The sequence below is a fragment of the Streptosporangium sp. NPDC023963 genome (assembly GCF_040639135.1).
GTDB lineage: Bacteria > Actinomycetota > Actinomycetes > Streptosporangiales > Streptosporangiaceae > Streptosporangium.
The window spans coordinates 865,535-923,205 of sequence record NZ_JBEZZK010000001.1 but is presented as its reverse complement, the minus strand read 5'-3'; the positions used below and the strand labels follow the sequence as shown (position 1 = coordinate 923,205).

The window sequence follows — 57,671 nt, the reverse complement described above, 5'->3', positions numbered from 1 at the left end:
CTCGTGGAGTTCACGCTGTCCGCCGAGGGTGACAAGACCCGTCTCACCGTGGTCGAGAGCGGCTTCGCCGCGCTGGCCGTGTCCGAGGAGGTGCGCGCCAAGACGATCGAGGATCTTTCCAGCGGCTGGCCGCAGGTCCTCAACGCGGCGAAGAAGCGCGTCGAAGAGTCGACCGTGTGAGGGCGGAATCCGATGACACGGGAAAGGAGGTCAGCGGCGTTCTCGTCGCGCTCGCCGACCCCATCCGTCGCGGACTGCTCGACCTCCTCGCCGAGCTGGGCGAGGCCACCGCGACGACGCTCGCCGAGCAGTTCCCCGTCTCCCGGCAGGCGATCGTCAAGCACCTCGCCGTCTTGGACGCCGCCGGACTTGTCACCGGCAGCCGGGTCGGGCGCGAGGTGAGGTACTCGCTGAGACCCGAGAGCCTGGACGCCGCCACGCGGTGGATGTCCTCGCTCGCGGCCGACTGGGACCGTCGACTGGCGGCCATCAAGCGCACCGCTGAGGCAGCGGAACGCGATTTCACGTAGCACCGGAACGCGCGGCGATAGCCGCTGCCATGACCTGTGATCACACAGCAAGGAGATTCGACATGACGACGCTGAAGCCCGGAAGCATGCTGCTCGGCACGACCCGTCCCGACGAACTGCGTGCCTGGTACATCAAGGCACTGGCGCCGGAGTTCACCGGCGACGGCCCGATCGACCTGGGCGGCTTCCTGCTGGTCGTCGACGGGCGCGACGACGTCGAGGCGAAGAACAGCGAACCGGGCCGCGCGATCATCAACTTCCACGTGGACGACTTCGACGCCGTGGAGGCCCAGCTGAATGCGGCCGGCGTGGAGTGGATCTCGGTCGAGGACCGGGAGAAGGGAAAATTCGGCACGTTCGCCGACCTCGACGGAAACTACCTCCAGGTCATCGAGTGGAAGTAGGACCCTGAGACCAGACGTCCTCTCGATGAACGGGTCTGAGGGGTCCCCGCGGCAGTAGGGCGACGGCACCCCGTATCGATGTGTGACGAACGATCTGAAACACCCCGTAACGGCGCTGTATTTCATGATCACCGGCGTGTTACGGGTAGGCCGTGCTCCACCCCGGTGGAGTACGGCCGGTCGCGCCCGGTGGAGTACGGCCGGTCGCGGGAGACAGCCGGGTGGGCCGAGTACGGCCGGTCGCGGGAGACCGTCGGGTGGGCTGAGTGCGGCTACTGCCCAGTCGCCCCGGTGTTAACGACAAAACCGGCCGGCCGATCAAACGAACTCTGATCACCCATGGCCACTGAACGTGACCAAATCCCTTGGACCCATTCGTCCCGTGAGGAACAGGACGTGGCAATCCTCGGTCACGTCGAGCACACGGGTCAGCCGACCCGTTCGCTGCGACGACTCCACGCAACACGACATAAGGAAGAGCGCACATGAGCATCCAGCAAACGGCCTTGAGCCCAGCCAGGACCAACCTGGCCCTGGCCACGCTGTTCTTGGGAATGTTCGTACTGGGCAGTGGCGAACTGCTCGTAGTCGGCGTGCTGGACCGGATCGCCGCCGATCTCCAGGTGACCATCCCCTCGGCCGGCCACCTGGTGACCGTGTACGCGCTGGGCCTTGCCATCGGTGGTCCGATCCTGACCGCGCTGACGATCAAACTGGAAAAGAAGATCGTCCTTGTCGGCGCGGTCGCGCTGTTCATCGCGTGCAACCTGGTCGCGGTACTGACCCACGTATACGGCCTGTTCCTCCTGCTGCGCTTCCTCATCGGTTCGTTGCAGGGCTTGTTCATCGCGGGTGCGTTCATTGCGGCCATGTCGATCGTCCCGCCGGAGCGCATGGGCAAGGCGATCGGGATCGTCGTCTCCGGTGTCGCGATATCGGGGGCGCTCGGCTTGCCGCTGGGCACACTGGTCGGTCAGACCCTCGGTTGGCGCGGCTCGTTCATGGCGATCGTCGCGGGCGCCGTGGTGACACTGATCGGCACCGTGGCACTGATCCCGTCCGTGCCGCCCGCCGGCGCCGGTGCAGGCCACCAGGCCAGGTACGCTTTCGCCCCCAGGGTGCTCGCCGTGCTGTTCCTGAACTTCATCGTGTTCTCGGCGGTGTTCGCGGCGCTGACCTACCTCGTGCCGTTCCTGCAGAGGGTCACCGGCATCTCCGGAGCCATGCTGAGCGTGTTCCTCCTGGCCTACGGCGGGGCCACAGCGGTCGGCTCGTTCAGCGGCGGCAAGTTCGCCGACCGGAACGCCGGAGGCACCCTGATCATCGGGTCCATCGGCATCGTGGTCTCCCTGCTGGCGCTCTACTTCGTCGGCTCGATCGCGTGGCTCGTCGCGCTCGTGTTGCTCGCCTTGGGGTTGTCCTTCTATGGCATCGTGCCCTCGCTGCAGGTGCGGGTGATCGTTCTGGCCGGTCCCGGTGGCCAGCTCGCGCAGTCGTTGCCTGTCTCCGCGGCCAACGTCGGTATCGCGTTCGGCGCGTTCGCCGGTGGTGTCGCGATCAACGACTACAGCGTTTCCGCCACCGTGATCATCGGTCTGATCCTCTCCCTGGTCACTGTCGCGGTCGCCTGGGGGACCAGCCTCCTGAAGCCGCCGGTGGTCGAGGAGTCGTTGCCGGCAACCGCCCGATCCGTGCGCGAACCCGCGTAAGACAACCCGTCAGACCACTTCTCGCACGTACCAAGACACCCGCAAGATGAGGATGACATCACGGGGCGCACGGCCGGGGACCGTCGTCGGAGCCCGGTCAGCCGGCGGCGATCGCGTCGAAGCGGGGTGCGTCGGTGGCGTGTCCCCAGCGGCGGCACTCCCAGGCCAGGCGCCGGGCGCGGAGCCGTAGCGCGACGGGGGTGCGGTCGGCGGGACGTGGGTGGCCTGCCGATCGAACTCCTCTTCCGAGCGGGGCGTCGGCGCGCAGGACCTCCTCGGCGGCCGAGGGGTCACCGGCCAGCACCCGAAGGAGAGCGCGGCGTATGTAGCCGAAGTCGTCGTCGGGGCAGCGCGCGATGTGCTCCTCGGTCGCCGTGCACGCGTCGTCCAGACGGCTCTGCGTCAGAAGCAACTCGACGCGCAGGCGGTGCAGCCACGACCTGTCGTACCACCAGCCGTTCCGCGGGATCGCGTGTTCCACGGTGGTCAGGGCGTCGGCGATCCTGCCTTCCTCGCGCAGGAGCACGGCCTCCGCGAGCGCGAGGCATACGGCTTCGTGGTCCCCCTCGGCGCCGGCCGCGTGGGCCCGGGCGAGCAGGTCGCGGGCGTCGCCGTCGCGGCGTTCGTAGAGGGCGAGGTAGCCCTCGTCGTCCGTGGGCGGCTCCCACTCCTCCGTGAACGGGAACGGGCCGAACCGCGTCCAGGAGCCGGCCGGCCGCACCCCGTGCACCCCGTAGTACGGGCCGGCGCCGCCGTTGCCGAGCCGGGTCAGGAACGTGCGGTAGTCGGCAGGGAAACGCACCCCTATCCGCGTCTCGACGTCCTCCAGCGTGGCCTCGTCAAGCGGCGGCTTGAACCGGTAGCGGTGCTCGCGGGCGCCGAAGAGGTCGAGGTCCGTGTCGTACTCGCGGAGCGCGTCGATGCCGCGCCGGATGACGTCCAGATCCACAGCGGCACCCTACCCGGCGGCGGGAAAACGGGTGGCCGGCGAAAGCGGCGTGCTTCTACGCTCGGTAGCCATGACCTTCGAGTGGGCTCCGCTGACCAAGGACGATGCCGGGGCGTGGGCGGAGTTGCTGGTGGCGATCGACGAGGTGGACCAGGTCGGGGGGAGGGAGACCGCGGACGCCCTCGCCGAGGATCTCGCCAACCCGCTGCTCGATCCCGTCGAGGGCACGCTGGGGGCGTGGGAGTCCGGCCGGCTGGTCGCGTACGGGATGACCATGGCCCGGTCCGCGGCCGAGCCGGTCCATCGGATGAGCCTGTGGGGCGGGGTGCATCCGGAGTACCGGCGCAGGGGGCTGGGGGGCCGCCTGCTGGAGTGGGCGATCGGCAACACCCCGGTGCTGCACGAGCGCCGCTTTCCCGGGCAGCCGCTCGAGCTCCACGTCGAGGTGGACAGCCGCAACGAGGGGTTGCGGGCGCTGGTCGCCAGGGCCGGTATGCGTCCGGCCAGGTGGTTCTACGGGATGACCCTCGACCTGGGCGCCGAGCTGCCGGAGGTCTCGCCGCCGGAGGGGCTGCAGATCATCGCCTACCGGGACGACCTGGAGGACGCCGTCCGGGAGGTGCGCAACCGCTCGTTCGTCGACCACTGGGGGAGCGTCCAGCACACCCCGGAGTCCTGGCGGAGCACCATCGTCGGGGTGCGGGCGTTCCGGCCGGAGGGATCCTTCGTCGCGGTGGACGCGTCGGGGGAGTGCGCGGGTGTTCTGCTCACCCACTACTTCGAGGCCGACACCGAGGCGACCGGGGTCCGCGAGGCGTGGATCCAGATCATCGGCACCCCGCGCGAGTGGCGGGGGCGCGGGGTGGCGAGCGCGCTGCTCGCGCACGCGCTGGGCGAGTTCCGCGCGCAGGGGTACGACACGGCGGGCCTGGGGGTGGACGCGGACAACCCGACCGGGGCCCTCGGCATCTACACCCGTGCCGGGTTCGAGATCGCGCGCCGTGCGGCCGACCACGGGCTTTCGCTGGTTCCCGCGGTGGCGTGACAACCGTCGTCGAGGAACGATCTCGCGGACCGGCGGGAACGGTGGCGTCAGGGGGAGCGGCAGCCTGTCCGGCTCGGTGCCTCCCCCGGTTTGCGGAATCTCGATACGGGCCGGAGCCTCGCCTGCGTCGACCGGCCGCCGGGGAGCGCCTTCACCAGGGTGGAGAGCATGGCGGAGGCGCGGGTACGGAAGGGGCAGGCGCGTACGGCGTCCAGAAGCGGCTCGACGTCACCTCCGTGCGCCGCCAGCCAGCCGTCCAGCTCGGCCGCCGCCGTCTCCTGGGTGTAGTGCTGGGCGAGCACCCCGAGGAGTTCGCCCGCCGGGGCGTCCGCCAGCTCCCCGAGGAGCGGGGCGTCCCGCCCGTCGGCGAGCAGCCGCTCCCGTACGGCTCGGGTGCCCAGAGGCGTCAGCCGTACCAGCGGGCCGGGCTCCGCCAGGCGCGGCAGGAGGCGGGCGCGTGCCTCGGGCGGCAGCGGCAGGTCGTCCTCGGTGAGTTCTCCGATCCCGTCGACAACGCCGGGACGCAGGTCGCTGGAGTACAGCTCGTCGGCCACGCCGTGGCTCGGCTCGACGGCACCGAGGCTGGAAAGGACGTCGAACACCGCGAGCAGATTCCTGTCGACCTGACGGCGCCCAGCTCGAAGACCGCCTCGAACGCGCGCCGCCACAGCGCCTCCGGGTCACGCAGGAGCGGGGCGGCCTTGGCCACCGGGACCAGACGGTCCTTGCGCACCCGCACCAGGCCCGTCTTCCTCGCCCACGCCATCAGGAGGCTCAGCCGGGGCATCTCGGCGGAGCTGCGCACCCGCAGGTCCCGCTCCCCGGTGTCCAGCAGAGCCGCCAGCTCGCGGGCGTCGGCCAGCCGCAGGTTTCCGGTCTTGGTGAGGGGCCGCCCGTCCGTTCCCACCCAGCCGGTCAGGGCGGCCAGCTGCCGTACGATCTCGCTCCGGGCGGCTTCGGCGGCGAGTTCGGCGGCGGGGGAAGGACGACGGGGCACTGGGGGAAGGCCCGCTCGTCGTTGGGGCCCGCGCCGGTGAACTCGGTCTCGAGCAGCCGGTCGAGCATGTCGGCGTCGAAGCGTATCCGGCCCGTGTCGACATCACGCTGGAACCTGGCCACGGCCCTCTCGCCGTCGAGGACGATGCCGTTGTCGAGGGCGGTCTGCGTCCAGAACTTCCCGACGCCCTGCCGGGCCGGGTCGGCCAGCGCCGCCGGATACTCCGCCGCGGCCTCGGTCACGGCCGCCTCCAGCTCCGCGGTGGAGGCGCCCCGAGGGTCGCGCAGGCCGGACGCGGCGAGGTAGCGCAGGAGTGTCAGCAGGCTTTCCGGCGCGGTGGCGAGGACGTCCCGCTCCGGTGCGTGCGGTCCGGCCGGCCCAAGAGGTCGTCGAGGCCAGGTCTCTCCTCGACGCGCGCGTGATTCATCGTGCCAGGGGACCCAGCTGCCTGCACGAATACCGGTGAGGGGCGTCGCGGAGCCTGGCACCGCTTCACCCCGTCGTGCTGTCGCCTCCGGGGGAGTTCGGCGGGTTGACGTTGTGCGGACGGGAGCGCGACCGCCGGACAGGGTGATGTCCGGGGGAGCGCGGGCGGGACGCCTCTCGGAGGGACGTCCCGCCGTCATGCCGTGTCACTGGTGGTGCTGGTCCCGGCCCTTCTCGGGGACGTCGCTGGAGACCACGGCCTCGTAGGACCTGTCCCGGGTCTTGGAACGCGGGTCGTCGACGAGGCCGGCGCACTGGCCGCTGCCGGTGATCTGGTTGGACACCCCGGCGTCGGACGGGGCGGGCGTGTTGCCGGTGCAGGAGAGCGCGCCGCGGACCCTGGTGCCCGCCACCACGAGGGCGTCGGCGGTGGTGTTGCCGGTCAGCACCGCCGCGCCGCTGAGGTCGGAGCCTGCGACGATCAGCCGGCGGGTGGTGCCGGAGACGACGACCGCACCGCTGACCCGGGTCCTGAGCAGGTGCACCTCGGCGGCGGCGGACGAGGTGATCGCCCCGTTGACGCTGCCGCCGTTCACCACCAGGGACGCGCCGGAGCCGACGGTCACCCCGCCGTTGACCCGGGCGTCGTCCAGGCAGGTGACGCCGGAGCGGACTACGATCGTCCCGTTCCTCGTGCCGGTGATCGTGGTGGTGCAGGCGGGCGGCGCCGCGAGGGTGGTGACCGTGAAGCTCCTGGCCGTGCCGTGGTTGCCGCTGGGGTCGATCGAGCGGTACTCGACGGTGTGCCTGCCGCGGGGCAGCCTGCCGAAGGTGAGGCTGTCGATGACGGTGCCGCTCTCGCTGAACGTCCACGGCAGGTCGGCGGAGGTCGGCCAGCCGAAGTAGTTGAACCAGCCGTCGCCGTCCACCCGCGACTCGTGCACGACGTACCCGTCCTGGTCGTCGCCGCCGGTGAGCCTCATGGTGAAGGGACCGTTGTAGACATGGGTGTCGCCGGAGGCGACCAGTGGTTCTGAGAGCTCGTAGCCGGTCGTGGGCAGCGTGTTGTCGACGGTCCAGGAGCGGGTGTCGTCTCCGGAGGCGGCGGTGAGGGTGTGGTTGCCGGGGGTGAGCGCGAGCGCTCCCAGATCCAGGTCCCCGTCGTCATCGCCGAGCCGCGCGCCGTCCAGCGTCCAGGTGACGGCGGGGACGCTGTCGTCGGGGTGGGTGGTCTCGACGTAGACGACCTCGTCGCGGCCGACGGCCTGGTCGGTGGGCGTTGAGGAGAGCAGGCCCGCCTCGACCGGGGCGGGGACAGTGGTCACGGTCGTGTCCACCGTCCAGGTGCGGGTCGCGGTGAGGGCGCCGGAGCGGATGGCGGGGTCCCGCACGAAGCCGGTCGGGTCGACGACGGTCGCCTTCACCGTGTGCGTGCCGGCCGGCAGGTCCAGCGTGCGGAGGTCGAGGGCGGTGCGCTCGCCCGGGAGTTCGGTGCCGTCGACGCTCCAGGTGGTGGTCAGCGAGTGGCTGCCGGGGTGCAGCGGCTCCACCCAGAGCACCCGGTCGGCGCCGACCGGCGACGTGGTGGGCGTGCCGTCCTGGATGAGACCGACCTTGGCGGAGATCTTCTGGGTCATGACCTCACGGCTGACCTGGTCGTAGTAGTAGCCCAGCGTCCTCATGAGCGAGTGCTCGCTGGGCCGCCAGACTCCCTTGCCGAAGTACAGGCCGCCCTCGTGGCGGCCGATGGTGCCGCCCGCCTCGCTCGGCTCGCCCAGCCAGCGCCACCATTTCCTCCGCTCGTCCCTCATCCGCTGCTCGGTCAGCAGGGTGTGGTGTACGGAGCCGGGCTCGTCTCCCGCGTAGGCGCCGCCTTCCACGCCGCGCGTGTAATAGGTGTACTCGTCCTGCAGCCCGCCCAGCGAGTGGCCGATCTCGTGCGGCGCGATGAGGGCCGACATCGAGTTGTGGCCCGAGGAGGTGGCGTAGGCGCCGCCCGCTCCGCCGTAGGTCCCGCTGTTGCCCAGGGCGAGGATCTGCCGGTTGGCGCCGCTGGTCCCGGTGACCAGGTTGGCGTACGAGTTGGCGGCGGAGTTGCTCATGGTGATGAGCCGCTGGACGCTGGCGGGGTTGCAGCCGCCCCAGAACGCCATGCCCAGCGGGGTGTTCTTCCGCCCGGAGGCGAGGTCGGGGTCGCAGCCGATGCCGGACTCGCCGGAGACGATGTCCACCCGGTAGACGTTGAAGTAGTTGCGGTAGGACTTGTACGGCTCGATGGACCACATCACGTTGAGCTGCCGGTCGGCGTCGGCGGCGAACGTGGACCGCTCGCCCTCGGTGTAGCCGTCGCCCATGATGATCAGATTGAACCGCTTGGCCGGGGCTCCGGTGACCTGGAGCGGCACCACGGTGGCGCTGCCGACGTCGGCGGCGTCAGCGCCGGCGGGCGCCGCGGGAACGGTGAGCAGGGCGGCGGCTGTCGAGACGGCCGCCAAGGCGGCGAGCGGCCTGGTGATACGCATAGCGGGGGGAACCTCCAGGGGCCAGGCGAGACTCCCTGCACTATCGTGCGCCGGCGCTCCGGGCGTCCATCCCAAATACTGGTAAATGCGGACTTATGGCCCCATTGGCTCGTGAGGGTGCCCCGGAGGCACGGCCTCGTCGAGGTCGAGCGGACCGGCGGGCCGGGCGGCGAGGCGCGTGAGCCGGACGCGCGCTCCCCGTGACACCCCGCCCGACCGTGGGCGCCTGTGGTGGATGGTGCCGGTGGTCCGCAGGATTCCCGTGACCGCGGGCGGGGTTCGCGTGCGCGTGCGGGCGGCCCGGGCGTGCCTACCATGGAGGTATGGGCACCGATCCGGTGGCGTCGTTCCTCTGTGATGACGTCATGCCCGGCCGCGGTATCGACCGGATCCCGCGGGTGGAGGCGTGGTGGTCGTGATCGGAGGCGCCTCTCACGAAGACCTCGTCCGGGCCGTCCAGGCGGCGGGCGTCCGTGACGAGCGCCTGCTGGAGGCCGTGCGCACGACGCCACGGGCGGAGTTCGTCCCCGCGGAGCATGTCGAGATCGCCTACTACGACGGGCCCGTCCCGATCGGGCGCGGGCTGACGACCACGCAACCTTCGCTGTCGGCGAGGATGATCGAGAGCCTCGGTCTCGCCGGGGAGGAGCACGTGCTCGAGGTCGGCACCGGCCTCGGCTTCCAGACCGCGCTGCTCGCCCGCCTGGCCGCCGATGTCGTGACCATCGACCTGTGGGCGGATCTGGTCCGGCAGGCGCGCCGGAACCTCGCCCGGCAGGGGATCGGCAATGTCGAGTCGCTCGTCGGGGACGGCAGCCTCGGCGTGCCGGGCCGCGCTCCGTACGACGGCATCATCGTGTCGGCCGCCTTTCCCGAGGTCCCCGCGCCGCTGGTCGGGCAGCTCCGGCTCGGGGGCCGCCTCGTGCAGCCCATCGGACCCGGCGGGCGGGAGGAGATCGTCCTGTTCCAGCGCACCGAGACCGGGCTGGAGCGTCGGCAGGTCCTCACGCCGGCCAGCTTCGTCCGTCTTCACGGAAAGTACGGCTTCCCGCTCTGAGCGCGTACCGCGGAAGGCGCGGTTTCCCGCCCTGAGGGCTCCCGGGCCGTATTCCGGCCGCTTCCCGCGGTGCCGTTGAGGCCACGCGAACGCGTGAGGTGGTTCCATGTTCTATAGTTCTTTGGAATATTGGTTCATGGGAATGGAGAGCGGTATGTCGTACCCGGAGGCGCTTTACCTGGGTGAGGCGGGCGAGAGCAGCGGGATCTTCCGGCCGGCGAGCGCGGGCCCGGATCTGACGATCGGCGGGACGGCGGTGCACTACCTGGGCACCGGCGCCTCGACGGGCGGGCAGTTCGGCCTGTACCGCTGGGAGATGGGACCGAAGCCGTCCGGCCCGTCGCCCCACTTCCACCGGACGATCTCCGAGTCCTTCTTCGTCCTGTCCGGGACGGTGCGGCTGTTCGACGGGCGGAGCTGGGTCGACGCGACGGAGGGGGACTTCCTGCACGTCCCGGCGGGCGGCGTGCACAGCTTCCGCAACGAGTCCGGCGAACCGGCCTCGATGCTCCTGCTCTTCGCCCCCGGGGCGCCGCGCGAGGCGTACTTCGAGGAACTCGGCGCGATCGTGGCCGAGGGACGGCAGCTCGGCGACGCGGAGTGGACGGACCTCTATCTTCGCCACGACCAGTACATGGTCTGACGGTCATGACGGAGTTTCGGGAGGAACCGATCTACCGGCAGCTGGCGCGGATCGGGAAGACGCTGGCCAGTCCGGTGCGGCTCAGGCTGCTCGACGTGCTCGACCAGCGGGAACGCACCGTCGAGCAGCTGTCCGAGGCGGCCGGCGTCCCGCTGAAGAACACCTCGGCCCAGCTGCAGCAGCTCCGCGCCGCCCACCTGGTGACGAGCCGCAGGGACGGTACGCGGGTCTACTACCGGCTGGCCGACGAGCGGGTCTCCCGGTTCCTGGGCGAGCTGCAGGACTTCGCCGGGGAAAGGCTCGCCGACCTGCGGGAGGCGGTGTCCGAACACCTCGGCGACCCCGCGGCGCTGGAGCCGGTGACCGCCGGCGAGCTCGCCGCGCGTCTCGCCGACCCCGAATCCGGCGTCGTGATCGTCGACGTCCGTTCCGCGGCCGACCACGCCCGCGGCCATGTGCCGGGGGCGCTGTCGGTGCCCCTGGCCGAGCTGCGCGATCGTCTCGACGAGCTCCCCCGGGACGCCGAGATCGTGGCCTACTGCGGCGGACCCTACTGCGCGGTCTCCCCGGAGGCCGTGCGGCTGCTGCGCGAGCGGGGTTTCCACGCGCGCCCGCTGGACGGCGGGCTCGCCCGCTGGCGGCGTACGGGCAACCGGCTGCAGGCCGGTTCCACCCCCGCTTCCACCTCCGCGGTCCTGTGACCGGCCGGCCGCGGTCCTGTGACGGGTCCGCGGTCCTGTGACGGGTCCGCGGTCCTGTGACGGGTCCGCGGTCCCGTGATGGGTCCGGCGGGTCTTGCGGCGGGTCCGGGCCCTGCGACGGATCCACGGCCCGTCGCGGGTTCCGGCCCGGTGACGGGTCCGTGGCCGAATTGTCGGAGTGGATCACTACTGTTCGCGGCATGTCCACCCCCCACCAGCACGTTGCCCCGCCGGCCGGGACGAAGGTCCCGGCCTCCGGCGAACTCCCCAGGGCCTCCCGCCGCGAGGAGGCCGTCGCATGACCGCCTGGGAGGAGATCCGCGGGCTCATCGACCGCCGGGACGTCTATGCCGTCGCGATCCGGGTCACCGGGCTTGACGAGGAGGCGCGCAAGGAGGTCGCCGGCAGCCTTCCCGGATACCTGAAGACGCTGCGCGGCCGGCGCGAATCCTGGGAGGGGCTCGACGACCACGCCGAGGTGCTCCGCGCCGCCGGGGCCGGGGTCCTCCCCGGGGCGGCCGCCGTGGCGACCTGGCTGAACCGCCGGGACTTCACCTCCCGCTGGAGCCCGCCGTACGGGGACACCAGGCGGATCATGACGATTGTCGCGACCCGTCCGGCGGAGTGGCGGGCCGATCTGGCGAGGCGGCTCGTGCTGAGGCTCCGGACGGCGGAGGACCGCGGCATGGAGCTGGCGCTCGCCCTGCTCCGCGAGACCGGGATCGAGCTTCCGGACCACGATCCGGTGGTCGCCGGATGGGCGAGCGCGGTCGCCGGTCTGCCCGCTCCGCACAAGGATCCGCTCTTCGACGTCATGCTTCCCCGCCTCTTCGAGGCCCAGGGGGTCGGGCGGGCCCTGCAGTGGGAGAGCGATCCGAACCGGTCGTTGCTGGGCGCTCTGCGCACCCTGGCCGCGGCCGACGGGGTGAGACGGTCGGAGCTGCTCCAGGGATGCGTCAGGCGGTTCCTGCTGGGTGGCTCGGTGACGGAGCTGCGGTTCTTCGTCCGCCTGCACGAGGCCCTGGACCCCGCGCCGCACGAGATCGAGCCGCTGGCCCGTGACTACCTGCGGCTGCTGCCCTCGGCCCCCGGGCCGGTCGCCGAGCTGGCGCTGCGGCACCTGCGCGGGCTCGACGGGCTCGACGGCCGCGACGGGATCGACGAGCGCGGCGGGCTGGATTCCCTCGACCTGGTGGAGGCGTGGGAGTCGGTGCTCTTCCGGCCCGAGCGCAAGCTCGTCCGCGCCGGGCTCACCTGGCTGGACCGGCGGGTACGACGTTCGCCCGGCCTGGCAGCCTCGATCGCGGGACCGCTGGCGTCGGTGCTCGCCGCCGACTCCGTCGAACTGCAGGAGAAGGCACTGACGCTCGCGACCAAGTACGCGGACCTGATGGACGACGAGGGCCGTGCCGTCGTCCGCGACGCCCTCGGCGCGCTCCCGCCCGATCTCGGTCGGCGTGCCTTCGCGGTCTTCGGCGGCGAGGAGCCGATCGAGACCGGACCCCGGGACGGGTTCGATCCGCCCGCGCTCCCGCGGCCCGGCGTCCCGCGGCCGATGCCGGAAGCGATCGGTTCCGTGGCCGAGATGGTGTCCCTGCTGAACGCCTCCGACGACTGGCAGGCGTGGGAGCGGCTGCTGGCCGGTTTCGTCGCCCTCGTGCACCGGGACCGGGAGGGCGCGGCCACCGCGTTCGAGCCCCTCCTGGCCGGCAGGTACGAGTACCTGTACGGAGAAGCCGATCACTGGGACCGGGCCGAGCGCTGGAAGCGGGTCGACCATTGGCTGATCGGCGCCGTGTACTCCCTCGTCGGCATCGCGCCGGAGCGCGGCATCTGGAGGAGCAGGCTTCCCAACCCCCGGTATCTCAGCCCGCCGCACCTGCTCCTGCTGCACCGGGCGGCCGAGATCCAGATGGCCGTGGAGCAGGACGTCGTCCCGCCCCTACTGCTGGCCACCCCAACCCTCACGACCGGACACGTGGAGGCGGCCGAGCTGGTGACGAGACTGGAGGTCGTCGAGGCCGCCGGGATGAAGCCGCTCGCCGCGGATCTGCAGCAGGCACTCCTTCGGCTGCCGAGGGAACGGGACGGGGAAGCGATCGAACGCGCCGGTCGGCTCTCCTCGGCGGCCGGTCGTCTGGTCGCCCGATGGCTGTCCGGGGCCCGGCTCGCGGATCCAGTGGTGGAGATGGGCTGGTCCCACCCGGCGCCCGGGCACGACGGCGGGCGGCACCACTCCGGCGAGCTGAGGCCCGTCCCGTCGATGCGCGCGCCGGCCACCGGGCCACTCCTCGTCGACCGGACGTTCGCCACCCCTTCGGGGCATGGCGACGGACTCCATCTGGCCTGGTGGCCGTCGATGTTCCCGTCCCACCGCGAGGTGGCCGCCGCCCACCTGTCACGTCAGCTCCTGAACCATCCGTGGTACAGCCCAGCGGTACAGACAAGCCATCTGCGCGAGCTGGCCCTGCTCGATGGGCCGCCGGGAGCCGCCGTGGCGCTCATCCTCGCCCGCCTGCTGGGAAACCCGGAGACGCCGGAGGCCGTCGACATCCTGCTGACGATGGCGGGGCGCGGCGACCTGCCGGCCGCCGAACTCGGCAGGCGGGCGGCGGCGCTGGTCGCGTACGAGCAGATCAAGCTCGTCCATCTGACGGCGGCCCTGGACTCGGCGGCCCGCCAGGGCGCCCACGAGGAGGTGTGGACGGCGGTCGCCGCGGCGTTGCCGGCGATCCTGCCCCGGGCGGGTCAACGGCCACGCCACGGGCTGGCCGGGTTCGTGGAGCTGGCCGCCACCACGGCGGCGTGGTGCCGCGCTCACGGGGCGATCCCCGAGATCGAAGCCATGGCGACGCGTAAGGGATCGAGCGGCCTGCTCCGTGAGGCGCGCCGCCTGCACGGGCTGTTGACGGCGAAGGAAGGATGATCATGCGCTCGAAGCACGACGAGGAGCGCCGCCTGCGGCTGGCGATCGGCGACCTGGTCCGCGCCGCCGCGCCTCCCGGCTGGAGCGAGGCCACGGTCCGCTGCGGCCAGGTCGGGGGATTCACCCGCGTTGTCGTGGACTGCGACGGGGTGGAGACCGGTGTTCAGGGGCTGGAGGAGCAGGTCCGGCGACTCCGCGAACTGGCCTATCGCGACGGCGAGGGCACGTGGTTCTCCTGCGAGCTGCGCTTCACGCCGGAGAGCAGGTCGTACCGGGGGCATGTGGACGCCGACGAGTTTCCCTTTCCCGACGGTACGGACATCCCCGACCTCGCGCTGCTGGAGGAGCCGATGGTGTTTCCCCGTGGCGCGGTCCCCGGCTGGCTGCTGGACGCCCTCCCGACGACGGTCCCGATGGGAATCCGCGAGCCCGAGGAATCCTGGCGTCACTTCGGCAGACCGGACGCGTTCACGGATCCCGAGCCGATCGTCTCCGGAGAACTGGCCTACACACCGATCGAGCGCATGGTCGTTCGCGATTTCGGATTCAGTGGGGAGCCCGAAGAGGTCGCCGTCTTCCTGCACGAGGAGGTCGACGGCGGCGGTGATCACCTCCTCTTCCTCGGTAGGAGAGATGGGGAGAAGCGGTCCTACTGGGTGGCCCGCGAGGGCATGCGGGGTACCGGGGCCGGGATCACCGCCTGCGTGCTCGACGATCGGCGCCTCGTTCTGCACCTCACTCCCGAGGGGGCGGACGGCTTGGAGACCGAGACCGTCCTGACCGTCGACCTGAACCTGAGGCCCGTCGAGATGGAGCGGCTGCGGACCGTTCTCAGCGTGGTGTTCCACGGCGGGGCGTCCGATCGGATGCCCTCGCTCACCGGGTTCTGACGCACCGGCCGGTCACGGTCGGCGGGACGAGCGGGGTGGCGGGGCGAGCGGCGTGAGCGGGACGAGCGGGTGCCCTCGGACGTGCCCGCCGGGCGCCGGTCCTCTACCCCCGGTGCCTGCTCACCATCCCCGCCGCGAGGGGGGCGTTCGCGAAGTCGCCCGCCGCCACGCGGGCCGCGACGGTGCGGCGGACGAGGCGGTCGGCCAGGGAGGGGGCGTGCCTGCCGACCATCATCTCGACGCGTCCCCGGACGGTGGTCGCCACGTCGCGCGGGGCGCGGCGGGCGGTGACGGCGCGGACGATCGCGTCGACCACGCCCTCGACGGGTTCCGGCCTGGACACCGCGTCCAGGGACAGCCCCGCCTGCCGCGTACTGTCGTGGATCGGGCTGCGGACCATGCTCGGGTAGACCGTCGTCACGCCGACGTGCGTGCCGACCTCCAGCCGGAGTGCGTCGGCGTAGGCCGCGAGCGCGCGCTTGGAGACGCCGTACGCCGCCGCCAGCGGCAGTGGCAGGAGCGCCATCCGCGAGGCGATGAAGACCACCCGCCCGCGGGCGCGGACCAGGTGGGGCATGACGGTCGCCGTCACGCGCCAGGCGCCGAGGAGGTTCAGCCGCAGCTGCGCCTCGACCTCCTCGCCGGGAGCGAGCTCGGCCGGGGCGGGCCCGCCGCGCCCCGCGTTGTTGACCAGCAGGTCGATGCCGCCGAGCAGGGCCGCGGCCTCGGCCACCGCGGCGTCGACGGACTCCTGGGAGGTGATGTCGCACGCGATGATCGGGATGCCGGAGCCGTCGGGGCGGGCTGTGTCCACGATGTCCAGGCCGACCACGTGCGCGCCCTGGGCGGTGAACCGCGCGCTCATCGCCCTGCCGAAGGTGCCCGCCGCGCCGGTGATCAGGATCCGGCGCCCGGCCAGCGCGCGGGACGGGCCGGCGCGCAGCTCGCGGTCCATGACCCGGAGGTACTGGTCGACGTCGATCCGCATGTGGGGCCTGCGGTGCCCCCAGCGGTCGCGGGCGGCGTCGAGTTCGGCGGTGGCGATCCGCCGCGCGGCCTCGGGATCGGGCAGCCGGTGGGTTCCCGCGCGTACGGCGGCCACGAGGCGGCTCTGCGCCTCGACGACGGGCAGCGCCGAGCCGGTCGACTGCATCAGCCCGACGTAGCTGATCGAGTCGTCGCCGACGGGGAAGACGTGGCGGTAGAGCAGGGTGCTCGCCGGGTCGGGCATCGTGGCGGTGTCCAGGAACGGTGTCACGGCCCGGTAGCCGGTGCACCAGACGATGTGGTCGACCTCGTCCACCCGGCCGTCGGCGAAATGGACCCGCGGGCCGTCCAGGCGCGTGATGCCCTGGCGGGCGAGCACCCTTCCCTCCGCGATCAGGCGGGGGACGGAGTCGCTCAGGGTGGGGTGGTCCTGGAGCACGCCCTCGCGGGGGGCGGGCAGGCGCGGCCCGGCGGGTTTCCGGTCGGCGACCCTGAGCACCGCCTGGGAGACCACCTGCCGCACCCGCCAGGGCAGCAGGGCCGCGAGGGCGCCGTTGAGCTGGTCGGAGGGGCGGCCCAGCAGCCGCTTGGGCAGCACCCAGACACCTCGCCTGGCCGACAGCAGCACGGCCGACGCGTGGCCGGCGAGCTCGGCGGCGATGTCCATCGCGGAGTTGCCGGTGCCCACGACGAGCACGCGCCTGCCGGCCAGCTCGGCGGGGGTGACGTAGTCGTGCGCGTGCGACTCGGTGCCGGTGAACGTCCCCGGGTACGGCGGTTCGGGGAGGCGGGGCTCGTGGTTGTGACCGTTGGCCACCACCAGGTGCTCCACCGTCTCGCGGTAGGGCCCTTCGGGGCCGGTCAGCTCCAGTTCCCAGCCGTCCCCGGTGTGCCGGGCCGATTCGAGCGTCGTGCCGAACCGGAAGTGCTCGCCGACCCCGAAGCGGTCGGCGTAGGAGCGCAGGTATTCGAGCATCTGGCCGCGATCCGGGTAGTCGGGCCACTCGGCGGGCATCGGGAAGTCGGAGAACTCCGTGCGCGGCTTGCTCGTGTTGAGGCGGAGGCCCTCGTAGGACGCGGTGTCGGCGTCCAGCCGCCACAGGCCGCCGAGGGAGGCGGCGCGCTCGACGCCGAGGACGGGCAGACCGGCCTCGACGAGGGCCTTGACCGCGGCGATGCCCGCCGCACCGCCGCCGACGACGGCGGTCACGCCACCACGACCCGGCGCACCGTCGACGGCGTCGGATGCGTTCCGGCCCGCCGGGCCCTCGCGGTCGGTGGTCGCCCCCGGGCCCGCCACGGTGCCGCCGCCGGCGGCCGATTCCCGGCCCGCTTCGCTCGCGCCCATCCGTTGCCTCCCATATTCCATCGGATGATGGAATATTAGCCGTCGGAGGCGCCCGCGCCAGGGGTCGCGTAGAGCCGGTCGACGAAGCGGTGGGCGTAGGCGCGGAACTCGCGCCTCTCGCGGTCGGCGGCCACCGCGTCGCCGCCGCGGGCGCTCAGCGCGGTCACGTGGCCGTGGGCCGCCCAGACCAGGCTGCGCACGGTGATGTGCGGCGTCGGCTCGACGACGAGGCCGCGGGTGGCCGCCTCCAGCAGGGCGCGCTCGATCTCGCCGTAGATCGGCAGCGAGTACGCCTCGTCCAGGGACAGGTGGAGAGTGGGGTCCAGCCACCGCCGCAGCCACAGGAAGGTGGTCTGGGGATGCTCGTCGAGGAAGTCGGCGAACGCGTCCACCAGGTCGTGCATTGCGCCCACGACGTCGCCCGGGGGGTCGGAGCGCACGGCGGCGAGGAAGGCGCGCACCGGCGGCGTGAGCGTCGCCTGCTCCAGCTCGAAGACTCGCGCGAAGCAGGCGTCGTACAGCGACGCCTTCGACGGGAAGTGATGGTGCACGCTGGAGACGTCGATCCCGACCCGGGCGGCGATGTCGCGCATGGAGACACCGCCGGCCCCGTGCCGGGCGAACAGGACCGTCGCCTCGGCGAGGATGCGGTCGGGCGTCGACGGCGCGGACGGCGCGGAACGGTCCCTGGGCGGGCGGCCCCTGCGGCGCGACCGGGGCGCGGAGACGTCTTCCCCGCCCTCCTCGTTCTTCCTCATGCCGGACAGTCTGCCAGGATCGCCGGCTCTGATAATCCATCAGGAAGTTGATTTACCTGCGCTGGACGACCACCGGACCGAGGGGGACGGCGTGCTCCGGGGGCCGCCCGCCCGGGGCCGGTGACCGCCGGTTCGGCGCCCCCTCCTCCCGGCCCGGCGGGGACGCGTGTTCAGTCCGGGGCGGACACGGCGGTGTCCGGTATGACGGCCATGGACCTGATCTGATCGGGCGTGAGCGCGGTGCCGAGCCCGTGTTCGGCGGCGAAGCGCTCCTCGCCCAGCGCGTCACGGATCCGCGCGGTGATCCGGTCGACGTCGCCGCCCTCCAACGGGCTCGGGGGCACGGAGTCCGACGCGCGGGCCGCGGCGCCCGCGCCCAGGAGCCGGGCGGCGCGGTCGTGGTGTCCGGCGGCGGCCATGGCCCCGGCCAGGCCGTACACGGCGACCGTCATCTCCCGGGCCCCGTCGAGCCTGGCCGCGAGGTCCAGTGCCGAGAGGTGCAGGGTGACGGCCGTCGCCGCGTCACCGCGCTGCTCGGCGACGAAGCCGAGCTCGGCCACGATCATCGGGAGGTACGGCGGCGGCTCCTCGGTGCCGGGCGCGGTGCGGTCCAGCACGTCGCGCAGGTGGGTCTCCGCGACGTCGAGGTGGCCGGCCCTGCGCGCGGCGAAGGCCAGTCCCATCCGGGCGAAGACCTGTCCCGCCTGGTGGCCCTGCTCCACGGAGAGCCGCAGCGACCTCTCGCTCGACTCCGCCGCCCGCGCGTAGTCGCCGCGCTGCAGCGCGATCCAGCCCAGCCAGCCCAGCCGCCCGGCGAACTCCGTCCACAGCCCGAGTTCCTCGGCCAGGCGCATGCCGTCGCGCTGCAGCCGTTCGGCCCGGTCGAGGTCACCGGTCATCTCGGCCAGCGCGCCGAGCCAGCCGCCGGCCTCCAGCTGCCCCCAGCGCTCTCCGAGCTCGCCGAAGATCCGCGCGCTGCGCTCGCCGTCGCGCTCGAGCCCTTCCATGTCGCCGCGTACGTGCGCGAGCTTGGCCCGCAGCGCGAGGGCCGCGGCCGTCCCCCACCGGTCGCCGAGCGCCTCGAAGGAGGGGAGCGCCCGGTCCAGCAGGTCCGCGGCGGCGGACAGGTCGCCGAGGTCGAGCCCCGCGTAGGCGAGGATCCACCACGCCCTGGCACGCCCGCCGGGGTCGCCCGCGTCCTCGTACGCCTCCAGGGCCGCCCGGCGGAGCTTCTCCCGGCCGGCGACGTCCACCTCGCCCCGGAGGAACTCGACCGCGGCCTTCCAGGTGAGGGCTTTGGCGCGGAGCGCGGCGAACGAGCCGCCTCCGGAGTCGCCGGGGACGGCCGGTTCCGCGGTGGGGGAGGGGACGGCCGGGCCCGCCGCGGGGGAGGGGACGGCCAGTGCCGCCGCCAGGGAGCGGCGGGCCTCGGCCAGCCTGCCGCGCAGGAACCAGTACCAGGACATCGCGCCGGCGAGGCGCAGCGCGCCGTCCGCGTCGCCGTCCCTGACGGCCGCGTTCAGCGCGGCGCGGAGGTTGGCGGCGTCGGCGTCGAGACGCCGCAGCCAGCGCCGCTGGTCCGCCTCGTAGAGGCGCGGCGCGGCTCGCTCGGCGAGGCCGGTGTAGTGGCGCAGGTGCCGCCGCCGCACCCGTTCGTACTCCCCGGACCGCTGGAGACGCTCGACGCAGTACGCCGCCACCGATTCCAGCAACCGGTATCTCGGCCCGTCGGCACCGTCCACCATGATCACCAGCGACCGGTTCACCAACCGCGCCACCAGGTCGAACACGTCCGCGGCCGGAACGTCGTCCTGCGCGCAGACGGCCTCGGCGGCCTCCATGGTGCAGCCGTCGGCGTGCACGGCGAGGCGGCGCAGGACGGCGCGCTCGGCGCCGGTCAGCAGCTCCCAGCTCCAGTCGATCATCGCGGTCAGGGTCTGCTGGCGCGGCGGGACACCCCGGTGCCCGGTGGCCAGCAGCCGGAACCGGTCGTCCAGGCGGGCGACGAGACCGTGCACCCCGAGGGCGGGCACCCTCGTCGCGGCCAGCTCCAGCGCCAGCGGGATGCCGTCCAGCCTGCGGCACAGCGCCGCGACCGCCGGGGCGGTGTCCGCGTCGAGGGTGAATCCCCGGGCCCCCCGGGTCGCTGCGGACGCGCGTGCCACGAACAGCCGTACGGAACCTGTCCGCTCCAGCGCGGGGATGTCGTCGGCGGCCCGGCCGGGGATCTCCAGCGGCGGGACGTTCCAGACCACCTCGCCGGGCAGGGCGAGCGGCTCCTGGCTGGTCGCCAGGATCCGCAGCCCCGGGGCGGCGCGCAGCAGCCGCCCGGCCAGCTCGGCGACCGGCTCGACGACGTGCTCGCAGTTGTCCAGCACCAGCAGCAGCCGCCGGGGGCGCAGCGCCTCGGTGAGGCGGTCGGCGGCGGTCACCGGCCCCGCGGCGCCCACGGTGTCCTGGACGTCCAGCACCGCCATGATCGTCTCAGCCAGCCGGTGGACCGCGTCCTCGTCGCCGGGGCGGTCGAGCGCTGCCAGCTCGACCAGCCAGACCCCGTCACGCACGCCGCCCGAGGGGACGCCGTCGGAGGAGGAAGCGCCGGCGGAAGGGAAGGGCGCGGCGCCCGAGGGGGGCGCCTCCGTGCCGGTCAGGTGCCTGGCGATCTCGATCGCCAGGCGGGTCTTGCCCACGCCGCCGGGACCGGTGAGCGTCACCAGCCGCTCGGCCTCCACCAGGGCGCGGATCCCGGCGACGGCCTCCTCCCTGCCGATCAGGCCGGTGAGGGGCACCGGGAGGTTGCCGCCGGGCCTGTCGGGCCTGATCGGGAGAACGCCGGGCGCGGCAAGCGACGGGTCCCGGGTGAGGACGGCCCGGTGCAGGGCGACCAGGTCGGTGCCCGGGTCCAGGCCCAGCTCGTCGGCGAGCAGCACGCGCAGTTCCTCGTAGCTGTCCAGCGCCTCGCTCTGCCGCCCTGACCGGTACAGGGCACGCATGTGGGCGGCGCGCAGCCGCTCCCTGAGGGGATGCGCCGCGAGCAGGTCGCCGAGTTCCCCCGCGAGCCGGACATGATCGCCCAACTCCAGCCGTACCTCCGCGCGGTCCTCCTGCGCGGTCAGCCGCCGCTCCTCCAGCCGCGCGATCGCGGGGCGCGCGAACGGCTCGTCACCGAAGTCGGCGAACGCGGGACCGCGCCACGACGCCAGCGCGTCGGCCAGCAGCGCCGCCCTGGCCGACGGGTCCCCAGCCAGGGCCGCCTCGTCGAGCAGGCGCAGGAAACCGGCGACGTCGGTGTCGGCCCGCACCACGTAGCCCGCGGGATGGCGGACGACCAGGTCCCGGCAGCCGGGTTCGGCGTCCTCCAGCACCCTGCGCAGCTGCGAGACCTTGGCCGACAGGGCGGCGGCCGGGTTGCCGGGCGGATCGTCGCCCCACAGGTCGTCGATGAGCCGGTCGGCGGGCACCGGGCGCCCCTCGTGCACCAGGAGGTCGGCCAGCAGGGTGCGGACCTTCAGGCCGGGGATCGCCACCGGTTCGCCGGAGGTCGTCCATACGGCCAGTGGCCCAAGCACCCCGAAACGCATGAAGGCCACGATAACGCCGCGCGCTCGTCGTCTTACCGCGGATTCCCGCGCTGCCCGGCCCGGCCGTAAAACGACGGGAGCTTTTCCGTAAGAGGGGTGCGGCATCGTGGAACACGTCGGACCGGGGACGGACGCGAGGGAGGTACGGAGATGTCGCAGGACGACCGGCTGCGGCTGGCGGTCATCATCGGGAGCACCCGCGACGGCCGGTTCGGGCCCACCGTGGCGGGCTGGTTCACCGCCCGGGCCCGCAGGCGCGGCGATCTGGACGTCGACCTGATCGACCTGGCCGAGACCGGCCTGCCGCAGACCCTCGGCGACCAGGAGGGGCCCGCCCCCGCCGAGGTGGCCGCCCTGGCACCGAGGCTGGCGGCCGCCGACGCCTTCGTCGTGGTCACCCCCGAGTACAACCGGAGCTTCCCGGCCCCGCTGAAGACCGCCATCGACTGGTACTACGAGGAGTGGCAGGCCAAGCCCGTCGCCTTCGTCGCCTACGGCAGGGACTCCGGCGGCCTGCACGCGATCGACCAGCTCCGCCAGGTCTTCACCGAACTGCACGCCGTGGCCATCCGCGACGGCGTCACCCTTCCCCGCTACTGGGAGCTCTTCGCCCCCGACGGGAGCTGGCCCAAGGCCACCGCGGAGTGCAACACCGCGGTGCGGACCACGCTCGACCGGCTGGCCTGGTGGGCCCGCGCCCTGCGCGACGCCCGTGCCAGGAGCCCGTACGTCACCTGAGTGCCTTTCCCTACCCAACCTGAACGACACGGAGAAAACCATGCGCAAGATCATCGCCATGACCCACACCACGCTCGACGGCTTCATCGACAACCCCCACCTGTGGTCCATGCCGTACTCGAACGAGGAGTCGGGAGCGTACGCCATGGACCTCACGCTCGGCTGCGACGCCCTGCTGCTGGGACGGGTCACCTACGAGGGCATGGCCCAGGCCTGGCCCGGCATGAGCAACCCCTACGCCGACCACGTGAACCGCATCGAGAAGTACGTGGTCTCCTCGACCCTGGAGAAGGCCGAGTGGGAGAACTCGACCATCGTCCACGGTGACGACCTCGTCACCACGGTGACCGAACTGAAGGGGCGGCCCGGCGGGAACATCATGATCTGGGGTTGCGGCCGGCTGACGGACACGCTCATGGAGCACGGCCTGCTCGACGAGTACCGGCTCATGGTCTCCCCGGTCATCCTCGGCGAGGGGCAGCGGCTGTTCCGCGGGGAGAACGTCAAGGCGACCCTGGAGCTCGTGGACAACACGACGTTCGGCACCGGCCTCGTCGCCCTCGGCTACCGCCCGGTGAACGCGGCGGGCAGCCAGGCGAACGACGGCTGAGCGACACGGCCGGGGTCCCGGAGGCGCACGCCGCCTCCGGGACTTCCGGGTTTCCCGGCGCTCTCCAGGTCGTTCCCGGTGTCCTCCCGGTCACCGGAGGCCGGGGCGAAGGGGCCGGGCTCAGGCTCGGGCTCGGGAGTCATCCGTGGTGCGGCTCCTCGTAGGGGATGCGGTTCAGGTGCAGGACGTCGCCCAGCGTTCCCCACTCGTCGCCACCGAGCTTGGTCAGCGGGCGCAGCCGCCTGGCGTCGGGCCGGCCGTCGACGAGGTAGTCCTCGTGCACCGCCGCGAGGAAGACCCTGCCGAAGACCAGGGTGGAGTTGCCCATGCGCAGGGTGGTGTGCGAACGGCACTCCAGGACGACGGGGGAGGCGGCCACCCTGGGTGGCCGCACGTGGCGGCTGGCCTCGCGCTCGATCCCCGCGACGCCGAACTCGCTCACGCTCCGGGGGAAGTCGGTGGCGGTGTCGCGGATCAGGTGCAGCAGTGGTTCGGAGGCGAAGTTGACGACGAACTCCCCGGTGTCCTCGACGTTGCGCAGGGAGTCCTTGCGACCGATCGAGGTGAACTGCACGATCGGCGGATCGGTGCTGGCGATGCTGAAGAAGGAGTGCGGGGCGAGGTTCTCCACCGCTCCGTCGGGGGTGACGGTGGAGACCCACGCGATCGGACGCGGAACGACGATCGAGGTCATGAGCCGGAAGAAGGCCGCTCCCCCCATGGTCTCGGGATCGAAGTCGACGCGCATGACCGCCAGTATTCACCGCGCTCACGATCCGTACCGGCCGCCACGCGGCGGGCGGGTCACGCCGGTGCCGCGTTCCTCGGATCCCGAGTCCGTCCGGTCGGCCGTCTACGGGCGCGCCAACCAGTCGTCGATGACACGGAAGTCGGCATGTGTGAGGCCACGGCGGGGGTCGACGCGATGGAGGAGAGCCCGTCCGCGATGGTGCGCGGAAACCCAGACGCGATCGGCGTGAGCGATCTCGTCGTCGACCCAGACGAACGAACGTCCGGCGGCCCAGCCGACCAGGCTACGGGTTTTCCAGTGCAGCGGGCCCTCGTCGTCCTCCTCGGGGTCCGGCCAGCCGACCACAGGCAGCTCGAGCAGGCCGAGCAGCGGGCCGATCACGTCGTTCGCGTCGGACATCCAGGTCGTCGCCCACACCAGGTCGCACGGCAACGCCGACAACCGCGGCCCGTGACGGGGATCGATCCTGGTCAGCAGCGGGTTCGATCCCGCAGGTGACGGGGACACCGCCCGGTCTCCCGGATATCCACCGGGATGTCCGAACGGAATGAGGGGACCGTCGACATCCAGGAACAGCAACGGGCGCTCCGCGGAACCAGGCACCGCCGCAGGATAACGGTGGTCGTTCGCCGGCGAGGCGCTCTCCGGGCAGCGGGGCCGTGGCGCTTCTCGTTCGCCGGCCCGTCGCCAATCGCGTTTCCGCGGGGCGGAGAGTCCCCTCCTATAGTTGGGTGCCAATTGTCGGGCTCGGGATCGTGGGGGATCGTGGGGGTTTGGGAGGGGGCGGCGACCGTGCTCGCCGGCCGGTACCGGCTGGACGAGCTGATCGGCCGCGGCGGCACGGGCGAGGTCTGGCGCGGGTACGACCTGCGGCCGGGCTGGGCGGTGGCGGTCAAGATCCTGGCACCGGAGGTGGCCGACGCCGCGACGCGTGAGCGGTTCGCCCGGGAGGCGAGGACCGCCGCGCGCGTCGTCCATCCCAACGTGGTGACGGTGCTCGACATGGGCGAGCACGAGGGCCGGCCGTACCTGGTGATGGAGTTGCTGACCGGCAGGGACCTCGCCGCCGAGCTGGCCGGGCGGGGACCGCTGAGCGTGTCCGAGACGTGCCACCTGGCCGGGCAGGCCGCGCTCGGGCTGGACGCCGCGCACCGGGCCGGGGTCGTGCACCGCGACGTCAAGCCCGCGAACCTGCACCTGGGCGCGGCCGGCGTGCTCAAGGTCGTCGACTTCGGTACCGCCAGGGTCGCGACCGAGGCCGCGATGCGGCTGACCTCGGCGGGAAGCGTCATCGGCACGGCCGCCTACCTGTCTCCCGAGCAGATCCTCGGCGAGCCGGGCAACGCGGCCTCCGACCTGTACGCGCTGGGCTGCGTCTGTTACGAGCTGCTGTGCGGGCGGCCCCCCTTCGCCGGCCCGGCCACGGAGGTGATCTCCCGGCACGTCCGCGACCGGCCGGACCCGCTCAGGCGGTACCGGCCCGACGTCCCGGCGGAGCTGGAGAGGCTCGTCCTGGCCATGCTGGAGAAGGACCCCGACGCGCGGCCGACCGGGGGAGAGGTGGTCCGCCGGCTCGCCGCGACGGCCCGTCACGTGCCGTCCACCCGCGACCTCGCGCCCCCGTCACCGCCGCCGATGCCGACGTCCGCGTACGACACCGTGCCGCCGGCGGCCGGGCCGGGACCGGTACCCACGTCGGCGTCGGCGTCGGCGTCCGTGTCCGGCGTCCTCTCCGCGCTCACGCGGGGGCGCTCGCCCGGACGGTCCGCCGCGATCGCGCTGGGCGTGGTGGCCGTGCTGGTGGCGACGGCTCTCTGGGCGCTGGTGCCGTCGGATCCGGCGCGGCAGGCCGGTACGGCGGCACCGTCCGCGATCGCCGCGGTGGCGCCGTCCTCGGCACCGCCACCCACACCGGCCGTGTCGCGGAGCGCGTCCGCGGCGCCGTCCCCGGTGCCGGTGCGGTCGCCACCGGCGGCACGGGGATGGCCGGAACTCCTGCCGGCCTTCCACCGGGCGGTCACCGACCAGGAGCGGGAAGGGAAGATCGACCACAGGACGGCCCGCGAGATCCGCGAGAGGATCGTCAAGGTGGCCCGGGCCCTCCAGAAGGGCGAGAGCGAGAAGGCGCGCGACGAGCTGCGCAAGCTCGGCCGGGACCTGTCCGAGGCACGGCGGAGGGGCAGGCTCGCCTCCGACGGTCCGCTCATCGCCTTCCTGCGCGACTCCGGCTTCGTCTTCCAGCAGGACGACCGGGATCGGGGACCCCGTCGTCACCACTCCGAGGGAGACGACGAGGATGACGGTGACGACGACTAGCCGAAACGCGGGCCGTTCGTGTCATGGCCGCGGCCGGTCCGGCGGGAGGGACCCACGGGACGGTGCCGTTCGCGGCGAAGGTGTCCGCGGCCACCGCCGGCCGGCGGCCGGCCAGGGGATGCCCGCCGTTCTCGGGGTACGGCTGGGACATGACCAACGAAGCGAGGGACCCCCTGGCGGGGCTCGACCCGTTCGACCTGTTCGACGCCGAGGCGGAACGTCTCGACCGCTACTTCCCGGGACTCGACGCGGAGGGCTGGGACCGCCCCTCGCGGGCGGCCGGCTGGTCGGTCCGGGACGTGCTCGGGCACCTGGCGGGAGAGGAGCTGTACAACCACGCCTGCCTGGACGACGACATCGACGGTTTCACCGCGATGCTCCGGCGCGAGGGCGTGGACGGTGGTTTCGACGGTTTCAACGAGTGGTGCGTGCGGAACCGCCGCGGCGTTCCGGTCGAGGAGGTGCTCCAGGAGTGGCGGCGTGAGAACGGGGACACGCGCGAGCGGATGCGCGCGCTCGGCCACGACGCCCCGCTGCCGACCTTCGCCGGGCCGTACCCGGCGGGGCTGCAGGCCTTCCACTACGCCTCCGAGTACGCCACCCACGCCGACGACGTCGGCGCGCCGGTCACGGAGGACGAGGCGGAGGAGCGGTCCTGGTGGCGGGCCCGGGTGGGTGCGTTCGTGCTCGCCGAGCAGGACTCGAAGGCCGAGGTCGAGCTGACCGCCGACGGGGTCCGGGTGCACGCGTACGGGGCGAGCGAGCTGTTGCCGGCCCCGGTGTTCGTGGAGGCGACGGTCGGCCGCCTGCCGGAGGACCATCCCCTCGACCGCAGGCTCAGGGACGCCCTGCGCTGCCTGGCCTGACGCCCTGCGCTGCCTGGCCTGAGCGGGGCCGCCCGTCCGGGGCGGCCCTCCGCCGCGCTCGTGCCCGGGACGGCTCCTCGCCGCGTTCGTGCCCGGGGCGGCTCCTCGCCGCGTTCGTGCCCGGGGCGGCTCCTCGCCGCGTTCGTGCCCGGGGCGGCTCCTCGCCGTGCTCGTGCCCGGGGCGGCTCCCCGCCGCCCTCTCGCTCAGTCGCCGGCGGATCCCCGCCCGCCGGAGCGGCCCTCCTGGCCCTGACCGCCTTCCTCGCCCCGGCCCTTCTTCCCGTCCTTGCGGCGCATCCGGTGCAGGGTGCCCGCGTGCGCGCGCTCCTCCGGGTGGTTGCGCACCCGCCGCAGGCTGGTGACGACGGTGACCAGCAGCACCAGGAAGATCACTCCGAGGGAGACCGGGGTCGGGACCTCGGGGAAGGACTTCGAGACGTCCTCGTGCAGGAACGACAGGATGAGCTTGAGGCCGATGAAGCCGAGGATGACCGCCAGGCCGATCGACAGGTAGACCAGGCGTTCGAGCAGGCCCTCGATCAGGAAGTACAGGGCGCGCAGCCCCAGCAGCGCGAAGGCGTTGGCGGCGAAGACGATGAGCGGGTGCTTGGTGACGCCGAAGACGGCGGGAATGGAGTCGAGGGCGAACAGCAGGTCGGTGCTCCCGATGGCGAGGAAGACCACGAACAGCGGGGTGACCACCCGCCTGCCGTCCTCGCGGGCGACGAGCTTGCCGCCGTGCATGTCGTCGCTGACCGGGAGCACCTTGCCCGCCTGCCGGATCAGCGGGTTGTTCTCGACGTCGGGGTCCTGGTTCCGGTGCCGGACGAGCTGGATCGCCGTCCAGATCAGCAGCAGGCCGAAGATCAGGAACGTGAAGGAGAAGAGGGCGATCGCCGCCGCGCCGACCGCGATGAGGACGGCGCGCAGCACCAGGGCGGTGGCGATGCCGAAGAGCAGCACCTTCTGCTGGTGCTCCTCGGGTACCGAGAACCGCGCCATGATGATGACGAAGACGAAGAGGTTGTCGACGGAGAGGCTCTTCTCCACCATCCACCCGGCGAAGTACTCCGTCGCCAGCCCCGGCCCGGCCAGCCACCACAGGACCAGGCCGAAGGCGATGGCCACGCCGATGTAGAAGACCGTCCAGGCGGTGGCCTCGCGCATGCCCACGGCGTGCGGCCGGCGCGCCGCCACCACGAAGTCGAGGGTGAGCAGCAGCACCACCAGCGCGATGACCGCGATCCACATGCCCACCGAGTCGATCGCCATCCGTGTCCCCTCTTACCGGCCGAGATCACTCGCTTTACCCCGGCCGGGGACCTCCACACCCCGTGACCACCGAAGGGACCCCGTGACCACAGACGGGTCCCTGCGACCACAGACGGGTCCGCCCCCCGCCCGCCGGGGTGTCCGGCGGGCGGGGGGCGGATGGGACGAAGCGGATGGGACGGGTCAGCGGGCCGCGCCCGCGCGGCGCTTGGTCCACACGTCGAGGGCGACGGCGGCGAGCAGGACCAGGCCCTTGAAGAGCAGGACCTGCTCGCTGGGCGCGCCGATCAGGGACATGCCGTTGTTGATCACGGCCATGATGAGACCGCCGGTGAGCGCGCCGACCACCTTGCCCACGCCGCCCTGGACGGCGGCGCCGCCGATGAACGCGGCCGCGATGGCGTCCAGCTCGAAGCTGTTGCCCGCCGTCGGCCCCGCCTGGTTCAGCCGCCCGGCGAAGATGATCCCGGCGACCGCGGCGAGCACGCCCATGTTGACGAAGAGCCAGAACGTGACGGACTTGACCTTGATGCCCGACAGGCTCGCCGCGTGCAGGTTGCCGCCGATGGCGTAGATGTGGCGGCCGAAGACGGCGCGGTTGGTCATGAGCGTGTAGCCCAGGACGAGGATCGCGAGGAGCACCAGCACCCAGGGCAGGTTCTTGAACCTGGCCAGCTGCACGATGATGACCATCACCACCGCGGCGGCGGCGGCGATCTTCAGGAAGAACAGCGGCAGCGCGTCGACCTTCTGCCGGTAGCCCAGCCGCGCCTGGCGGGCCCGCCACTGGGTGCCGGCGATCCCGGCCACCGCGGCCAGGCCGATGAGCAGCGTCAGCACGTCGGCGCCGCCGAGCGGGCCGAGGCCGATGTTGCCGAAGAAGCCGGGCACGAAGCCGTTGGCGATGGTCCGTACCTCGTCGGGGAAGGGGCCGATGCCCTGGTTGCCGAGCACGGTCAGGGTGAGCGCCCTGAAGATCAGCATTCCGGCCAGCGTCACGATGAACGCCGGGATGCCGAAGTAGGCGATCCAGTAGCCCTGCCAGGCCCCGATCAGCGCGCCGACGATCAGCGTGATGAGGAGGGCCAGCGGCCAGGCCACGTCCATGTCGACCATCAGTACGGCCGCTATCGCGCCCGTGACCGCGACCACCGAACCCACCGACAGGTCGATGTGCCCGGCGATGATGATCAGGATCATGCCGATCGCCAAGATCAGGATGTAGGAGTTCTGCACCATGATGTTGGAGATGTTCTGCGGGCTGAGCAGCCTGCCGTCGGTCAGGACGGAGAACAGCACGATGACCAGCGCGAAGGCGATGTAGATGCCGCTCTGCCGCAGGTTGAAGGAGAAACGGCCTCCCGGTGCCTTCGCGGGCACCGTCAGAAGGTCGCCGCCGCCCGGTGGCGGTGCTCCGGTCTTTCCTGCGGGTCCGGCGACTTCACGCGCCGGGATCTGGCCGCTGCTCATCGTGCTCCCTACTCCTTTTCCTTGGTCATGAACTGCATGAGCCGCTCCGGAGTGGCCTCCGCCCGGGGGACCTCACCGGTGATGCGACCGGCCGACATCGCGTAGATGCGGTCGCAGACGCCGAGCAGCTCGGGAAGCTCCGAGGAGATGACCAAGATGGCCTTGCCCTGGTCGGCGAGCTGGTTGATGATCGAGTAGATCTCGTACTTGGCTCCCACGTCGATGCCCCGGGTGGGCTCGTCGAGGATCAGCACGTCCGCGTCAGTGAAGATCCACTTCGACAGCACCACCTTCTGCTGGTTGCCGCCGCTGAGCTTCCCGGTGACCGACAGCACGCTGGGAGCCTTGATGTTCATGCTCTCGCGGAAGCCGTCGGCGACCTGGTACTCCTTGTTGTCGTCGACCCAGCCGCGCTTCGCCAGCTTCCCCAGCGCCGCGGCCGAGACGTTCCGCTTGATGTCCTCGATCAGGTTGAGCCCGTACCGCTTGCGGTCCTCGGTGGCGTACGCGAGCCCGTGGCCGATCGCCTCGCCGACCGTGCGGAGCTGGATCTCCCGCCCGTCCTTGTAGACGCGGCCGGAAATGCCGACCCCGTAGCTGCGGCCGAACACGCTCATCGCCAGCTCGGTGCGCCCGGCGCCCATCAGGCCGGCCAGGCCGACGATCTCGCCGCGGCGCAGCGTCAGGTTGGCGCCGGAGACGACGACGCGGCCGTGCTGGCTCGGGCTGTGCACGGTCCAGTCCTCGATCCGCAGCGCCTCCTCGCCGACCTTCGGCTCGTGCGGCGGGTAGCGGTTCTCGAGGTCGCGGCCGACCATGCCCGAGATGATGCGGTCTTCGGAGACCTGGTCGTTGCTCATGTCCAGGGTCTCGATCGTCCGGCCGTCGCGCAGGATCGTGGTCGAGTCGGCGATGGCCCGGATCTCGTTCAGCTTGTGGGAGATGATCACCGAGGTGATGCCCTCCTCGCGCAGCCCGCGCAGCAGGTTGAGCAGGTGCGCGGAGTCCTCGTCGTTGAGCGAAGCGGTCGGCTCGTCGAGGATGAGCAGCCTGACCTTCTTGGAGAGCGCCTTGGCGATCTCCACCAGCTGCTGCTTGCCCACCCCGATGTCCATCGAGGCCGTCACCGGGTTCTCCCGCAGCCCGACCCGCTCCAGCAGCTCGGCGGCCTCGGCGTTCGTCCGGTTCCAGTCGATCAGGCCGCGGCTGGTCCGCTCGTTGCCGAGGAAGATGTTCTCGGCGATCGACAGGTACGGGCTGAGCGCCAGCTCCTGGTGAATGATCACGATGCCGCGCTTCTCGCTGTCCCTGATGTCGGAGAAGCGGCACGGCTCGCCGTCGAAGAGGATCTCGCCCTCGTACGAGCCGTGCGGGTACACGCCGGACAGGACCTTCATCAGCGTCGACTTGCCGGCGCCGTTCTCCCCGCAGATCGCGTGTATCTCGCCGCGCCGTACCACCAGGTTGACGTCCTGCAGGGCTTTGACGCCCGGGAACGTCTTGGTGATGCCACGCATCCGAAGTATGTCGTCGGTCATGCCGTCCGCCTCCGCACTGCCTTTCCGCTCCGCGAGCACCCGGCCGGCGGCGGGTGGGGCGCCGCCGGCCGGGTGCCTTTCGTCATGACACCGGTACCGCTACTTGAGCTGGTCCTCGGTGTAGTAGCCGGAGTCGACGAGGACCTGCTTGTAGTTGTCCTTGTAGACGATCACGGGGTCGAGCAGGTTCGACGGGACGACCTTCTCGCCGTTGTCGTAGTCCTTGGTGTTGTTCACCTCGGGCTTGCCGCCCTTGAGCACGGCGTCGGCCATCTCGACGGTGACGGCGGCCAGCTCGCGGGTGTCCTTGTAGATCGTCGCGTACTGCTCGCCCGCGATGATCGACTTGACCGAGGCGGCCTCGGCGTCCTGGCCGGTCACGACCGGGTACGGCTGGTCGGAGGTGCCGTAGCCGCTGCTCTTCAGCGCCGACAGGATGCCGATGGACAGGCCGTCGTACGGGGAGAGAACGCCCTGGACCTTGGTGCTGCCGGAGTAGGCCTTGGTGATCAGGTCCTCCATGCGCTTCTGCGCGGTGGCGGGGTCCCAGCGCAGGATCGCGACGGTCTTGAAGTCGGTCTCGCCGCTCTTGACGACCAGGGTCTTCTTGTCGATGTACGGCTTCAGGGTGTCCATCGCGCCGTTGTAGAAGAAGGTGGCGTTGTTGTCGTCCGGGGAGCCGGCGAAGATCTCGACGTTGAACGGGCCCTTGGCGTCGCCGTCGGAGCCGTCCGCCTTCTTCAGCCCCAGGCCGACCAGCAGCGAGGTCGCCTGCTGCACGCCCACCTTGTAGTTGTCGAAGGTGGCGTAGTAGTCGACGTTCGGTGAGTTGCGGATGAGCCGGTCGTAGGCGATGACCGGGATCTTCTTGTCGGCCGCCTCCTGGAGCTGCGTGGTGATGGCGGTGCCGTCGATCGAGGCGATGATCAGCAGCTTGGCGCCACTGGTGATCTGGTTCTCGATCTGGTTGACCTGCGTGGGGATGTCGTTCTCCGCGTACTGCAGGTCGACCTTGTAGCCCAGCTTCTCCAGGGCGCTCTTGACGTTGTTGCCGTCGTGGATCCAGCGCTCGGAGGACTTGGTGGGCATGGTGACGCCGACGAGCGTCTCGGCGGGCGCCGCGGAGGACGTCCCCGCCGCGCCCTGGTCGACGGTCTTGACGCTGGAGCCACAGGCCGTCACTCCCATGGCGAGAGCCAGGCCCACCGCGGCGGTGGCCAGCTTCGCGAACTTCATCGAATACCTCCAGTGTGGGAGCCCGTCCCGGCCCAGGGGTAGGCCGGAACAGCGGTGGGACGCGGTGCGTCCCGGGAGTAGCGGGTGCCGTGGCGGCGCGTCCCGGCCTCCGGCGTGCCACAGCCGGGGCGCGTCCTGTCCGAGCCGCGCCCACGGCGAGACCGGAGCGGGCCGGAGCGCGGCTCGCTCCGGTGCTCGTGAGCGTGATGGTGAACGGGTCCGTGAGCGTCTTCGCGGACGTCGTCGAGAGCGTCGTTGCGCGCGCTCACATCAGCGGCGTCAGGCCGCGCGGTGGTCCGTCCGGCTGTGTGACGAGCTATCAAATGCCCGGGTCGGCCGACTGTCAACCCCCGGGCGGTCAGGAGTTCTCGCACCATGGAGACCTTCTCGCAGGAGATGTGAACGCTAACAAGAGAGTACGCGCCAGTTAAGGGCGTGATGACGGCAACGTCAAGTAGGCGTTAACGGATGATCTCTGAGTAATAAGAACGTAATCTCAGGGGTGCTTGACGAGAGGCATTGTTAGCGCTCACAGTCTGTCCCAAGCCATCCTGAAGGAGCCGAACCCTTGAGCCCGAGTCTCGAACGACGTCCGCCTGTGATGGCGGACGTCGCCACGAGGGCCGGCGTGTCACACCAGACGGTCTCACGCGTGCTGAACGATCATCCCAACGTGCGCGCCGAGACCCGGGCCCGGGTGCTGGAGGCGATCAACGAGCTCGGCTACCGGCGCAACATGGTCGCCCGCGCCCTGGTCACGAGACACACGCGCACCCTCGGGGTGGTCAGCTTCGACACGACCCTGTACGGACCCGCGAGCACGGTCTACGGGATCGAGCAGGCGGCCAGGGCCGCAGGATACTTCGTCAGCATGGTCAGCCTCAAGACCATCGACACCGCGGGCGTGCGCGACGCGCTCGGCTACCTGGCCGAGCAGTCCGTCGACGGCATAGTGGTGGTCGCGCCGCAGCGCTCGGCCGCCCCCGCGCTGGCCGACGTGCCCACCGACATCCCCGTCGTGGCCGTCGAGGGCAGCCACGCGGGCGAGGTGTCGGTGGTCAGCGTCGACCAGATCGAGGGCGCCCGCCTGGCCACCCGGCACCTGCTCGACCTCGGCCACGAGACGGTGTGGCACGTCGCCGGCCCGTCGGACTGGCTGGAGGCCGACGGGCGGATCGAGGGCTGGAGCGAGGTGCTGACCGCCGAGGGCCGTCCGGTCCCCGAGCTGCTGTCCGGCGACTGGAGCCCGCGTTCCGGCTACGAGGCCGGGCTGCGCCTGGCGGCGACGCCGGGCGTCACCGCGGTCTTCGTCGCCAACGACCAGATGGCGCTCGGGGCGCTGCGGGCCTTCGCCGAGCTGGGCGTGCGGGTGCCCGAGCAGATCAGCATCGTGGGGTTCGACGACATCCCCGAGTCCGAGTTCTTCACCCCGCCGCTCACCACGATCAGGCAGGACTTCGGAGCGGTCGGCAAGTACAGCATCGAGGTCCTGCTCAGGCAGATGGAGGCGGGAGCGGAATGGTCCCACGAGCGACACGTCGTCCCGCCGCGGTTCGTGGCCAGGGCCAGCACCGCGCCGTTCCGCGCCTAGGTCCGCGTACCGTGGTGGTGCCGTGTTCGAGGTCGCGTCCGGGTCCGGGCGCCGTTCCCGGCTCGGGTCCGCGCCGTCCCGGCGTGCCGTTCCGCGCCTGAACCCCGCGGATCCGGCATGGTCGCCCGTGCCGGACCCCCCGTACCGAGGTCCCAACGTCCCGATGTCCTGGAGATGATGTGAACGCTAACAACGATCGTTACGTGGTCGGTGTCGACTTCGGTACGCTGTCGGGCCGCGCCGTGGTGGTGAGGGTGAGCGACGGCGCCGAGGTGGGCGCCGCCGTGCACGAGTACGCCCACCGGGTGATCGAGGAACGGCTGCCGGGCGCCGCCGTGCGCCTGGGCCCCGACTGGGCGCTGCAGTCGCCGGAGGACTGGCGGGAGGTGCTGCGCCAGGCGGTGCCCAAGGCGGTGGCCGCGGCCGGGATCTCCCCGTCGCAGGTCATCGGCCTGGGGACCGACTTCACCGCCTGCACCGTGCTGCCCGCCACCGCCGACGGCGTCCCGCTGTGCGAGGTCGACGGGCTCGCCGACCGCCCGCACGCGTGGCCGAAGCTGTGGAAGCACCACGCGGCGCAGTCGCACGCCGACCGGATCAACGCCGTCGCCGCCCGCAGGGGAGAGGCGTGGCTGCCCCGCTACGGCGGGAAGATCTCCTCGGAATGGGCGTTCGCCAAGGGCCTTCAGGTGCTGGAGGAGGACCCGGAGGTCTACGGCCGCGCGGAACGCTGGATCGAGGCCGCCGACTGGATCGTCTGGCAGCTCACCGGCGTGGAGACGCGCAACGTGTGCACGGCCGGGTACAAGGCCATCCGCCAGGAGGGCCGCTACCCCTCCGCGGAGTTCCTCGCCGAGCTCAACCCCGCTTTCACCGGTTTCACCGACAAGCTCGGCGGGGAGCCGTCCCCCCTGGGCGGCCTCGCCGGACGGCTGGACGCCCGCGCCGCCGCGTGGACGAAGCTGCCCGAGGGCATCGCGATCTCGATCGGCAACGTCGACGCCCACGTCACGGCCGCCGCCGCCGACGCCGTGCGGCCCGGCCAGATGGTCGCCATCATGGGCACCTCCACCTGCCACGTCATGTCCTCCGACGCCCTGGCCGAGGTACCCGGCATGTGCGGCGTGGTGCGTGACGGCATCGTGCCCGGCCTGTGGGGGTACGAGGCGGGCCAGTCGGGTGTCGGCGACATCTTCGGCTGGTTCGTCGAGACCTCGGTCCCGGGCTCCTACGAGCGCGAGGCCAAGGAGCGCGGGATCACCGTGCACGACCTCCTCACCGAGCGCGCCGCCGCGCAGCGGGTCGGGCAGCACGGCCTGGTTGCGCTCGACTGGCACAACGGCAACCGCTCGGTGCTGGTCGACCACAACCTCTCCGCCGTGGTCGTCGGCCAGACGCTCGCGACGAAGCCCGAGGACACCTACCGGGCGCTGATCGAGTCCACCGCGTTCGGCGCCCGCACGATCGTGGAGACCTTCGAGAACTCCGGGGTGCCGGTGACCGAGTTCGTCGCCGCGGGGGGCCTGATCAAGAACCACTTCCTGATGCAGGTCTACGCCGACGTGCTGCGCCGCCCGATCTCGGTGATCGGCTCCGAGCAGGGGTGCGCCCTGGGGTCGGCCATCCACGCCGCGGTCGCCGCCGGGGCCTACCCCGACATCACCTCTGCCTCGGCCGCGATGGGCGGGCGCGGCGAGGCCGTCTACGTCCCCGACGCCGGGCGCGCGGACACCTATGACCGGCTGTACGCCGAGTACCGCCGCCTGCACGACCACTTCGCCGGTGGGGAGATGCTGCACGGCCTGCGAGCCCTGCGCAACGAGGCGAGCACACCGGCCGGCGAGAACGAGAAGAGCACGTCGACGAACGAGGAGGACGCGTGACCGGGCGCGAGGAACATCTGAGCGGGCGGGCGCTGCCCCCGCCACCACGCGTGGCCGGGCATCCGGCACCGCGCGTGACCGGGCACCCGGGCTCGTACCGAACGGGGGCGGCCGGATGAGCGCCGTCGTCAGGAAGCTGCGGGAGACGGTCTCCGCGCTCCACCAGGAACTGGTCCGCTACAACCTCGTCGCCTGGACGGCCGGGAACGTCTCCGGCCGGGTCCCCGGCGAGGACCTCTTCGTCATCAAGCCGTCGGGGGTGATGTACGAGAACCTCACCCCGGAGTCGATCGTGGTGTGCGACCTGGACGGTGAGCTGGTCGAGGGCGAGCTGGCGCCGTCCAGCGACACCGCCGCGCACGCGTACGTCTACCGGACGATGCCGCGGGTGGGCGGGGTGGTGCACACCCACTCCACGTACGCCTCCGCCTGGGCGGCGCGGGGCGAGGCCATCCCGTGCGTGCTGACGGCGATGGCCGACGAGTTCGGCGGCGAGATCCCGGTGGGGCCGTTCGCGCTGATCGGCGGGGACGACATCGGCAAGGGAATCGTCGCCACCCTGGAGGGCCACCGCTCCCCGGCGGTCCTGATGCGCAACCACGGCGTCTTCACCATCGGCGCGGACGCCCGCGCCGCCGTCAAGGCGGCGGTGATGTGCGAGGACGTCGCCCGCACCGTGCACGTGGCCCGCCAGCTGGGCGAGCCGCTGCCCATCGCGCAGCCCGACATCGACAGTTTGTACGACCGCTACCAGAACGTCTACGGGCAAAGGAGTCCGCGGTGACCCTCCACGAGCGAGAGATCTGGTTCCTCACCGGAAGCCAGGGCCTGTACGGAGAGGACACGCTGGCCCAGGTGGCGGAGCAGTCCCGGGAGATCGCAGAGCGGCTCGACGAGGCGCTGGCGTTCCGGGTGGTGTGGAAGCCCGTGCTCACCGACGCCGCGTCGATCCGCCGGGTCTGCCTGGAGGCCAACGCCTCGGACGCCTGCGTCGGGGTGATCGCCTGGATGCACACCTTCTCCCCGGCCAAGATGTGGATCGCCGGGCTGGACGCGCTGCGCACGCCGCTGCTGCACCTGCACACCCAGGCCAACGTGGCGCTGCCGTGGAGCTCCATCGACATGGACTTCATGAACCTCAACCAGGCCGCGCACGGCGACCGCGAGTTCGGTTACATCCAGTCCCGGCTGGGCGTGGCCCGCAAGACCGTCGCCGGGCACGTGAGCGACCCGGCGGTGGTGGCGCGCATCGGCGCCTGGGCGCGGGCCGCGGCCGGGCGCGCCGAGCTGGGCTCGCTGCGGCTGGCCCGTTTCGGCGACAACATGCGTGACGTGGCGGTCACCGAGGGCGACAAGGTGGAGGCGCAGCTGCGCTTCGGCGTCTCGGTCAACACCTACGGCGTCAACGACTTGGTCGCCGCCGTCGACGCCGCGGCCGAGGCCGACGTGGACGGTCTGATCTCCGAGTACGAGGACACCTACAAGGTCGCCCCCGAGCTGCGCGCCGGAGGCGAGCGCCACGACTCGCTGCGCTACGCCGCCCGCATCGAGCTGGGGCTGCGCCACTTCCTCACCGAGGGCGGCTTCGGCGCGTTCACCACCAACTTCGAGGACCTCGGCGGGCTGCGGCAGTTGCCGGGGCTGGCGGTGCAGCGGCTGATGGCCGACGGCTACGGCTTCGGCGGCGAGGGAGACTGGAAGACCTCGGTGCTGGTGCGCACCCTGAAGGTGATGGCGCAGGGGCTGGAGGGCGGTACCTCCTTCATGGAGGACTACACCTACCACCTCACCCCCGGCCAGGAGGTCATCCTGGGCGCGCACATGCTGGAGGTCTGCCCGACGATCTCCGCCGGGGTGCCCTCGTGCGAGATCCACCCGCTGAGCATCGGCGGGCGCGAGGACCCCGTCCGGCTGGTCTTCGACGCGGAGCCGGGCCCCGCCGTGGTGGTCGGCCTGTCCGACATGGGGGACCGGTTCAGGCTGGTGGCCAACGAGATCGACGTGGTCGCCCCCGCCGAGCCGCTGCCCAGCCTGCCCGTCGCCCGCGCGGTGTGGAGGCCCCGCCCGAACCTGAGCACCTCCGCCGAGGCGTGGCTGACCGCCGGAGGCCCGCACCACACCGTCCTGTCGTCGGCCCTGACCGCCGAGGAGCTCACCGACCTGTCCGAGATGCTCGGTGTCGAGCTCCTGGTCATCGACGCGGACACCACCGCCCGCCAGTTCGCCAAGGAGATCCGCTGGAACCAGGCCTACTACCACCTGGCGCGCGGTTTCTGATCCGCCGGACCCCGCCCGTCCGCCACCCGTTCCCGCCGGTCTCCGGTGCCCTGCCGCTCGGAGGGGCGCAGGAGGACGTGCCGTCGCAGGCGGCCCGCCGTACGCGGTTCGCCGTGCACGGCTCGTCGTGCGTGGCCTGCCGCACGCGGCTCGTCGCGCACGGCGGGCAGGCGCGCGGCGGGAAGGGCGGTGCCGGCGTGCACGCCGGAGCGCTACGGGCGGATCCGGTGGCCGTCGTCCAGCAGGCGGGAGAGCACGCTGAGGGTGGCCGCGCCCGCCGCGACACCGCTGAGCAGGGAGAGCGGCCAGGGGGACCCGGCCACCAGGGCGAGCGCGCAGGCCAGTGTCGCGATCACCGCTGTGGCGGCCACGACGAGCAGTACAGGTACGGAGAACATCGGCTCACTCCCGCAGTGGGCGCCGCCGGGGTTCCGGCGGCACTGTGGCCGAGTGCCGGTTCGGGTCGAACCGGTACTCGCCCCAGTACGTCCTGCCCATCCTGAGCGCGGTAATCATGAACCGATCGAATCCGTGCTCATCCTGATATGTCCTGGCCCATCCTGGGCGCGGTGAGCACGAACCGGGCGAGTCGGTAATCGTCCCGCCGGCCCTGGCGCGTCCCGCCGGTCCTGGGCGCGGTGAGCACGAACCGGGCGTGCCGCGACCGGCGGCCGGGCGGGGCGGTGCGGGGGAGCGGACTCGATCGGTCCGCGGAGAGCGGCGGATGGAGCCTGGACGCGGTGTTCCTCATGAGCCGCCGACCGTGCGGTCCGGGACCGCACGGTCGTGACGGATCATGAAATCCCCTGTCAACCGTTTCCTCGCCACCCGCCGACGCCCGCCCCGCCCCACCCGGCTCGTTCCCGGACCGTCATCGGGCCCGCATCCCACCGGAACTCCCGGCCCCCGAACACCGGCCGGCTCTCCGGCCCGCCGACGAGTCCGCCCATGACCCCGGTGTCCGGCACCCCGTCCGGCCCGGTGCCCGGAGACGGCCCCGCTCCTCACCCACCCCCTGGGCGAAGGAGCGCCGACGAACGGACCCGGGAAGATGGATTCCCCGCCTCGGCTTTCCTTTCGGCTTCCCTTTCCGTTTCTTCCTCTCCCGCCCGACGGGCGGAGCCGGCGCGAAAGCGCGTGGTTCTTTCGCCGAAACCGCATGGTGCTTTTGCCGAAACTATGGCAGACGGGTATGAGCCGCGGTTGCCCGTCAGCGCACGATACTTGCCCGTCCGCGCACGGTCGGCTCGGCACCCGTTTCGCCCGCCGCCCGCGCGGTTCGCCGTCCGGCCGTCCGGGTTGGGACGGGGCGCCGATGTGCACTGCCCTGCCGGGAGGGCAGGGAACGCCGGTCACATCCGGGTGTCGTTCGTGTGAAATTCGGTGAACATGGCCATTGGGGCTTATCTTCTATTTGCCTATTCACCTGGCTGAACATGGGTTTCATGTGTGAACAAACATCGGTCTATTGTTCACTAAACTCAGGTCTGATAGAACAAACGGCACATGTAGGTCGGGTGGGCCGTCAGTGCTGCGATCCGCCCACCTCGCGGCCTATCCCTCATGGCCCCTGGAGGACTGCGATGCCCGGTTTGCCTCACCCCCACGGCCCGGTGTCCCCCGCGCTGCCCCGTCGCTCGATCCTGCGACTCGGGGGTGGGGTCGCCCTTCTCTTCGCGACCGGGTGCGCCGCGGGCACCAAGGCGGGTGGCTCGGACACCCCGGCGGCGAGCGCGGCCCCCGGCGGGAGCGGCGCCCCGGCCGCCTCGGCGCTGCGGATCGCGGTGGGCAGCTACCTGAGCAGCTGGGACCAGGACTTCGTCGGGTTCGACCTGACCGCGCTGATGCTCTACAAGAACGTCTTCCCCTACATGGTCGACTACGGGGTCACCTCGGTCGACGGCGGCCGGATCCTCGACACCGAGGCCATCGTCCCGGCCTTCGCCGAGTCCTTCGAGCCCGACGCCGACAACAAGGTCTGGACCCTCAAGCTGCGCAAGGGCGTGAAGTTCGCCAGCGGCAACGAGATGACCGCCAGGGACGTCAAGTGGTCCAAGGACCGCGCCTTCGCCGCGAAGGCCAACGTCGCCGGGATCTACCGGCTGATCGGGCTCACCGAGGCCGACCAGGTCCAGGTGGTCGACGACCACACCGTGACGTTCACCCAGGCGTTCCCCAGCGCCCTCACCCGGCAGATCCAGGCCATCTCGCTGTACGTCTTCGACTCCGAGGAGGCCAGGAAGCACGCCACCGACGACGACCCCTGGGCCAAGGAGTGGTTCGCCAAGAACCCCCCGAGCGGCGGCTACTTCAACGTCGCCAAGGCGGTCCAGGGCCAGGAGATCCTGCTCACCGCCAACACCGGCTACCCCGGCCCCGACGGCGCCAAGAGCCCCGAGGTCAGGCTCACCGTGGTGCCCGCCGCCGCCAACCAGCGCCTCCAGCTGCAGAACGGCGACATCGACATCGCCTTCGGGATCGGCCGGCGCGACATCAAGGACCTCAGGACCACCCCGGGCATCAAGGTCATCTCCGCGCCGAGCAACAGCCAGGTCGCCATCCAGATGTCGGTGACCACCGCGCCCTTCGACGACCTCGCCGTACGCAAGGCGCTCGCCCACGCCGTCCCGTACGAGCAGATCATCGCCAACGTCTACGGCGGCGACGCGCGGCCCGCCAGGAGCGTCGTCCCGCTGGACATGCCCGGCTACTCCGAGACCGGCTATCCCTACACCTACGACGTCGCCAAGGCCAAGGAGACGCTGGCCGGGGCGGGCAGGACCTCGGTCGCCTCCGAGCTGGTCTTCCAGACCGACAGCGAGGAGCAGCAGCAGATCGCCGTCCTGGTGCAGAGCGAGGCCAGGAAGGCGGGCATCGAGCTGAGGCTCACCCCGCTCGACCCCGCCACGCTCGCCGGGCGCAGGGAGAAGAAGAACATCCCGCTGCAGGTCACCGTGGGCCAGCTCTGGGTCAACGACGTGGAGTACATGCTCGGGACCAGCTTCACCAAGGGCGCCGGCCTCAACTACTCCAACTACGTCAACGACGAGATCGAGAAGATCTTCGAGGATTCCCACACCGTCGTCGACGAGGCCGAGCGCGCCAAGCTCTGGCTGCGCGTGCAGGAGATCCTGGCCGGGGACGTGCCCTGGGTCGTCGTCTGCCAGCCCGACTTCAACCTCCCCGTCAGGGAGGCGGTGGCGGGCTGGGTCCAGCCGATGGACGGCCTGGCCCGGCTGCGCCACCTGAGCGTCGCCGGGTAGTCCGTGCGCATCCTCCGGTTCCTTCTCGGACGGCTGCTCCAGCTCGTCCCGGTGCTCCTCGGGGTGGTCGTCCTGACCTTCCTCCTCGTCAGGGTCCTGCCGGGCGACCCGATCCGCACCATCCTCGGCCCCAACGCCACGGAGGCCGACGCCGCCGCCGCGCGGGCCAGGTTCGGGCTGGACCAGCCGCTGTGGCGGCAGTTCCTCGACTACGCCGGCGGGCTGTTCACCGGTGACCTCGGCACCTCCATCCAGAGCGGTGCCCCGGTGGGCTCGGAGATGGCCGTGCGCGTCGGGCCGACCATGGAGCTCGTGGTGATCGCGCTGGTCGTGGCGCTGGTGCTGGCGACGGTGCTCGGCATCTGGTCGGCGCGCAACGCCGGCCGGTTCGGCGACCACACCGTCCGCGTCGCGGCGCTCGTCGGCAACTCGGTGCCGGAGTTCTGGCTCGGCCTGGTGCTGGTCCTCGTCGGTTACAGCGTGCTGGGCTGGTTCCCCGCGCCCAGCGGCCGGGTGGACCCCGACACCGACCTCAGCCTCATCACCGGCGCCGACCTGCTCGACGCGGCGCTGACGGCCAACGGCCCCGCGTTCGTCTCGGCGCTGGAGCACCTCGTGCTGCCGGTGGCCACGATGGTGATCGTCATCGTCGCGCCGCTGCTGCGCAGCGTCCGGGCCTCCGCGCTGGAGGTGCTCGCCTCCGAGGCGTACGCGGCCGCCGCCGCGCACGGCCTCGGGAACCGGCTGCTGCTGCGCGGCTACCTGGTACGGGCCACGCTGGTGCGCCTCCCCACGCTGGCGGCCCTGGTGTTCGGCTTCTCCATCGGCTCGACGGTCCTCGTGGAGTACGTCTTCTCCTGGCAGGGCTTCGGGCAGTGGGCGCTGCGCGGCCTGCTCTACCGGGACTACCCGGTGGTGCAGGCGTCGGTGCTCGTGATCGCGCTGTTCTACGTGGTGGTGTTCCTCGTCGCCGACGTCGTCCACGCGGTCCTCGACCCGAGAGTGAGGATCTGATGCCGGACGCCGAACACGCCCCCGAGGCCGGACGCGTTCCCGAGGCCGGACGCGTACGGAAGCCCGGTGACGCGCGTGCCCCGAAGGCCGGACGCGTCCGGGAGAACGGCGGGGACCGGCGCTTCGCGTCGTCCCTGATCGCGGCCGGTTACGCGATCCTGGTCCTGGTCGCCGTGGCGGTCGTGTTCGCGCCGCTGCTGACCGCGTGGGGCCCCGAGGAGATCGACCCCCTCGCCTCCCTCGCCCCGCCGGGCGGCGCCCACCTCCTGGGCACCGACCTCAACGGCATGGACGTGTGGAGCCGGGTCCTGCACGCCGCCAGGCTCGACGTCGGCATCGCGGTCGCCGCGGTCGCCCTGGCCGTGGTCGCGGGCGGTTTCGTCGGCCTGGTCGCCGGATACCGGGGCGGCCGGCCGGACGACGCGCTGATGCGGGTGCTCGACGTCCTCCAGGCGTTCCCCACCTTCATCCTGGCCCTCGCGGTGGCCGCGCTGCTCGGCGGCGGGACCGCCAACCTGGTGGCGGTGATCGCGCTGGTGAACGCGCCCGCGTACGCCCGGCTGGTGCGGGCCGAGGTGCGCTCCGTCAGGGAACTGCCCTTCGTGGAGGCGTCCCGCACCTCCGGGGCCTCCTTCTGGGGGGTGCTCTGGCGGCACGTACTGCCCAACAGCCTCACGCCGGTGCGCGTCATCGCCCCGCTGAACTGCGGCTGGGCGATGCTCACGCTGGCCGGGCTGTCCTTCCTCGGGCTCGGCGTGCCGGTGCCCACCGCCGAATGGGGCGCCATGATCAGTCTCGGCACCGGGGACGTCGTCGCCGGCCGGTGGTGGACCTCGGTACCCCCCGGCCTCTTCCTGCTGATCTGCGTCCTGGGCTTCAGCCTCCTCGGCGAGGGCCTGCAGGAACGCGCCGACTCCACGAGGAGGTGACGGACGATGACCCTCCTGTCGATCGAGGACCTCTCCGTCGTGATCCACCGCCCCGGACGCCGGGTCGCCGCGCTGAGCGGGGTGAACCTGAGCGTCGAGCCCGGCGAGGTGGTCGGCCTGGTCGGCGAGAGCGGCGGCGGCAAGAGCATGGTGGCCCGCTCGATCGTGGGCCTGCTGCCCGGCGGCTCCCGTACGGCCGGGCGGGTCCTGTTCGACGGCGCCGACGTGCTGACGATGGGCGCCGCCGAGCTGGAGTCCTTCCGGGGGCGCGGCGCCGCGATCTGCTTCCAGAACCCGCGCGGCGCGCTCAGCCCCACCAGGACCGTCGGCCGCCAGCTCGTCGACCGGCTCGTCACCCACCGGGCGTTGGCACCCGCCCCCGCCAGGGAGGTCGCCGCCGAGCTGTTCGAGTCGGTCGGCATCCGCAGCCCGAGACGCCGCCTGGACGCCTACCCGCACGAGCTCTCCGGCGGCATGGCGCAGCGCGTCATGATCTCGCTGGCCACCGGGTGCGCCCCCGGCCTGCTGATCGCCGACGAGCCCACCACCGGGCTGGACGTGACCCTCGCCAGGGAGATCCTCGACCGCTTCCGGCTCGCCGCGAACGCCGAGCGGCGCGGCGTCCTGCTGATCTCCCACGACCTCGCCTCCATCGCGGAGGTCTGCGACCGCGTCGTGGTGCTCTACGCGGGGACGGTGGTGGAGAGCGGTCCCGGGCCGCAGGTGCTCGGCGAGCCCGCCCACCCCTACACGCGGGCGCTGCTGCGCTCGGTGCCTGACATCGACGGGCGCCCGGTGACGGTCACCCCCGGCGCGATGCCGCTGCTGGCGGAGGCGCCGTCCTCCTGCCCGTTCGCGCCGCGCTGCGCGCACGTGACGGAGTCGTGCACGACGGAGCTTCCGCGCGCCGAGGCCCTGGCCTCCGACTGGAGCGCCGCCTGCCTCCACCCCCGCTCCGGGCCCCTCTCCGAGCCCGACGGCGCGCTTTCCGGAGCGCGGGCGGGCTCGGGAGCGGGGACCGCCCCCGGAGGGGGGACGGGCGCGGAGGTGCTGCGCGTCGAGGACGCGCACGTCCTCTACCGTGCCCGCTTCGGCGGCGGGGGCCACCACGCCCTGCGCGGGGTCAGCCTCCGCGTCGCCGCGGGCGAGACCCTGGGCATCGTCGGGGAGAGCGGCTGCGGCAAGAGCACGCTGGCCAGGCTGATGCTCGGGCTGGTGCCGCCCTCCCGGGGGCGGGTCGAGGTCGCCGGGCGGGTGCTGTCCGAGCTGCGCGGCCGGGAGCTGCGCCGCCTGCGCACCCGCGTCCAGCTGGTCTTCCAGGATCCCGTCGGGTCGCTCAGCCCCCGGCGGACCGTGGCGGACGCGATCGGCGAGCCGCTGCGCGCCGCCGGGGTGCCCGCCTCCGAGCGGGCGTCGCGCGTCGCCCGCGTCCTGGAGCGCATGGAGCTGGACCCGTCGATCCTCGGGCGTCGCCCGCACGAGCTGTCCGGCGGGCAGGCGCAGCGCGCCGGCATCGCCCGCGCGCTCGTCGGCGACCCCGACCTGATCGTCTTCGACGAGCCGACCTCGGCGCTCGACGTCACCGTGCAGGCGCAGATCCTGAAGGTGATCGCCGAGGTGAGCGGCGACCGCTCGCGCGGCACGGTCCTCATCTCCCACGACCTGGCCGTCGTCCGGGGGTTCTGCGACCGTGTCGCGGTCCTCTACCTGGGGCGGATCGTCGAGGAGGGGCCGGTGGAGGAGGTCTTCGGCAACCCGCTGCACCCCTACACCCGGGCACTGCTGGCCGGCGCCCCCAGCCTCGGCGCCGGGTACGGAGGCCCGCGGGTCGAGCTGACCGGGGACCTGGAGGAGGCGGACGCCGCCGCGGGCTGCGCCCTCGCGCCGCGCTGTCCCTTCGCGACCGGCGAGTGCCGGGAGCGGGAGCAGGAGCTCCGCCCGTACGACGCGAGCCTGGTCGCCTGCCGCCGCGCCGCCGAGATCCCCGCGCTGATCGAAAGGTGACACCCGCGATGCCCGACCCCAAGCACCTCCGGCTGGCCGTCGACATCGGCGGCACCTTCGTCGACGCGATGGAGCTGGACACACGCACCCACGAGGTGCGCTTCAGGAAGGCCTCGACCACCCCGTCCCGTCCCTGGGAGGGCGTGCTCGACGCGGTCGCCGCGCTCGGCACCGACCTGTCGCGGGTGGAGCTGTTCATCCACGGCACCACCCTCGGACTCAACGCCGTCCTGGAGCGGCGCGGCGAGCCCACCGGGATTCTCACCAACGACGGCTTTCGCGACATCTTCCTGATCGGCAGGGGCAACGTGCCCGCCGACCACATGTACGACTTCCAGTACGAGCGACCCGAGAGCCTCGTGCGGCGCCGCCACACCGCCGGGGTGCGGGGACGCCTCGACCACCGGGGCCGGGTGGTCGAGGAGCTCGACGCCGCCGGGGTGAGGGAGGCCGCCCGGGTCCTCGTCGAGGAGCGGGGCGTGGTGTCGATCGCCGTCTGCTTCCTGCACTCCTTCCTCGACCCCTCCCACGAACGGGAGGCCGCCCGGATCATCCGCGAGGCGTACCCGGACGTGACGGTCTCGGTCTCCACCGACATCGTCAGGGAGTACCGCGAGTACGAGCGGACCAGCACGACCGTCCTCGACGCCTACATCCGGCCGATCTTCGAGAGGTACGTGGACCGGCTGGAGCACGGGCTGGCCGAGCGCGGGTTCGGCGGACGATTCCTGATCATGAGGTCCGGCGGCGGTTCCATGACGTCGACCGTGGCCAAGACCTCCCCGACGCACACCGTGCTGTCGGGCCCGGCGGGCGGCATCGTGGGCGCGGCGCACATCGCCGCCGCCCTCGGTCGCCGGGACCTTCTGACCTTCGACATCGGCGGTACCTCCCTGGACGCGTGCGTCATCGAGCACGGGTCCCCGGTGGCCGCCTACGAGGCGCAGCTGGAGCACTTCCCGCTGCTGATCCCCACGTACGACATCCGCACGATCGGCGCCGGAGGGGGCTCGATCGCGTGGCTGGAGCGGGGATTGCTGAAGGTGGGGCCGCAGAGCGCGGGTGCCGACCCCGGCCCGGTGTGTTACGGCCGGGGCGGCACCCGCCCCACTGTCACGGACGCGGCGGTCGTCCTCGGCTACGTGGACCCGGACCGCTTCCTGGCCGGGGCGATGGAGCTGCGGGCCGACGCCGCCCGCGCGGCGCTCGACGAGCAGGTGGCCGGGCCGCTCGGGCTCGGCCCGGAGGCCGCGGCGGCGGGCGTCTTCGACGTGCTGCTGGCCAGGACCGTCGGCGCGGTCCGGCAGATCACGGTCGAGCGGGGACACGACCCCCGCGGCTTCTCGCTGCTCGCGTTCGGCGGGGCCGGGCCGCTGCTCGCCCCGCTGCTCGCGGCGGAGATGGGCATCGGCGAGGTCATCGTGCCGTTCGCCCCGGCGGGCTTCTCCGCCTGGGGCATGCTCAGCGCCGACATCGTCGACGACTTCTCCCGTACGGTGACGGCCACCCTGGACGACGCCGACCTCGACGGGCTGGAGACGGTGTTCAAGGGCGTCGAGGCCGAGGCGGTCGCCTCCCTGGAGGCGCAGCGGGTCCCGGCCGACCGGATGGTCCTCGAGCGCCGGTTCGAGCTGCGCTACCTGGGACAGGAGCACTCGCTCGTCGTCACCGCGGGCCGCGACCTCGACCGGGACGCGATCAGGCGGGCGTTCGAGGAGACCCACGCGGCGCGGTACGGGCACGCGATGGACAACCGGGTGCAGATCCTCAACCTGCGGGTGCGCGGCGTCGGCCGTGCCGACAGGCCCGAGCTGGTGATGCGCCCGCCGGGCGACGGCGACGCTGGCCGGGCACTGCTCTCTCGCAGGGACGCCTACGACTTCGGCACCCGCGCCACGGCCTCGTTCGCCGTCTACGACCGCGCGCTGCTGGAACCGGGCGACGCGTTCGACGGGCCCGCCCTGATCGACGAGGGCACCTCGACCACCGTGGTCCCCTCGGGACAGCGGGTCGAGGTCGAGGAGCACGGCTACCTGCTGGTACGGCTTGTGGAGGCGGCGTCATGACGGAACGGCTGGATGGAGGACGCCCGGACGGCGGGCGGCTGGACGGTGCTCGGCTGGACGGCGGGCGACCGGATGGCGCTCGGTTGGACGGTGCTCGGCCGGATGGCGCTCGGCTGGACGGCGCGACCGCCGAGGTGGTGCGCAGCTACCTGCTCGCGGCGGCGGAGGAGATGCGGGCCACGCTGATCCGCACGTCGTTCAACCCGGTCATCTACGAGGTCCACGACTTCGGGATGTCGATGTACGACGCGGACCTGCGGCTGATCGCCGAGGCCACCGGGCTCACCTTCTTCCTCGGCGCCAACGACTTCTCACTGCGCAAGGGCGTGGAGTACGTGGGGCGGGAGAACCTGCGCCCGGGTGATGTGGTGTTGCTGAACTACCCGTACTGGAACGCGGCGCATTCCTACGACGCGACGCTGTTCTGCCCGGTGTTCGTGGGTGTGGACCTGGTGGGTTTCCTGTGCGTGCGGGCTCACTGGATGGATCTGGGGGCGAAGGATCCGGGGTACGTGCTGGATTCCACGGACATGCATCAGGAGGGGATCATCTTTCCGGGGACGAAGGTGTTCTCGGGAGGTGTGCCGAATCGGGAGATCATCGAGTTGATCCGGTTCAATTCGCGGATGCCGGATCTGGTGATCGGTGATCTGAACGCGCAGGTCGCCGCGCTGCGCACCGGCGAACGCCGGTTCCTGGAGATCCTGGAGAAGTTCGGCCGGCCGACCGTGGACGCCGCGGTCCGGCGGATGGTCGAGGACGGCGAGGCGCGCACCCGCGCCGCCCTCGCCGAGCTGCCGCAGGGCTCGTGGACGGCGGTCGACTGGCTGGACGACGACGGGATCACCGAGGACCCGGTGCGCATGCAGGTCACCGTCACCATCGCCGACGGCACCTTCACCGTCGACTTCGCCGGCTCCTCGCCCGCCACGCCCGGTCCCGTCAACATGCCGTTCGGCGCGACCATCGCGATCTGCAAGGTCGTCCTCAAGGCGCTCACCTCGCCCGACGAGCCGTCCAACTTCGGCACGACCGTCCCCCTGGAGGTGCGGGCCGAGCCGGGCACGCTCTTCCACGCCGTCTACCCGCAGCCGACCTTCACCCTCTGGACCGGCATCGTCGCGGTCGAGCTCATCCTGAAGGCGCTGGCGCAGGGGATGCCGGACCGGCTGCCGGCCTCCTCGGGGGGTGACGTGCCGGGGTTCATGATGGTCGGGGTCCATCCGGAGACCGGGCAGATGTTCGCGGTCAGCAACAACGACCCGGTCGGCTGGGGCGCCACCCCCTCCCACGACGGCATGAACGCCGCCACCCACGTCTCGGGCAGCACGGGACGCATCACCCCGATCGAGGTCCTGGAGGCCAGGACGGGGATGTTCTTCGAGCGGGTGGAGATGCGGGAGGACTCCGGGGGCGCGGGGCGGTTCCGGGGCGGGGTCGGGCTGCGGCGTGACATCCGTTTCGTCGTGCCGGGGGAGTTCCTGTCGGTGATCAAGAAGACGCGGTCGCGGCCGTGGGCGCTGGAGGGCGGGCTGGAGCCCGAGCCCAACCAGGTGGTGGTCTTTCCCGGTACCGAGCGCGAGCGGCGGGTGAGCACGAAGCGGACCCGGGTGGAGATCGGCGACCGGGTCACGTTGCTGACGGCCGGAGGCGGCGGGCACGGCGATCCGCGCGAGCGCGATCCGGAGCTCGTCCGCCGCGACGTCGCCGAGGGCTACGTCTCACCCGAAGCCGCCCGCCGCATCTACGGGATCGGGACGACCCGATGAACGACCCGATGAACGACCCGATGAACGACGCGGCCAACGACGCGGCCAACGACGTGGTCCTCGTCAACTGCACCGTCACCGACGCCCGCGCCGGCGGTGTTCCCGGTGCGGTCCCGGGAAGCCGTACGGCGAAGGTCGCGGCCTCCGGCGGCGCGGGCGTGCCGCCGGAGGCCGGGGCGGCGGGCGGCGGGGGGCGGATCGCCGACGCGGCGGTGTGGATCCGGGGCGAGCGGATCGCGGCCGTGGGTCCCCGCGAGCGGATCCTGGAGCGGACGGGCGACGCTCACCCGATCGACCTCGACGGCGCGTACGTCACCCCCGGCCTGGTCAACATGCACACCCACCTGTCCCTGTCGCTCCCCGGGCAGGGAGGCGACAGCGTGAAGAACATGACGGCGCACGAGCTCGCCCTCTACATGGCCGACGGCGCCCGGCGCACCTTGCACTGCGGGGTCACCACGGTGCGGTGCGTGGCCGAGAAGGACCACGCCGACTTCGCGCTGCGCCGGGCGATCGAGTCGGGACGGGCGATCGGCCCGCGCATCTTCACCGCCGGTCGCGCGCTGGTCTGCACCGGCGGCCACGGGCACGAGGGGAGCGAGACCCTGGAGTGCGACGGCGCCGACGGGTTCCGGCGCGGGGTGCGCAGCCAGGTCAAGGCGGGCGCCGACCTCATCAAGATCATGATCTCGGGCGGGATCTCCGGGGAGCACGAGAGGATCGACACCCCGCAGCTGTTCTCCGACGAGATGGCGGCGGCGCTGCAGACCGCGCACGCCTGGGGCCGCAAGGTCACCGCGCACGCGGGTCCGGCGGCGGTGATCGCCGAGGCCGTCGAGCTGGGCCTCGACTGCGTGGAGCACGGCTACCAGCTCACCCCCGAGGTCGCGAAGAGGATGGCCGAACGCGGTACGTCCCTGGTGCCGACGCTGCTCGTCACCCGCTGCAAGGAGTTCTTCGACGAGCTCGGGGTGCCGGAGTGGATGCAGTGCCGCTCGCTCGGCGCCGGGCCCCGGCACCTGGAGAGCTACGCGATGGCCCTCGACGCGGGGGTGGACGTCCTGCTGGGCAGCGACATGCCGCCGTTCTGGGACTTCGAGGGGACAAACGCTTCGGTACGCGAGCTGGAGTGCATGTCCGAGGGCGGCCTCGGCCCGGTGGCGGCGCTCCACGCCGGCACGCTCGGCCCGATGCGCTGGCTCGGCGCCGACGCCGACCTCGGCACCGTCGAGGTCGGCAAGTACGCGGACCTCATCGCGATGGACGCGGACCCGCTCGCGGACACCTCGGCCTTCCGCGGGGTCCGCTGGGTGATGAAGGGCGGGCGGGTCGTCCGCGACGACCGGTCGGGATGGGAGAAACCCTGAGCACCGTTTTCCCGGGAGCCGGGGATCTTTCCCGGGATCCGGGGATCGAGGACATCCCGGTGCGGCTCCGGCGGGTGACGCGCCCGGTGACCCAGAGAGCGGCGGAGCGGGTGACCGACGTGCTGCGCCGCGCCGGCGGCGACCAGCTCATCGTGCACCACCACTCCGCCTCGTACGGTCGCGCCTACCTGGGCCTGGCGCGCGGCACCTGGCTCGGCGCGGCGGGCATCGCCCAGCCCAGGCCGCTGACCGTGCTGGCGGAGGCCGCCGAGGTGGTCTAGTACGCCGCACGGTCTCACCGACGACGGCGGCGTGGAGCTGCTGGGCACCGAGGTACTGCCGTGGCTGGACCGTTCTCCGAAGAGTCCGGACCGTTCCCCGAAGGAGGCGGCGACGACGCGGTGACCCAGCGTGAGAGGTGACCCTCCTGGGTGACGCTCCGTCATCTCGAAACCGGATGCCCGGAGAACCTTCCGTCCGCAAAGCGTGCGGCCGGAATCTTCGCGCGCCGCTAATTTCACCTCAGTTCAGTATGGGTGAACATAAGAGGGGAGAAGGAGATGACGTGACGAGTGAGCGCGCCGGAGGCCCGGCGATCGAGGTGTCGTCGTGACCGCCGCGAGGACGGGAGGCCCCGGCGACCTCCGTGACCCGGGCGGTGACCGGAGCCGTGGCCCGGACCGTGGCCCGGACCGTGAGCCGGCCGGTGACCCGCGCCGCGACCTGGGCGGACATGACGGCTCCGGCGGTCCCGGAAGCCCCGGCGAGCGGGAGGCGCTGGCCGCCGACGCCGAGCACGCCGAGCACGCCGAAAAGCCGGTGTGCCGCCGCGCGGAGTTCCTCGTCCCGCCCGCCCCCGCCGCCTGCCGCTACCCCGAGGTCGCCTACTTCGCGGGCAACTCGCTCGGCCTCCAGCCCCGTGCCGCCCGCGCCGCGATCTCCGCCGAGCTGGACGACTGGGCCCTGCACGCGGTCGAGGGGCACCACCGGGCGGCACACCCCTGGCTGCCCTACCACGCCGAGCTGCGCGAGGACGCCGCAGCCCTGGTGGGCGCGTTCCCCGACGAGACCGTGGTGATGAACTCCCTCACGGTCAACCTGCACCTGATGATGGCGACCTTCTACCGTCCGGCGGGGGAGCGCACCCGCATCGTCATCGAGGACCACGCCTTCTCCTCCGACAGCTACGCGGTGCGCAGCCAGGCGGTGCACCACGGCCTCGACCCCGACGAGACGGTGGTCCGCCTGCGCCCCCGCGAGGGCGAGGACTGCCTGCGCACCGAGGACATCACGGGCTACCTGGCCCGCGAGGGGCACCGGGTGGCGCTCGTGCTCCTCGGCGGGGTCAACTACCTGACCGGCGAGTTCCTCGACATCCCGGCCGTCACCGCCGCCGGGCACGCGGCCGGGTGCCTCGTCGGCTGGGACCTCGCGCACGCCGCCGGGAACGTGCCGCTCGCGCTGCACGACTGGGACGTGGACTTCGCGGCCTGGTGCTCGTACAAGTACCTCAACGCCGGTCCTGGCGCGGTCGCCGGCTGCTTCGTGCACCGGCGCCACGTGACCGACCCGGAGCTGCCCCGGCTGGCCGGGTGGTGGAGCACGGAGCAGGCGACCCGCTTCGAGATGCGGCCCGAACTCGTCCCCGTCCCCACCGCCGACGCCTGGCAGATCTCCAACCCGCCGATCCTCGCCATGGCCCCGGTCCGGGTCTCGCTGCGGATGTTCGCCGAGACCGGGATGGCGGCGCTGCGGGAGCGGAGCCTGGCGCTCACCGGCTACCTGGAACGGCTGCTCACCGAGGTGGCCCGTGACCGCCCGCTGGAGATCGTCACGCCCGCCGACCCGGCCAGGCGCGGAGCCCAGCTCTCCCTCCGGGTGACCGGGGGTCTCGACGCCTCCGAGCTGGCCGCCCGGCTGCATGAGGTCCACGGTGTCCTCGCCGACGTGCGGCGCCCGGACGTCATCCGGTTCGCCCCCGTGCCCATGTACTCCACGTTCCACGACTGCTGGCGGGCGGCGGACGCGCTCGCCGGGGAGGTGAGACCGACATGAGTTCACCTGGCGAGGTCGCCGTGGTCGGCGCCGGGCTGGTCGGCTGCCTGACGGCCTGCTATCTGGCCCGCCGAGGCTACGAGGTCACCCTGTACGAGCGCAGGCCCGACCCGCGCGAGGCCGCCCCCGAGCGCGGCCGCTCGATCAACCTGGCGATCTCCGAGCGGGGGATCGACGCGCTGCGCAGGATCGGCCTGGACGAGACCGTGCTGAAGGCCGCGCTGCCGATGCCCGGCCGGATGATGCACGCCCCCGACGGCACGCTCGGCTTCCAGCCGTACAGCGCCGGAGGGCGGCGGGCGATCAACTCCATCGGCCGCTCGGAGCTCAACCGGACCCTGCTGGACGCGGCCCTCGGCATGCCCGGGGTCCGCGCCCTCTTCGAGCACCGGCTCACCGGGCTCGACGTCGACTCGGGCCGGATGGACTTCGACACGCCCGGCGGCCCCGTCACCCGCGCCGCCCCGGTCGTGCTCGCCGCCGACGGCGCCTACAGCGCGGTACGGGGACGGCTGCAGTTCCTGCCCGGCTTCGACTTCAGCCAGGAGTATCTCGACTACGGCTACAAGGAGCTGACGATCCCGGCGCGCGACGGCGGGTTCGCCCTCGACCCGGGCGCGCTGCACATCTGGCCGCGCGGCAAGGCCATGATGATCGCCCTGCCCAACCCGGACAGGTCCTTCACCTGCACGCTGTTCTGGCCCAAGTCGGGTCCGGGCAGCTTCGCGGAGCTGGACACCGCCGAGCGGTTCGAGGAGTTCTTCGCCGCCAACTACGCCGACGCCCGCGCCCTCATGCCCGACCTCGCCGGGGACTACGCCCACAACCCGATCGGGCACCTGGTCACCATGCGGGCCCGCCCCTGGCACGTGCGCGGCACCGCCGGAGCGGTGGTCGGCCTGCTCGGCGACGCGGCCCACGCCATCGTCCCCTTCTACGGCCAGGGCGCCAACTGCGGCTTCGAGGACTGCGTGGAGCTCGACCGCTGCCTGGAGGAGACCGGCGACGACTTCCCCCGGGCCCTCGCCATGTACGGGGCCCGCCGCAAGGAGCACGCCGACACCATCGCCGAGCTCGCGCTGGAGAACTTCGTCGAGATGCGCGACAAGGTCGCCTCCCGCTCGTTCCTGCTGCGCAAGCGCGTCGAGCACGGCCTGGAACGGCTGCTGCCCGGTTTCTACGTCTCCCGCTACGAGCTCGTGTCGTTCAGCACGGTGCCGTACGCCGAGATCCGGCGGCGCATCTCCCGACGGCGCGGGGCGGTCGCCGCCGGGGCGCTCGGCGCGCTGGCCGCGGTCGCGCTGGCGGCCCGCGCCCTGCGCCGTCACTGACCGCTCCCGCGCCGCCGGTGACCGCCCCCGCGCCGTCATCGGCCGGTTCGCGCCGTCACCGGCTCACCCCGCGTCGCCAGGGCCGTCTCCGCCGCCGGGGCCGTCTCCGCCGCCGGGGCCGTCTCCGCCGCCCCGGCGGGTGGAGGTCAGAACAGGCGGGGGGTCACCACGGACACGACCGTGGTGACCCGGTCGGTGTCGTTGAACATGCTGTGCGGGACGGTCGACCTCAGGTGGACGCTGTCGCCCGGGTGCAACCGGTGCTCGACGCCGTCGACCTCGTACAGGAGCTCGCCCTCCAGCACGAAGGCGAACTCCTCCCCGGCGTGGCCGTAGGAGTTCTCGCGCTTGCCGCCGGGCGCGATGTGCACCAGCAGCGGTTCGAGCACCAGGTTCGGGCCCCTGGCCGAGAGCATGCGGTAGGTCTGCTGGCCCGAGATGTACTCGGTGGCGGCCGTCGCCGAGCGGGTGAGCGTGAAGTGGCTCGGCAACTGGGAGACCGGGGCGTGCTCCTCCTCGGTCTCCTCCTCGGGCGGCGCGTCGTTGAAGAACTCCGCCACGCTGCGGTCGAGAGCGGTGGCCACGCTGTTGAGCGCGGTCAGGCCGATGGAGGAGATACCCCTCTCGACCTGCGACAGAAACCCGATCGAGAGCCCGGAGTGAGTGGCGAGACCGCGTAGTGTCAGACCGCGCTCCTTGCGGAACTGCCGCATCCGGGCTCCGACGGCGTCGTGGCGGTCCAGCTCCTCACCGCTGCGACGCTCCGATGTGCCCACCTACGGCTCCCTCCGTCAAGCGGCGTGGCCGCCTGTTCGCTCTAGCTAAACATATTTCATAACAAGAGTCGTCCTGCGTCAAAAAAGGAGTCGGAAATGGCAGACGGTGATGCCCGGCAGCTGTCCGGAGTGCCCTCGGCGCCCTGTGATCCGCCGGAGTTCCTGAGCGATGTCCCCGGTTCCTATCCGTGGCGGGTCCTCCATGAACGGCACCCCGCCCTGATCGAGAAGGTCCGTGCCGCCACGCCGTACGACATCCGGGTGAACCGGGCCCTCGACCTGCTGCTTGAGGAGATCGAGGGGGTCATCGAGCCGCTGGAGGGCTCCGCGCACGACCGCGACCTGTGGGAGAGCTGGGATCGGGGCCACATCGGGCGGCGGTGGGACGACGCGCCGTTCCTGTGGGCGGAGAGTTACTTCTACCGCAAGCTCCTGTCCGCGGTCGGCTACTTCGGACCCGGCGCGTGGCAGGGCGTCGACCCGTTCGAACCCTTCAAGCAGGCCGAGCTGTCCGGCGAGGCCGTCGACGAGGAGTTGCGCGAGCTCGACGCCCTGGCCGCCCTGCCCCCCGCCGAGCTGGCCGAGACGCTGACCCTGAGGGCGCTGTGGGGGAACCGGGCCGACCTCGTGTTCCGGGTCGCGGCCGGCCCCGAGCTCGCCGGGCGCGAATCCGGGCTGGTGGCCGACGACAGCGCGCTCCTGTGGTCGCTGATCGGCGGCGAGGGGGCCGGCGTTCCCGGTGTCTCCGGCCTTCCCGATGTCTCCGGTGTCTCCGGCCTTCCCGGTGTTCCCGCCGGTGTTCCCGGCGCCCTCGGCGTCTCCGGCGTCCCCGATGACGTGGCCGGCCGCGCGGCGGCCGGCCACGGGGGTGTCGCGCGGATCTGTCTCGTCGCCGACAACGCCGGGAGCGAGCTGCTGCCCGACCTCGTCCTGATCGACCACCTGCTGCATGCCCGGGGAACGGACGAGGTCGTCCTGCACGTCAAGCCGCTGCCGTACTACGTGTCCGACGCCACCCCGGCCGACGTCCTGGCCTGCCTGCGGCGCATGTCGGCCGCGGGCGGCGAGGCGGGAGAGGCCGCGGGACGGCTGCGGGCGGCGCTCGGGTCGGGGCGGCTGCTCGTCCGGGCGCACGCCTTCTCCTGCGCGCCCCTGCCCTACCGCGAGATGCCGGTCGGCATGCGGGAGGACTTCGCGTCCGCGTCACTGACGATCATGAAGGGTGACCTGAACTACCGCCGTCTGGTCGGTGACAGGGCCTGGCCGCACACCACCCCGTTCGCCGAGGCCACCGCGTACTTCCCCGGTCCGGTCGCGGCGCTGCGCACCCTGAAGTCGGAGGTCGCGGTCGGTCTGGACGGCGAGGTGGTCAAGGCCCTGGAGGCCACCGGCCGCCCCTGGCTGACCACCGGCGCCCACGGGCTCATCCAGGTAAGGCCGTGACCGCCGTGGTCGGCCGCCGGGTAAGGCCGACCGCGGTCAGCCGCCGGACTGGGGGACGATCGGGCCCTCGCTCGCCTGGACGAGGACGAAGCCCTCTCCCTGGAACGCGAGCTGCAGGGCCTCGCCGCTGCCTCGCCCGATCAGCGCCCCCGCCTTCATCGTGCGGTTGACGCCCACGTGCAACCCCGCGCTCCAGCACACCGCGGACTGGCCGTCGGCGAAGGTCGGCGCCTGGGACGCGTCGAGGAGCACGGGGGCGCCGTGCGCGGTGACCGCCACCCAGCCGGTGCCCCTGAGCGTGGTGTTGAACAGGCCGCCGGCGGCGACGCCCGCGCCCTGGACGCGCTGGATGTCCCAGGTGAGCTGCGGGTCGAAGGCCAGCAGGTTGGTGCCGTTGACGGTGAGCGCCTCGTCCTCCAGGTAGAACAGGTGCACGTCGGTGGCGTTGTCGGCGAAGAAGATCACGCCCTGCCCGCGGACCCGCATCAGCGGCGCGCCCTCCCCGCTGACCATCTTCTTCAGGAAGCGGCCGACGCTCCCCGCGCCCTCGTAGTCGAAGTCCATCTGCCCCTGGAAGGCGACCATCGCCCCCTGCCGGGCCAGCACCTCCCCGCCCAGCCGCACCCGCAGCATCTTGGCGTTCTGCAGGGCGAAATGGTCGGGGAGCCGGTCCTGGTCGAGGTTTCCGAAGAATGAGCTACGCACGGGAGATGCCTCTCAGCGTCGGGGACGTCACACGGTGGACGCCGCATGGTGAATGACGAATCCGGCCGCGGGGGAGTTCCCGCCCGCCGTCCCGGGGCGCGCTCAGTGGCTGCGCTTGAGCATCGCGTCCGCGAGCGCGTCGGCGGCCTCGCCGAGCCGGCGGCCCACCGCGTCGAGCCGCGACAGCAGCTCGCGCCTGCGCAGGGTGTCCATGTCCAGCGGCCCGGCGAACAGCTCGGCGAGCCGGGCCTGGTAGAGCTGGCGGACGCGGCTGCACGCCTTGCGCGTGGCCAGCACGGCCACGGTGACCGAGGCCGGGGCGTCGATCATCTTCAGCACGGCGCCCTCCAGCTCGTCGAGGCCGTCGATCACCGCCTGCAGCGGTTCGGCCGCGAACCGCAGGTCCTCCGGCCCGAACAGGTCGATCTCGCGCACGTGGTCGCGCAGCTGGTCCAGCACGTCGTCGATCGAGCGGGAGAGCCTGAACAGGTCCTCCCTGTCGATCGGGGTCGCCAGCACCCGTCGCAGGAGCCGTACCAGCTCGGCCCTGGCCTCGTCCCCCTCGTGCTCCACGTCGGCCATCCGGGCACGCGCCGCCGACCGCTCGACCTCGCCGGACGCGACCGAGCGGGCCAGCTCGGCCCCCGCCCGCGCGATGGCGACCTGGTCCCGTACCAGCCCGACGATCCGCCGCCCCGACCGGCCGCGCAGGTCGTCCCAGGCGCGCGCGAACCTCCGGGTCCGGCCCTTGGCGCGTTTCACATCAGTCTCAGCGCGAGACCGCCGAGACAGCCCAGCGCCATCGACGACGGCAGCGTGACCAGCCACGCCGTACCCACGTTCACGACACCCTGCCATCGCACTCTCCTCGCTCCCTCGCTCGTCGCGGCGCCGACCACCCCTGCGGTGATCGACTGGGTCATGCTCA

47 protein-coding genes (2 of these 47 running past the window's edge) are annotated in these 57,671 nt (G+C 72.2%); 29 read left to right on the top strand and 18 right to left on the bottom strand.

Annotation, left to right across the window (positions count from 1 at the left end; genetic code table 11):
- The 4 genes from AB0F88_RS03850 to AB0F88_RS03835 form a co-directional block, all read left to right on the top strand.
- Positions 1-180: the 3' portion of an SRPBCC domain-containing protein gene (locus AB0F88_RS03850; protein WP_362677036.1), read on the top strand. 267 nt of this gene lie to the left of the window's left edge; 180 of the gene's 447 nt are visible here — the last part of the coding sequence; its start codon lies beyond the left edge, outside the window; its stop codon occupies positions 178-180.
- Positions 177-530 carry a metalloregulator ArsR/SmtB family transcription factor gene (locus AB0F88_RS03845; RefSeq protein WP_362677034.1) on the top strand — a complete coding sequence of 118 codons (354 nt, stop codon included), beginning with the start codon at positions 177-179 and terminating at the stop codon, positions 528-530. The genes AB0F88_RS03850 and AB0F88_RS03845 overlap by 4 nt, the downstream gene beginning before the upstream one ends.
- 62 nt (positions 531-592) lie before the next feature.
- Complete coding sequence (locus AB0F88_RS03840; protein ID WP_362677032.1) at positions 593-934, top strand: VOC family protein; 342 nt, start codon at positions 593-595, stop codon at positions 932-934.
- 485 nt (positions 935-1,419) lie between these two features.
- A complete protein-coding gene (locus AB0F88_RS03835; RefSeq protein WP_362677030.1) occupies positions 1,420-2,643 on the top strand; it encodes an MFS transporter in 1,224 nt (407 codons plus the stop codon).
- Positions 2,644-2,740: 97 nt separating this feature from the next.
- Here the strand turns inward: AB0F88_RS03835 and AB0F88_RS03830 are convergent, their stop codons facing one another.
- The gene (locus AB0F88_RS03830) at positions 2,741-3,592 is read right to left on the bottom strand and encodes an SMI1/KNR4 family protein (protein ID WP_362677028.1); all 852 of its coding nucleotides are present in this window, start codon (positions 3,590-3,592) and stop codon (positions 2,741-2,743) included.
- A gap of 70 nt (positions 3,593-3,662) precedes the next feature.
- Between AB0F88_RS03830 and AB0F88_RS03825 the strand changes: the two genes are divergently transcribed.
- Complete coding sequence (locus tag AB0F88_RS03825; RefSeq protein WP_362677026.1) at positions 3,663-4,637, top strand: GNAT family N-acetyltransferase; 975 nt, start codon at positions 3,663-3,665, stop codon at positions 4,635-4,637.
- 47 nt (positions 4,638-4,684) lie between these two features.
- Here the strand turns inward: AB0F88_RS03825 and AB0F88_RS03820 are convergent, their stop codons facing one another.
- The 3 genes from AB0F88_RS03820 to AB0F88_RS03810 all read right to left on the bottom strand — a co-directional run bounded on the left by AB0F88_RS03820 (position 4,685) and on the right by AB0F88_RS03810 (position 8,582).
- A complete protein-coding gene (locus tag AB0F88_RS03820) occupies positions 4,685-5,239 on the bottom strand; it encodes a hypothetical protein (RefSeq protein ID WP_362677024.1) in 555 nt (184 codons plus the stop codon).
- 313 nt (positions 5,240-5,552) lie between these two features.
- A complete protein-coding gene (locus AB0F88_RS03815) occupies positions 5,553-5,876 on the bottom strand; it encodes a hypothetical protein (RefSeq protein WP_362677022.1) in 324 nt (107 codons plus the stop codon).
- 390 nt (positions 5,877-6,266) lie between these two features.
- A complete protein-coding gene (locus AB0F88_RS03810; RefSeq protein ID WP_362677020.1) occupies positions 6,267-8,582 on the bottom strand; it encodes a M64 family metallopeptidase in 2,316 nt (771 codons plus the stop codon).
- 409 nt (positions 8,583-8,991) lie between these two features.
- On the opposite strand from AB0F88_RS03810, the gene AB0F88_RS03805 reads away from it, so the two are divergent.
- The 5 genes from AB0F88_RS03805 to AB0F88_RS03785 all read left to right on the top strand — a co-directional run bounded on the left by AB0F88_RS03805 (position 8,992) and on the right by AB0F88_RS03785 (position 14,799).
- Positions 8,992-9,639 (top strand): protein-L-isoaspartate(D-aspartate) O-methyltransferase, encoded by a 648-nt coding sequence (locus AB0F88_RS03805; protein WP_362677018.1) that lies wholly within the window; start codon positions 8,992-8,994, stop codon positions 9,637-9,639.
- Positions 9,640-9,793: 154 nt separating this feature from the next.
- Positions 9,794-10,282, top strand: a complete 489-nt coding sequence (locus tag AB0F88_RS03800; protein WP_362677016.1) for a cupin domain-containing protein — start codon at positions 9,794-9,796, stop codon at positions 10,280-10,282.
- Positions 10,283-10,287: 5 nt separating this feature from the next.
- Positions 10,288-10,983, top strand: coding sequence for a metalloregulator ArsR/SmtB family transcription factor (locus AB0F88_RS03795; RefSeq protein WP_362677014.1), 696 nt, complete (start codon positions 10,288-10,290; stop codon positions 10,981-10,983).
- Between the two features lie 298 nt (positions 10,984-11,281).
- Positions 11,282-13,909 (top strand): DUF6493 family protein, encoded by a 2,628-nt coding sequence (locus tag AB0F88_RS03790; RefSeq protein WP_362677012.1) that lies wholly within the window; start codon positions 11,282-11,284, stop codon positions 13,907-13,909.
- A gap of 2 nt (positions 13,910-13,911) precedes the next feature.
- Positions 13,912-14,799: a hypothetical protein gene (locus tag AB0F88_RS03785; RefSeq protein ID WP_362677010.1), complete on the top strand. Its 888-nt coding sequence runs from the start codon at positions 13,912-13,914 to the stop codon at positions 14,797-14,799.
- Positions 14,800-14,902: 103 nt separating this feature from the next.
- Here the strand turns inward: AB0F88_RS03785 and AB0F88_RS03780 are convergent, their stop codons facing one another.
- From AB0F88_RS03780 to AB0F88_RS03770, 3 genes are all read right to left on the bottom strand, one after another.
- Positions 14,903-17,134 carry an SDR family NAD(P)-dependent oxidoreductase gene (locus AB0F88_RS03780; protein ID WP_362677008.1) on the bottom strand — a complete coding sequence of 744 codons (2,232 nt, stop codon included), beginning with the start codon at positions 17,132-17,134 and terminating at the stop codon, positions 14,903-14,905.
- Positions 17,135-17,169: 35 nt separating this feature from the next.
- Entirely contained in the window at positions 17,170-17,892 is a 723-nt protein-coding gene (locus tag AB0F88_RS03775) for a TetR/AcrR family transcriptional regulator (RefSeq protein ID WP_362677006.1), read from the bottom strand.
- A 170-nt stretch (positions 17,893-18,062) separates the two neighbouring features.
- Positions 18,063-21,473, bottom strand: a complete 3,411-nt coding sequence (locus AB0F88_RS03770; protein ID WP_362677004.1) for a BTAD domain-containing putative transcriptional regulator — start codon at positions 21,471-21,473, stop codon at positions 18,063-18,065.
- Positions 21,474-21,623: 150 nt separating this feature from the next.
- On the opposite strand from AB0F88_RS03770, the gene AB0F88_RS03765 reads away from it, so the two are divergent.
- Both AB0F88_RS03765 and AB0F88_RS03760 read left to right on the top strand, forming a co-directional pair.
- The gene (locus AB0F88_RS03765) at positions 21,624-22,211 is read left to right on the top strand and encodes an NAD(P)H-dependent oxidoreductase (protein WP_362677002.1); all 588 of its coding nucleotides are present in this window, start codon (positions 21,624-21,626) and stop codon (positions 22,209-22,211) included.
- Between the two features lie 40 nt (positions 22,212-22,251).
- A complete protein-coding gene (locus AB0F88_RS03760; RefSeq protein WP_362677000.1) occupies positions 22,252-22,821 on the top strand; it encodes a dihydrofolate reductase family protein in 570 nt (189 codons plus the stop codon).
- Positions 22,822-22,960: 139 nt separating this feature from the next.
- Here AB0F88_RS03760 and AB0F88_RS03755 read toward each other — a convergent pair whose 3' ends face one another.
- Entirely contained in the window at positions 22,961-23,569 is a 609-nt protein-coding gene (locus AB0F88_RS03755) for a flavin reductase family protein (RefSeq protein ID WP_362676998.1), read from the bottom strand.
- Between the two features lie 105 nt (positions 23,570-23,674).
- On the bottom strand, positions 23,675-24,175 hold the full coding sequence (locus tag AB0F88_RS03750; RefSeq protein ID WP_362676996.1) for an HAD domain-containing protein: 501 nt from the start codon (positions 24,173-24,175) through the stop codon (positions 23,675-23,677).
- 162 nt (positions 24,176-24,337) lie between these two features.
- Here AB0F88_RS03750 and AB0F88_RS03745 point away from each other — a divergent pair, with 162 nt between their 5' ends.
- Complete coding sequence (locus tag AB0F88_RS03745) at positions 24,338-25,888, top strand: serine/threonine-protein kinase (protein WP_362676994.1); 1,551 nt, start codon at positions 24,338-24,340, stop codon at positions 25,886-25,888.
- Between the two features lie 149 nt (positions 25,889-26,037).
- Positions 26,038-26,754: a maleylpyruvate isomerase N-terminal domain-containing protein gene (locus AB0F88_RS03740; RefSeq protein ID WP_362676992.1), complete on the top strand. Its 717-nt coding sequence runs from the start codon at positions 26,038-26,040 to the stop codon at positions 26,752-26,754.
- 204 nt (positions 26,755-26,958) lie between these two features.
- On the opposite strand, the gene AB0F88_RS03735 is transcribed toward AB0F88_RS03740, so the two are convergent.
- From AB0F88_RS03735 to chvE, 4 genes are all read right to left on the bottom strand, one after another.
- Positions 26,959-28,026, bottom strand: coding sequence for a TerC family protein (locus AB0F88_RS03735; RefSeq protein WP_362676990.1), 1,068 nt, complete (start codon positions 28,024-28,026; stop codon positions 26,959-26,961).
- Between the two features lie 183 nt (positions 28,027-28,209).
- Positions 28,210-29,496 carry a multiple monosaccharide ABC transporter permease gene (mmsB, locus tag AB0F88_RS03730; RefSeq protein ID WP_362676988.1) on the bottom strand — a complete coding sequence of 429 codons (1,287 nt, stop codon included), beginning with the start codon at positions 29,494-29,496 and terminating at the stop codon, positions 28,210-28,212.
- Between the two features lie 8 nt (positions 29,497-29,504).
- Entirely contained in the window at positions 29,505-31,034 is a 1,530-nt protein-coding gene (mmsA, locus tag AB0F88_RS03725; protein ID WP_362676986.1) for a multiple monosaccharide ABC transporter ATP-binding protein, read from the bottom strand.
- A 99-nt stretch (positions 31,035-31,133) separates the two neighbouring features.
- On the bottom strand, positions 31,134-32,270 hold the full coding sequence (gene chvE / locus AB0F88_RS03720; RefSeq protein WP_362676984.1) for a multiple monosaccharide ABC transporter substrate-binding protein: 1,137 nt from the start codon (positions 32,268-32,270) through the stop codon (positions 31,134-31,136).
- Between the two features lie 601 nt (positions 32,271-32,871).
- Between chvE and AB0F88_RS03715 the strand changes: the two genes are divergently transcribed.
- From AB0F88_RS03715 to araA, 4 genes are all read left to right on the top strand, one after another.
- On the top strand, positions 32,872-33,861 hold the full coding sequence (locus AB0F88_RS03715; RefSeq protein ID WP_362677938.1) for a LacI family DNA-binding transcriptional regulator: 990 nt from the start codon (positions 32,872-32,874) through the stop codon (positions 33,859-33,861).
- Positions 33,862-34,040: 179 nt separating this feature from the next.
- Positions 34,041-35,744, top strand: a complete 1,704-nt coding sequence (gene araB / locus AB0F88_RS03710; RefSeq protein WP_362676982.1) for a ribulokinase — start codon at positions 34,041-34,043, stop codon at positions 35,742-35,744.
- A gap of 115 nt (positions 35,745-35,859) precedes the next feature.
- Positions 35,860-36,528: an L-ribulose-5-phosphate 4-epimerase gene (locus AB0F88_RS03705; RefSeq protein ID WP_362676980.1), complete on the top strand. Its 669-nt coding sequence runs from the start codon at positions 35,860-35,862 to the stop codon at positions 36,526-36,528.
- A complete protein-coding gene (araA, locus tag AB0F88_RS03700; RefSeq protein ID WP_362676978.1) occupies positions 36,525-38,021 on the top strand; it encodes an L-arabinose isomerase in 1,497 nt (498 codons plus the stop codon). The genes AB0F88_RS03705 and araA overlap by 4 nt, the downstream gene beginning before the upstream one ends.
- Positions 38,022-38,233: 212 nt before the next feature.
- Here araA and AB0F88_RS03695 read toward each other — a convergent pair whose 3' ends face one another.
- The gene (locus AB0F88_RS03695) at positions 38,234-38,419 is read right to left on the bottom strand and encodes a hypothetical protein (protein WP_362676976.1); all 186 of its coding nucleotides are present in this window, start codon (positions 38,417-38,419) and stop codon (positions 38,234-38,236) included.
- A 1,185-nt stretch (positions 38,420-39,604) separates the two neighbouring features.
- On the opposite strand from AB0F88_RS03695, the gene AB0F88_RS03690 reads away from it, so the two are divergent.
- The 10 genes from AB0F88_RS03690 to AB0F88_RS03645 all read left to right on the top strand — a co-directional run bounded on the left by AB0F88_RS03690 (position 39,605) and on the right by AB0F88_RS03645 (position 53,819).
- Entirely contained in the window at positions 39,605-41,284 is a 1,680-nt protein-coding gene (locus AB0F88_RS03690) for an ABC transporter substrate-binding protein (RefSeq protein ID WP_362676974.1), read from the top strand.
- 3 nt (positions 41,285-41,287) lie between these two features.
- On the top strand, positions 41,288-42,298 hold the full coding sequence (locus tag AB0F88_RS03685; RefSeq protein ID WP_362676972.1) for an ABC transporter permease: 1,011 nt from the start codon (positions 41,288-41,290) through the stop codon (positions 42,296-42,298).
- Positions 42,298-43,227: an ABC transporter permease gene (locus tag AB0F88_RS03680; RefSeq protein ID WP_362676970.1), complete on the top strand. Its 930-nt coding sequence runs from the start codon at positions 42,298-42,300 to the stop codon at positions 43,225-43,227. The genes AB0F88_RS03685 and AB0F88_RS03680 overlap by 1 nt, the downstream gene beginning before the upstream one ends.
- 6 nt (positions 43,228-43,233) lie before the next feature.
- The gene (locus tag AB0F88_RS03675; RefSeq protein WP_362676968.1) at positions 43,234-45,231 is read left to right on the top strand and encodes an ABC transporter ATP-binding protein; all 1,998 of its coding nucleotides are present in this window, start codon (positions 43,234-43,236) and stop codon (positions 45,229-45,231) included.
- Positions 45,232-45,239: 8 nt separating this feature from the next.
- The gene (locus tag AB0F88_RS03670; protein WP_362676966.1) at positions 45,240-47,297 is read left to right on the top strand and encodes a hydantoinase/oxoprolinase family protein; all 2,058 of its coding nucleotides are present in this window, start codon (positions 45,240-45,242) and stop codon (positions 47,295-47,297) included.
- 83 nt (positions 47,298-47,380) lie between these two features.
- On the top strand, positions 47,381-49,066 hold the full coding sequence (locus AB0F88_RS03665) for a hydantoinase B/oxoprolinase family protein (protein WP_362676964.1): 1,686 nt from the start codon (positions 47,381-47,383) through the stop codon (positions 49,064-49,066).
- Positions 49,063-50,433: an amidohydrolase family protein gene (locus AB0F88_RS03660; RefSeq protein WP_362676962.1), complete on the top strand. Its 1,371-nt coding sequence runs from the start codon at positions 49,063-49,065 to the stop codon at positions 50,431-50,433. Before AB0F88_RS03665 ends, AB0F88_RS03660 begins: the two co-directional genes overlap by 4 nt.
- A gap of 86 nt (positions 50,434-50,519) precedes the next feature.
- A complete protein-coding gene (locus AB0F88_RS03655; RefSeq protein ID WP_362676960.1) occupies positions 50,520-50,714 on the top strand; it encodes a hypothetical protein in 195 nt (64 codons plus the stop codon).
- A gap of 328 nt (positions 50,715-51,042) precedes the next feature.
- Positions 51,043-52,488, top strand: a complete 1,446-nt coding sequence (gene kynU, locus AB0F88_RS03650; RefSeq protein WP_362676958.1) for a kynureninase — start codon at positions 51,043-51,045, stop codon at positions 52,486-52,488.
- Positions 52,485-53,819, top strand: a complete 1,335-nt coding sequence (locus AB0F88_RS03645) for an NAD(P)/FAD-dependent oxidoreductase (RefSeq protein ID WP_362676956.1) — start codon at positions 52,485-52,487, stop codon at positions 53,817-53,819. Before kynU ends, AB0F88_RS03645 begins: the two co-directional genes overlap by 4 nt.
- Positions 53,820-53,965: 146 nt before the next feature.
- Here the strand turns inward: AB0F88_RS03645 and AB0F88_RS03640 are convergent, their stop codons facing one another.
- Positions 53,966-54,595: a cupin domain-containing protein gene (locus AB0F88_RS03640; protein ID WP_362676954.1), complete on the bottom strand. Its 630-nt coding sequence runs from the start codon at positions 54,593-54,595 to the stop codon at positions 53,966-53,968.
- A 96-nt stretch (positions 54,596-54,691) separates the two neighbouring features.
- On the opposite strand from AB0F88_RS03640, the gene AB0F88_RS03635 reads away from it, so the two are divergent.
- Positions 54,692-56,038, top strand: coding sequence for a damage-control phosphatase ARMT1 family protein (locus AB0F88_RS03635; RefSeq protein ID WP_362676952.1), 1,347 nt, complete (start codon positions 54,692-54,694; stop codon positions 56,036-56,038).
- Between the two features lie 36 nt (positions 56,039-56,074).
- Here AB0F88_RS03635 and AB0F88_RS03630 read toward each other — a convergent pair whose 3' ends face one another.
- The 3 genes from AB0F88_RS03630 to AB0F88_RS03620 form a co-directional block, all read right to left on the bottom strand.
- Positions 56,075-56,743, bottom strand: a complete 669-nt coding sequence (locus tag AB0F88_RS03630; RefSeq protein WP_362676950.1) for an AIM24 family protein — start codon at positions 56,741-56,743, stop codon at positions 56,075-56,077.
- A gap of 102 nt (positions 56,744-56,845) precedes the next feature.
- On the bottom strand, positions 56,846-57,505 hold the full coding sequence (locus AB0F88_RS03625) for a DUF47 family protein (protein ID WP_362676948.1): 660 nt from the start codon (positions 57,503-57,505) through the stop codon (positions 56,846-56,848).
- Positions 57,502-57,671 carry the end of an inorganic phosphate transporter gene (locus AB0F88_RS03620; protein ID WP_362676946.1) on the bottom strand. The gene runs 811 nt beyond the window's last position, so the window shows 170 of its 981 coding nt (coding positions 812-981); its start codon lies off the right edge, out of view — the gene reads right to left on this strand; the stop codon is at positions 57,502-57,504. Before AB0F88_RS03620 ends, AB0F88_RS03625 begins: the two co-directional genes overlap by 4 nt.

Bases quoted from the DNA above. Each gene is read 5' to 3' on its own strand.
- AB0F88_RS03780 (WP_362677008.1), bottom strand. From the start codon at position 17,134: ATGGGCGCGAGCGAAGCGGGCCGGGAATCGGCCGCCGGCGGCGGCACC.
- AB0F88_RS03735 (WP_362676990.1), bottom strand. From the start codon at position 28,026: ATGGCGATCGACTCGGTGGGCATGTGGATCGCGGTCATCGCGCTGGTG.
- mmsB (WP_362676988.1), bottom strand. From the start codon at position 29,496: ATGAGCAGCGGCCAGATCCCGGCGCGTGAAGTCGCCGGACCCGCAGGA.
- AB0F88_RS03675 (WP_362676968.1), top strand. From the start codon at position 43,234: ATGACCCTCCTGTCGATCGAGGACCTCTCCGTCGTGATCCACCGCCCC.
- AB0F88_RS03775 (WP_362677006.1), bottom strand. From the start codon at position 17,892: ATGAGGAAGAACGAGGAGGGCGGGGAAGACGTCTCCGCGCCCCGGTCG.
- AB0F88_RS03840 (WP_362677032.1), top strand. From the start codon at position 593: ATGACGACGCTGAAGCCCGGAAGCATGCTGCTCGGCACGACCCGTCCC.
- AB0F88_RS03760 (WP_362677000.1), top strand. From the start codon at position 22,252: ATGCGCAAGATCATCGCCATGACCCACACCACGCTCGACGGCTTCATC.
- AB0F88_RS03670 (WP_362676966.1), top strand. From the start codon at position 45,240: ATGCCCGACCCCAAGCACCTCCGGCTGGCCGTCGACATCGGCGGCACC.
- AB0F88_RS03690 (WP_362676974.1), top strand. From the start codon at position 39,605: ATGCCCGGTTTGCCTCACCCCCACGGCCCGGTGTCCCCCGCGCTGCCC.
- AB0F88_RS03755 (WP_362676998.1), bottom strand. From the start codon at position 23,569: ATGCGCGTCGACTTCGATCCCGAGACCATGGGGGGAGCGGCCTTCTTC.
- AB0F88_RS03715 (WP_362677938.1), top strand. From the start codon at position 32,872: ATGGCGGACGTCGCCACGAGGGCCGGCGTGTCACACCAGACGGTCTCA.
- AB0F88_RS03765 (WP_362677002.1), top strand. From the start codon at position 21,624: ATGTCGCAGGACGACCGGCTGCGGCTGGCGGTCATCATCGGGAGCACC.
- AB0F88_RS03800 (WP_362677016.1), top strand. From the start codon at position 9,794: ATGTCGTACCCGGAGGCGCTTTACCTGGGTGAGGCGGGCGAGAGCAGC.
- AB0F88_RS03635 (WP_362676952.1), top strand. From the start codon at position 54,692: ATGGCAGACGGTGATGCCCGGCAGCTGTCCGGAGTGCCCTCGGCGCCC.
- AB0F88_RS03660 (WP_362676962.1), top strand. From the start codon at position 49,063: ATGAACGACCCGATGAACGACCCGATGAACGACGCGGCCAACGACGCG.
- AB0F88_RS03810 (WP_362677020.1), bottom strand. From the start codon at position 8,582: ATGCGTATCACCAGGCCGCTCGCCGCCTTGGCGGCCGTCTCGACAGCC.
- chvE (WP_362676984.1), bottom strand. From the start codon at position 32,270: ATGAAGTTCGCGAAGCTGGCCACCGCCGCGGTGGGCCTGGCTCTCGCC.
- AB0F88_RS03705 (WP_362676980.1), top strand. From the start codon at position 35,860: ATGAGCGCCGTCGTCAGGAAGCTGCGGGAGACGGTCTCCGCGCTCCAC.
- mmsA (WP_362676986.1), bottom strand. From the start codon at position 31,034: ATGACCGACGACATACTTCGGATGCGTGGCATCACCAAGACGTTCCCG.
- AB0F88_RS03645 (WP_362676956.1), top strand. From the start codon at position 52,485: ATGAGTTCACCTGGCGAGGTCGCCGTGGTCGGCGCCGGGCTGGTCGGC.
- AB0F88_RS03770 (WP_362677004.1), bottom strand. From the start codon at position 21,473: ATGCGTTTCGGGGTGCTTGGGCCACTGGCCGTATGGACGACCTCCGGC.
- AB0F88_RS03825 (WP_362677026.1), top strand. From the start codon at position 3,663: ATGACCTTCGAGTGGGCTCCGCTGACCAAGGACGATGCCGGGGCGTGG.
- AB0F88_RS03695 (WP_362676976.1), bottom strand. From the start codon at position 38,419: ATGTTCTCCGTACCTGTACTGCTCGTCGTGGCCGCCACAGCGGTGATC.
- AB0F88_RS03835 (WP_362677030.1), top strand. From the start codon at position 1,420: ATGAGCATCCAGCAAACGGCCTTGAGCCCAGCCAGGACCAACCTGGCC.
- AB0F88_RS03785 (WP_362677010.1), top strand. From the start codon at position 13,912: ATGCGCTCGAAGCACGACGAGGAGCGCCGCCTGCGGCTGGCGATCGGC.
- AB0F88_RS03680 (WP_362676970.1), top strand. From the start codon at position 42,298: ATGCCGGACGCCGAACACGCCCCCGAGGCCGGACGCGTTCCCGAGGCC.
- AB0F88_RS03790 (WP_362677012.1), top strand. From the start codon at position 11,282: ATGACCGCCTGGGAGGAGATCCGCGGGCTCATCGACCGCCGGGACGTC.
- AB0F88_RS03740 (WP_362676992.1), top strand. From the start codon at position 26,038: ATGACCAACGAAGCGAGGGACCCCCTGGCGGGGCTCGACCCGTTCGAC.
- AB0F88_RS03795 (WP_362677014.1), top strand. From the start codon at position 10,288: ATGACGGAGTTTCGGGAGGAACCGATCTACCGGCAGCTGGCGCGGATC.